This window comes from Streptococcus rifensis (assembly GCF_053203525.1).
In genome coordinates, this window is record NZ_JBRUCW010000010.1 from 1 (window position 1) to 56104 (window position 56104).

General features: G+C 43.8%; 63 protein-coding genes and 2 pseudogenes (1 of these 65 cut by a window edge). 17 read left to right on the forward strand and 48 right to left on the reverse strand.

The features are described from left to right. Positions 1-128: 128 nt before the first annotated feature. The 11 genes and pseudogenes from pepF to ACVRYP_RS07035 form a co-directional block, all read right to left on the reverse strand. Positions 129-1922 (reverse strand): oligoendopeptidase F, encoded by a 1794-nt coding sequence (gene pepF / locus ACVRYP_RS06985; protein WP_447468022.1) that lies wholly within the window; start codon positions 1920-1922, stop codon positions 129-131. Positions 1923-2173: 251 nt separating this feature from the next. Beyond that, positions 2174-3586, reverse strand: a complete 1413-nt coding sequence (locus ACVRYP_RS06990; protein ID WP_447468023.1) for a PTS transporter subunit EIIC — start codon at positions 3584-3586, stop codon at positions 2174-2176. After that, entirely contained in the window at positions 3586-5259 is a 1674-nt protein-coding gene (locus ACVRYP_RS06995; protein WP_447468024.1) for an alpha-glucosidase, read from the reverse strand. Before ACVRYP_RS06995 ends, ACVRYP_RS06990 begins: the two co-directional genes overlap by 1 nt. Positions 5260-5395: 136 nt before the next feature. Continuing rightward, positions 5396-6106 (reverse strand): MurR/RpiR family transcriptional regulator, encoded by a 711-nt coding sequence (locus tag ACVRYP_RS07000; RefSeq protein WP_447468025.1) that lies wholly within the window; start codon positions 6104-6106, stop codon positions 5396-5398. Next, positions 6103-6861, reverse strand: coding sequence for a MurR/RpiR family transcriptional regulator (locus tag ACVRYP_RS07005; protein WP_447468026.1), 759 nt, complete (start codon positions 6859-6861; stop codon positions 6103-6105). Before ACVRYP_RS07005 ends, ACVRYP_RS07000 begins: the two co-directional genes overlap by 4 nt. Before the next feature lie 117 nt (positions 6862-6978). Further along, a pseudogene (locus tag ACVRYP_RS07010) lies at positions 6979-7092 on the reverse strand (Holliday junction DNA helicase RuvB C-terminal domain-containing protein); the annotation flags it as partial. 27 nt (positions 7093-7119) lie between these two features. Beyond that, positions 7120-8697: an ATP-binding cassette domain-containing protein gene (locus tag ACVRYP_RS07015; RefSeq protein ID WP_447468027.1), complete on the reverse strand. Its 1578-nt coding sequence runs from the start codon at positions 8695-8697 to the stop codon at positions 7120-7122. Between the two features lie 89 nt (positions 8698-8786). Next, positions 8787-9659, reverse strand: a complete 873-nt coding sequence (locus tag ACVRYP_RS07020; RefSeq protein WP_447468028.1) for a helix-turn-helix domain-containing protein — start codon at positions 9657-9659, stop codon at positions 8787-8789. A 127-nt stretch (positions 9660-9786) separates the two neighbouring features. Beyond that, a complete protein-coding gene (locus tag ACVRYP_RS07025) occupies positions 9787-9960 on the reverse strand; it encodes a hypothetical protein (RefSeq protein ID WP_447468029.1) in 174 nt (57 codons plus the stop codon). A gap of 274 nt (positions 9961-10234) precedes the next feature. Further along, positions 10235-11233, reverse strand: a complete 999-nt coding sequence (gene ruvB, locus ACVRYP_RS07030; RefSeq protein ID WP_447468030.1) for a Holliday junction branch migration DNA helicase RuvB — start codon at positions 11231-11233, stop codon at positions 10235-10237. Positions 11234-11561: 328 nt separating this feature from the next. Beyond that, a complete protein-coding gene (locus ACVRYP_RS07035) occupies positions 11562-12755 on the reverse strand; it encodes a DUF3114 domain-containing protein (protein ID WP_447468031.1) in 1194 nt (397 codons plus the stop codon). 258 nt (positions 12756-13013) lie between these two features. Between ACVRYP_RS07035 and ACVRYP_RS07040 the strand changes: the two genes are divergently transcribed. From ACVRYP_RS07040 to ACVRYP_RS07065, 6 genes are read left to right on the forward strand one after another with little or no spacing between them, the layout of a single operon-like run. Continuing rightward, positions 13014-14213 carry an NRAMP family divalent metal transporter gene (locus tag ACVRYP_RS07040; protein WP_447468032.1) on the forward strand — a complete coding sequence of 400 codons (1200 nt, stop codon included), beginning with the start codon at positions 13014-13016 and terminating at the stop codon, positions 14211-14213. Positions 14214-14232: 19 nt separating this feature from the next. Further along, positions 14233-14970, forward strand: coding sequence for a 5-oxoprolinase subunit PxpB (pxpB, locus tag ACVRYP_RS07045; protein ID WP_447468033.1), 738 nt, complete (start codon positions 14233-14235; stop codon positions 14968-14970). Beyond that, positions 14960-15964, forward strand: a complete 1005-nt coding sequence (locus tag ACVRYP_RS07050; RefSeq protein ID WP_447468034.1) for a 5-oxoprolinase subunit C family protein — start codon at positions 14960-14962, stop codon at positions 15962-15964. Before pxpB ends, ACVRYP_RS07050 begins: the two co-directional genes overlap by 11 nt. 12 nt (positions 15965-15976) lie before the next feature. Continuing rightward, the gene (gene accB, locus ACVRYP_RS07055; protein WP_447468035.1) at positions 15977-16408 is read left to right on the forward strand and encodes an acetyl-CoA carboxylase biotin carboxyl carrier protein; all 432 of its coding nucleotides are present in this window, start codon (positions 15977-15979) and stop codon (positions 16406-16408) included. Positions 16409-16420: 12 nt separating this feature from the next. Beyond that, positions 16421-17782 carry an acetyl-CoA carboxylase biotin carboxylase subunit gene (accC, locus tag ACVRYP_RS07060; RefSeq protein ID WP_447468036.1) on the forward strand — a complete coding sequence of 454 codons (1362 nt, stop codon included), beginning with the start codon at positions 16421-16423 and terminating at the stop codon, positions 17780-17782. Beyond that, positions 17779-18552, forward strand: a complete 774-nt coding sequence (locus ACVRYP_RS07065; RefSeq protein ID WP_447468037.1) for a LamB/YcsF family protein — start codon at positions 17779-17781, stop codon at positions 18550-18552. Before accC ends, ACVRYP_RS07065 begins: the two co-directional genes overlap by 4 nt. Positions 18553-18692: 140 nt before the next feature. Here the strand turns inward: ACVRYP_RS07065 and ACVRYP_RS07070 are convergent, their stop codons facing one another. The 5 genes from ACVRYP_RS07070 to ACVRYP_RS07090 form a co-directional block, all read right to left on the reverse strand. After that, complete coding sequence (locus ACVRYP_RS07070; RefSeq protein WP_447468038.1) at positions 18693-20588, reverse strand: M13 family metallopeptidase; 1896 nt, start codon at positions 20586-20588, stop codon at positions 18693-18695. 86 nt (positions 20589-20674) lie between these two features. After that, positions 20675-21517, reverse strand: a complete 843-nt coding sequence (gene troD, locus ACVRYP_RS07075) for an Mn uptake ABC transporter permease TroD (protein WP_447468039.1) — start codon at positions 21515-21517, stop codon at positions 20675-20677. Then, the gene (gene troC, locus ACVRYP_RS07080) at positions 21510-22367 is read right to left on the reverse strand and encodes an Mn uptake ABC transporter permease TroC (RefSeq protein WP_447468040.1); all 858 of its coding nucleotides are present in this window, start codon (positions 22365-22367) and stop codon (positions 21510-21512) included. The genes troD and troC overlap by 8 nt, the downstream gene beginning before the upstream one ends. A 1-nt stretch (position 22368) precedes the next feature. Then, complete coding sequence (gene troB, locus ACVRYP_RS07085) at positions 22369-23133, reverse strand: Mn uptake ABC transporter ATP-binding protein TroB (protein ID WP_447468041.1); 765 nt, start codon at positions 23131-23133, stop codon at positions 22369-22371. Positions 23134-23231: 98 nt separating this feature from the next. Beyond that, complete coding sequence (locus ACVRYP_RS07090; RefSeq protein WP_447468042.1) at positions 23232-24167, reverse strand: metal ABC transporter solute-binding protein, Zn/Mn family; 936 nt, start codon at positions 24165-24167, stop codon at positions 23232-23234. A 148-nt stretch (positions 24168-24315) separates the two neighbouring features. Here ACVRYP_RS07090 and ACVRYP_RS07095 point away from each other — a divergent pair. Continuing rightward, positions 24316-24974: pseudogene (locus tag ACVRYP_RS07095) on the forward strand (metal-dependent transcriptional regulator). A 250-nt stretch (positions 24975-25224) separates the two neighbouring features. On the opposite strand, the gene leuS reads toward ACVRYP_RS07095, so the two are convergent. Both leuS and ACVRYP_RS07105 read right to left on the reverse strand, forming a co-directional pair. After that, positions 25225-27726 (reverse strand): leucine--tRNA ligase, encoded by a 2502-nt coding sequence (leuS, locus tag ACVRYP_RS07100; RefSeq protein WP_447468043.1) that lies wholly within the window; start codon positions 27724-27726, stop codon positions 25225-25227. A 109-nt stretch (positions 27727-27835) separates the two neighbouring features. Beyond that, on the reverse strand, positions 27836-29206 hold the full coding sequence (locus ACVRYP_RS07105; protein WP_447468044.1) for a 6-phospho-beta-glucosidase: 1371 nt from the start codon (positions 29204-29206) through the stop codon (positions 27836-27838). Positions 29207-29381: 175 nt separating this feature from the next. Here ACVRYP_RS07105 and ACVRYP_RS07110 point away from each other — a divergent pair, with 175 nt between their 5' ends. After that, entirely contained in the window at positions 29382-30272 is an 891-nt protein-coding gene (locus tag ACVRYP_RS07110; RefSeq protein WP_447468045.1) for a MurR/RpiR family transcriptional regulator, read from the forward strand. A 740-nt stretch (positions 30273-31012) separates the two neighbouring features. Here the strand turns inward: ACVRYP_RS07110 and ACVRYP_RS07115 are convergent. From ACVRYP_RS07115 to ACVRYP_RS07170, 12 genes are all read right to left on the reverse strand, one after another. Beyond that, positions 31013-31399: a DUF1492 domain-containing protein gene (locus ACVRYP_RS07115; RefSeq protein ID WP_447468046.1), complete on the reverse strand. Its 387-nt coding sequence runs from the start codon at positions 31397-31399 to the stop codon at positions 31013-31015. Beyond that, positions 31399-31797, reverse strand: coding sequence for a DUF722 domain-containing protein (locus tag ACVRYP_RS07120; protein ID WP_447468047.1), 399 nt, complete (start codon positions 31795-31797; stop codon positions 31399-31401). Before ACVRYP_RS07120 ends, ACVRYP_RS07115 begins: the two co-directional genes overlap by 1 nt. 435 nt (positions 31798-32232) lie before the next feature. Beyond that, on the reverse strand, positions 32233-32724 hold the full coding sequence (locus tag ACVRYP_RS07125) for a hypothetical protein (RefSeq protein ID WP_447468048.1): 492 nt from the start codon (positions 32722-32724) through the stop codon (positions 32233-32235). An 85-nt stretch (positions 32725-32809) separates the two neighbouring features. Next, positions 32810-33094: a hypothetical protein gene (locus ACVRYP_RS07130; protein WP_447468049.1), complete on the reverse strand. Its 285-nt coding sequence runs from the start codon at positions 33092-33094 to the stop codon at positions 32810-32812. A gap of 11 nt (positions 33095-33105) precedes the next feature. Next, positions 33106-33948: an ATP-binding protein gene (locus tag ACVRYP_RS07135; RefSeq protein WP_447468050.1), complete on the reverse strand. Its 843-nt coding sequence runs from the start codon at positions 33946-33948 to the stop codon at positions 33106-33108. Positions 33949-33966: 18 nt separating this feature from the next. After that, on the reverse strand, positions 33967-34785 hold the full coding sequence (locus ACVRYP_RS07140; RefSeq protein ID WP_447468051.1) for a DnaD domain-containing protein: 819 nt from the start codon (positions 34783-34785) through the stop codon (positions 33967-33969). Between the two features lie 10 nt (positions 34786-34795). Further along, positions 34796-35062: a MerR family transcriptional regulator gene (locus ACVRYP_RS07145; RefSeq protein WP_447468052.1), complete on the reverse strand. Its 267-nt coding sequence runs from the start codon at positions 35060-35062 to the stop codon at positions 34796-34798. 9 nt (positions 35063-35071) lie between these two features. After that, positions 35072-35242 carry a hypothetical protein gene (locus ACVRYP_RS07150; protein WP_447468053.1) on the reverse strand — a complete coding sequence of 57 codons (171 nt, stop codon included), beginning with the start codon at positions 35240-35242 and terminating at the stop codon, positions 35072-35074. Beyond that, on the reverse strand, positions 35230-35442 hold the full coding sequence (locus ACVRYP_RS07155) for a hypothetical protein (RefSeq protein WP_447468054.1): 213 nt from the start codon (positions 35440-35442) through the stop codon (positions 35230-35232). The genes ACVRYP_RS07150 and ACVRYP_RS07155 overlap by 13 nt, the downstream gene beginning before the upstream one ends. Beyond that, complete coding sequence (locus ACVRYP_RS07160) at positions 35442-35741, reverse strand: hypothetical protein (protein WP_447468055.1); 300 nt, start codon at positions 35739-35741, stop codon at positions 35442-35444. The genes ACVRYP_RS07155 and ACVRYP_RS07160 overlap by 1 nt, the downstream gene beginning before the upstream one ends. 151 nt (positions 35742-35892) lie before the next feature. Beyond that, the gene (locus ACVRYP_RS07165) at positions 35893-36513 is read right to left on the reverse strand and encodes a Rha family transcriptional regulator (protein WP_447468056.1); all 621 of its coding nucleotides are present in this window, start codon (positions 36511-36513) and stop codon (positions 35893-35895) included. Positions 36514-36525: 12 nt separating this feature from the next. After that, positions 36526-36729: a helix-turn-helix domain-containing protein gene (locus tag ACVRYP_RS07170; RefSeq protein WP_447468057.1), complete on the reverse strand. Its 204-nt coding sequence runs from the start codon at positions 36727-36729 to the stop codon at positions 36526-36528. Between the two features lie 160 nt (positions 36730-36889). On the opposite strand from ACVRYP_RS07170, the gene ACVRYP_RS07175 reads away from it, so the two are divergent. From ACVRYP_RS07175 to ACVRYP_RS07195, 5 genes are all read left to right on the forward strand, one after another. Then, positions 36890-37549: a helix-turn-helix domain-containing protein gene (locus ACVRYP_RS07175; RefSeq protein ID WP_447468058.1), complete on the forward strand. Its 660-nt coding sequence runs from the start codon at positions 36890-36892 to the stop codon at positions 37547-37549. Between the two features lie 86 nt (positions 37550-37635). Continuing rightward, positions 37636-37839: a hypothetical protein gene (locus ACVRYP_RS07180; RefSeq protein WP_447468059.1), complete on the forward strand. Its 204-nt coding sequence runs from the start codon at positions 37636-37638 to the stop codon at positions 37837-37839. A 59-nt stretch (positions 37840-37898) separates the two neighbouring features. Continuing rightward, positions 37899-38717, forward strand: a complete 819-nt coding sequence (locus tag ACVRYP_RS07185) for a kinetochore Spc7 family protein (protein WP_447468060.1) — start codon at positions 37899-37901, stop codon at positions 38715-38717. A gap of 175 nt (positions 38718-38892) precedes the next feature. Then, the gene (locus ACVRYP_RS07190; RefSeq protein WP_447468061.1) at positions 38893-39888 is read left to right on the forward strand and encodes a virulence RhuM family protein; all 996 of its coding nucleotides are present in this window, start codon (positions 38893-38895) and stop codon (positions 39886-39888) included. A 176-nt stretch (positions 39889-40064) separates the two neighbouring features. After that, positions 40065-41228, forward strand: coding sequence for a tyrosine-type recombinase/integrase (locus tag ACVRYP_RS07195; protein ID WP_447468062.1), 1164 nt, complete (start codon positions 40065-40067; stop codon positions 41226-41228). Between the two features lie 156 nt (positions 41229-41384). Here ACVRYP_RS07195 and rpsD read toward each other — a convergent pair whose 3' ends face one another. Continuing rightward, positions 41385-41996 (reverse strand): 30S ribosomal protein S4, encoded by a 612-nt coding sequence (rpsD, locus tag ACVRYP_RS07200; RefSeq protein WP_307122735.1) that lies wholly within the window; start codon positions 41994-41996, stop codon positions 41385-41387. A gap of 265 nt (positions 41997-42261) precedes the next feature. Then, the gene (gene rpoE / locus ACVRYP_RS07205) at positions 42262-42846 is read right to left on the reverse strand and encodes a DNA-directed RNA polymerase subunit delta (protein ID WP_447468063.1); all 585 of its coding nucleotides are present in this window, start codon (positions 42844-42846) and stop codon (positions 42262-42264) included. Positions 42847-42953: 107 nt separating this feature from the next. On the opposite strand from rpoE, the gene ACVRYP_RS07210 reads away from it, so the two are divergent. Next, complete coding sequence (locus ACVRYP_RS07210; protein ID WP_447468101.1) at positions 42954-43181, forward strand: Fic family protein; 228 nt, start codon at positions 42954-42956, stop codon at positions 43179-43181. Positions 43182-43269: 88 nt separating this feature from the next. On the opposite strand, the gene rpsI is transcribed toward ACVRYP_RS07210, so the two are convergent. The 12 genes from rpsI to ruvA all read right to left on the reverse strand — a co-directional run bounded on the left by rpsI (position 43270) and on the right by ruvA (position 51307). After that, positions 43270-43662: a 30S ribosomal protein S9 gene (rpsI, locus tag ACVRYP_RS07215; RefSeq protein ID WP_018374018.1), complete on the reverse strand. Its 393-nt coding sequence runs from the start codon at positions 43660-43662 to the stop codon at positions 43270-43272. A 19-nt stretch (positions 43663-43681) separates the two neighbouring features. Beyond that, positions 43682-44128 carry a 50S ribosomal protein L13 gene (rplM, locus tag ACVRYP_RS07220; protein ID WP_307122738.1) on the reverse strand — a complete coding sequence of 149 codons (447 nt, stop codon included), beginning with the start codon at positions 44126-44128 and terminating at the stop codon, positions 43682-43684. A 257-nt stretch (positions 44129-44385) separates the two neighbouring features. After that, a complete protein-coding gene (locus tag ACVRYP_RS07225; RefSeq protein WP_447468064.1) occupies positions 44386-44856 on the reverse strand; it encodes a sigma-70 RNA polymerase sigma factor region 4 domain-containing protein in 471 nt (156 codons plus the stop codon). 135 nt (positions 44857-44991) lie between these two features. Then, a complete protein-coding gene (locus ACVRYP_RS07230) occupies positions 44992-45306 on the reverse strand; it encodes a DUF1292 domain-containing protein (RefSeq protein ID WP_447468065.1) in 315 nt (104 codons plus the stop codon). A 28-nt stretch (positions 45307-45334) separates the two neighbouring features. Continuing rightward, positions 45335-45754, reverse strand: a complete 420-nt coding sequence (ruvX, locus tag ACVRYP_RS07235) for a Holliday junction resolvase RuvX (protein WP_447468066.1) — start codon at positions 45752-45754, stop codon at positions 45335-45337. Further along, a complete protein-coding gene (locus ACVRYP_RS07240; protein ID WP_307121821.1) occupies positions 45754-46020 on the reverse strand; it encodes an IreB family regulatory phosphoprotein in 267 nt (88 codons plus the stop codon). The genes ruvX and ACVRYP_RS07240 overlap by 1 nt, the downstream gene beginning before the upstream one ends. 105 nt (positions 46021-46125) lie before the next feature. Continuing rightward, positions 46126-46668, reverse strand: coding sequence for an SP0191 family lipoprotein (locus ACVRYP_RS07245; protein ID WP_447468067.1), 543 nt, complete (start codon positions 46666-46668; stop codon positions 46126-46128). Positions 46669-46794: 126 nt separating this feature from the next. Further along, positions 46795-47193 carry a transcriptional regulator Spx gene (gene spx, locus ACVRYP_RS07250; protein ID WP_307121819.1) on the reverse strand — a complete coding sequence of 133 codons (399 nt, stop codon included), beginning with the start codon at positions 47191-47193 and terminating at the stop codon, positions 46795-46797. An 83-nt stretch (positions 47194-47276) separates the two neighbouring features. Next, on the reverse strand, positions 47277-48419 hold the full coding sequence (gene recA, locus ACVRYP_RS07255) for a recombinase RecA (RefSeq protein WP_447468068.1): 1143 nt from the start codon (positions 48417-48419) through the stop codon (positions 47277-47279). Positions 48420-48467: 48 nt separating this feature from the next. After that, positions 48468-49724: a competence/damage-inducible protein A gene (locus ACVRYP_RS07260; protein WP_447468069.1), complete on the reverse strand. Its 1257-nt coding sequence runs from the start codon at positions 49722-49724 to the stop codon at positions 48468-48470. Positions 49725-49819: 95 nt separating this feature from the next. Beyond that, entirely contained in the window at positions 49820-50380 is a 561-nt protein-coding gene (locus ACVRYP_RS07265) for a DNA-3-methyladenine glycosylase I (RefSeq protein ID WP_447468070.1), read from the reverse strand. Positions 50381-50713: 333 nt separating this feature from the next. Continuing rightward, on the reverse strand, positions 50714-51307 hold the full coding sequence (ruvA, locus tag ACVRYP_RS07270; RefSeq protein ID WP_447468071.1) for a Holliday junction branch migration protein RuvA: 594 nt from the start codon (positions 51305-51307) through the stop codon (positions 50714-50716). 222 nt (positions 51308-51529) lie between these two features. Between ruvA and relB the strand changes: the two genes are divergently transcribed. The 3 genes from relB (at position 51530) to ACVRYP_RS07285 (ending at position 52515) form a co-directional block, all read left to right on the forward strand. Beyond that, positions 51530-52006, forward strand: a complete 477-nt coding sequence (gene relB / locus ACVRYP_RS07275) for a type II toxin-antitoxin system RelB family anti-toxin (RefSeq protein ID WP_447468072.1) — start codon at positions 51530-51532, stop codon at positions 52004-52006. Further along, positions 51999-52154, forward strand: a complete 156-nt coding sequence (locus tag ACVRYP_RS07280) for a hypothetical protein (protein ID WP_447468073.1) — start codon at positions 51999-52001, stop codon at positions 52152-52154. Before relB ends, ACVRYP_RS07280 begins: the two co-directional genes overlap by 8 nt. Before the next feature lie 109 nt (positions 52155-52263). After that, entirely contained in the window at positions 52264-52515 is a 252-nt protein-coding gene (locus ACVRYP_RS07285) for an RDD family protein (RefSeq protein ID WP_447468074.1), read from the forward strand. A 36-nt stretch (positions 52516-52551) separates the two neighbouring features. Here the strand turns inward: ACVRYP_RS07285 and mutL are convergent, their stop codons facing one another. The 4 genes from mutL to ACVRYP_RS07305 form a co-directional block, all read right to left on the reverse strand. After that, complete coding sequence (gene mutL / locus ACVRYP_RS07290) at positions 52552-54516, reverse strand: DNA mismatch repair endonuclease MutL (RefSeq protein ID WP_447468075.1); 1965 nt, start codon at positions 54514-54516, stop codon at positions 52552-52554. A 96-nt stretch (positions 54517-54612) separates the two neighbouring features. Then, complete coding sequence (locus tag ACVRYP_RS07295; protein WP_447468076.1) at positions 54613-55059, reverse strand: DUF3021 domain-containing protein; 447 nt, start codon at positions 55057-55059, stop codon at positions 54613-54615. Next, positions 55056-55499, reverse strand: coding sequence for a LytTR family DNA-binding domain-containing protein (locus tag ACVRYP_RS07300; protein ID WP_447468077.1), 444 nt, complete (start codon positions 55497-55499; stop codon positions 55056-55058). The genes ACVRYP_RS07295 and ACVRYP_RS07300 overlap by 4 nt, the downstream gene beginning before the upstream one ends. A gap of 238 nt (positions 55500-55737) precedes the next feature. Beyond that, positions 55738-56104: the final stretch of a C39 family peptidase gene (locus ACVRYP_RS07305; protein WP_447468078.1), read on the reverse strand. 539 nt of this gene lie beyond the right edge of the window; 367 of the gene's 906 nt are visible here — the last part of the coding sequence; the start codon falls outside the window, past its right edge; the stop codon is at positions 55738-55740.

Consider the following 56104-nt stretch of genomic DNA (forward strand, 5'->3'; position numbering starts at 1 on the left):
ATATCTGGCTGAGAAAGAAAATCTTACCCAACCACATACTAGTATAAACTATGTCTCAACAAAATAACAGTGGTTTTGACACAAATAAGACCTAGTTTTGCGGGACATTTTCATTTTCGATTGACAGCCTAGGCTGTTAATTCTTCTAATTTATCCACTAAACGTCCAACATAAGCGATTGTTTCGCGGAGCGGTTGGTCTGTAGTCACATCAACCCCAGCGTGTTGAGCCAATTCTTGCGCAGACAAGCTAGCACCCATTTCTAGGGTTTCCAACCACTTAGCGACAGTCTCCTCAGGATTTTTCTCCAACTCTTGGGCCATGACCGTACCAATGGTCAAACCAGCTGAGTAGGTGTAGGGGTAGAGGCCACCGTAGTAGTGAGGCTGACGCATCCAGATGAGTCCAGCATCTTCTAAGATTTCTATGTCTTCACCCCAGAATTCCTGCATGAGGTCGCGCTTGATCTGGCAAAGTTCATCGCCGTTGATGAACTCGTTGTTATCCAGTCGCGTGTAAACCTCACGCTGGAAGGCTGCTTCCAAGAGATGAGTGACCATGTTGTGGAAGTAAGTTCGGCTGATCAACTCGCTGATCAAGTAAGCTTGGAACGCGGGGTCAGGATTATCCTTGAGCAATTGGTTGCAGGTCAGAACTTCATTGGCCGTAGACGGCGCCTCGATAAAGTAGAGGGATGGGTCGTAGTTGAGAATGGATTGCTTGCTGGCCAGCTGGAAGTGACCTGCATGGCCTAGCTCATGTGCCAAAACCAAGACCTCATTCATGAGACCTGTCCATGAAAGAAGAATGTAAGACGGCCCTTCATAGAGGGTCGCACAGTAGCCCCCTGTGGACTTACCTTCATTTTGGGCAAAGTCAATCCAGCGCTCATCAAAGGCACGGTCAATTATCTTGCCATAATCATCCCCAAGAACTGCTAAAGCGTCTTTCAGGAGCTTACGCGAGTCTTCAGGAGTGATGCGCAGATTATAGGACGAGTCCAGACTAATTTTAAGGTCAGCGCTAGTAATCTTATCCAGACCTTGCTCTTTAGCCACCAGCTTAACAAAGCGACGCATATGAGGTGCCAGCTCTTTCATGATAACATCAATCTGGCGATCCATGAGGTCACGGCTAACATTCTGCCGGAAAAGTAAAAAGTCGATGGTCGAATTAAACCCACGCAAGCGCGCCTCGATCTGCTCGTTCTTGATTTGAGATAGATAGGTTTGCGCGGTCACATTTTTGTACTGGCGCAGTGTCTTGTAAAATGAATCTGTCGCCGCACGGCGCAGGTCTGTGTCGTGACTGATTTCATAGTCGTTTTCAAAGAGAACATAGGAGTTAGCATAGGTCTTGCCCCCTACTTTAAAGTCCTCAAACACCATATCCTCAAACTTAGCCGCTGAGTAAATCGTCTCTGGGTGTCCAAAGACAGGCCGTAATTGATTGAGAAGTTCTTCTTGTTCGGCACTGAGTTGATAGTCTTTTCGGCGTTTGAGTTCAGCCAAATAAGGGGCATAGACGTCTTTTTTTTGAGCTAAAAGATCCAGATAGTCCTCACCAGCTTCCATAAGCTCAGTCGCTACAAAGGCTAGGCGTGGATAGGTCCGCTCATAGACTTGCACAAATAGGTCTGCCTCCTCCGCGCGCTCTGGACTGAGCTTATCCACATCTAAATTGAGCAAGGCGTAGTGCATGAGCTTGCTATTTTCTTTTTCTAAAGCCTCAAAAACAGGCAAGGCATCAAGAGCTACTTCTGGGCGATGAAGCTGTTCACGGTAGGTCTCTTCAAAGGCCTTGGTTGCCCCATCAAAATTAGCCAAGGCAGCCTTATAGTCTTCTAACGTCGCATAAATCAGACTAGTGTCCCAGGTTTCAGCCACAGGCACATCCTGACGTTTCGGTAATCCTTTTGTCATTGGTTCCTCCTCATTATCCTCAAAATGGTTGTAAGGGTCCGTCGTCCTTAGCCATTTGAAAGGCTTTACTGACTACCATTTTATCATGAAACACGCCCTAAGGCGAGAAGAAACCAATCCCCGACGATAAAGACAAAAAAGAGGCTAGGACTTTTATCCCAGCCTTTTTACATCACTAACATTCCTTCTAAAACTTTTTGTAAACCGCTTAGCAAGGAGAATAGCTAGTGATTGGATAACCGATGCAATGCTTAGGCTTCATCGTCAATCAAGATTTCCTGAGGAATGGCGAACATCTTGGTCAAGGTGAAGCAAAGACCTACCGTGAAGATGGATACCAGGAAGTAAACCACCAATTGGTAATTGTCATAGATATACATGAGGTATGATGGCAATACCGCTAGACCATAAGAGTTGGAACGAATTTGGAAGAGGGATAGGAGCGCCGCACCTAGACCAGATGACAAGAGCATCATGTAAAGAGGTTTCAAATTGTAACGCAAGTGCAATCCAAAGAGAACAGGCTCACTGATACCGAACAATTGCGACATGAAGGCACCCATAACCGTTTGCTTAACCTTGCTGCTCTTAGCGCTTCGATAAAAGGCCAAACAAGACCCTAAGTTCGCAAATCCATACATGGCACAAAGGGTAATCAGTTGGTTGAAGCCTGTGTTAGCTAGCAAGGAGGTTTCAATCAAGACATACATGTGGTGAAGCCCTGCAATAACGGTCAGCGGGTAAGTCGCTCCGACAAAGAAACCACCTAACCCAAATGGCAAGTTCATCAAGAATTCCGTCAGATTAACAATTCCGATTTCCAACCAGTGAACGATGGGACCAAAGCCCATCAATACCACAACCAACATCACTAAGATAGTCACAAAGGGTGTTAAGATGAGGTCCAGTGAATTGGGCATAACTTGACGGAGTTTGCGTTCTAATTTAGAACCGAGGAAACCAGCTAAAATCGCTGTTAAGACTGACCCTTGTGCCCCCATGACTGGAATCATTCCAAAGACCTGGATGGCTTCAGCATCGCCAGAGGCAACCGCATAGGCGTTTGGCAAACTAGGGGACACGAACATCAACCCTAGAACCAAACCGATCATCGGCGTCCCACCAAAGATGCGGAAAGCAGACATGGTAATCAAGGCTGGCAAGAAGGCAAATGCCGTATCTGTCAAGACGCTAATCAATTGGTTGAGGTAGGGCGGGAAGATCTCTGTGGATAAGCCAATCAAGCCAAGGATATTGTCATTGAAGATCACCCCTTTAAGTCCTAGGAAAAGACCGGTTGCTGCGATAACAGGAACGATCGGAACAAAGATATCCCCCATGGTCCGCATGATGGCACGGATCCCTTTTTCCTGGCTCTTAACATAGGCGTCTTGTTCAGACTTAGCCACTGTGGCAATGCTCATGGTTTCCAATTCTTCAAAAACCTTGTTGACAATGCCACCACCTAAGATAATTTGGTATTGGCCGCTATTAAAGAAAGTACCTTTAACCTCGTCAACCTTTTCGATCGCTTTGGTGTCGATCGTTTCGTGGTCTTTAACCACTAGACGCAGACGCGTCGCACAATGCGTTGCGGATACGATGTTGTCGCGCCCAACGATTTCTAAGATATCACTGGCAATTTTTCTGTATTTTTCTGTCATTATTTCTCCTCCTCAATGACAAGAGCCCCAAAGGCTGGAAGTGTTAATAGGTGTTGGTCAATGGTATAGTCTTGGCTGTTGTGCAGGTGCACCGCTTTGACAGGTCGCTCAAGTGTGATGGTTTCTGTCGTCTCAGAAAGGCTCACCACAATCAAATAGCTCGCCCCTGCATCCTCACGCCTGTAAAGAAAGACGGGGTTCCCCTGACGCTCTGGAAAGGCAATATCACCTAGGGTCAAGGTTTCATGGGCAGGATTCTGTTTAAGCGCGATCATGGCCTTGTAAAACTGGAAGATGCTATCTGAAGTGGCCACTTGATGCGCCGCATTTCGCACCTCTGAGCGCTCTGCAATTGGCAACCACGGGGTGCCCTCTGTGAAGCCAACCGTCGCATCTGCTGTCCATTGAACTGGCGTCCTTGAATTATCACGGCTTCTGAGATTGATCATATGAAGAGCTTCTTCAGCCGTTAGGCCTTCAGCCATCCCTCGGTGATACTGATCAATTGAGGAGATGTCATCAAAAGCGTCAATGCCATCGCGCTCAAAGTTAATCATACCGAGCTCTTGGCCTTGATAAATAAAGGGTGTTCCTCTCAAGAAAAAGTAGAGCAAACCAATCGCTTTGACAGCAAGAGGATTAGTCGCCTGATCCAGCAAGTACTTGCTGGTTGCCCGTGGTTGGTCGTGATTTTCGATAAAGGGAGCTCCCCAACCAGACGCCTGAATGGCTAATTGTGACTCTTCTAGGATTTGGAAAAGATCCTCAGGCGTCCACGCCACTCGCTTGAACCACTCGCTGCCGCTTGCGACATCGAGGTCTGCATGTTTAAAATCAAAAATCATGGAGAAGAACCCATCCGGTCCGATAAACTGATCGAGCTGGTCGTAAGGCACTCCAGGAGCTTCTGCCACTGTGACACAATCGTATTTTTGGAAACAGCGTTCCTTGAGCTCCTTCAGGAAAACCTCGATGCCCGGTTGGTTACGACTGGTCTTGGTGCACTTGACCAGGCCATCGACCCCATCTGCTGGCTGGCTCTTAAAGGTCAAATCCTTTTTGATAAAGGTGATGGCATCAATCCGAAAACCTGCAATCCCCATCTCTAGCCAGGCATTGACCATCTGGTAAACCTCCTCGCGCAAGGCTGGATTTTCCCAGTTGAGGTCAGGCTGTTTCTTGTGGAAGGTATGGTAGTAGAAAACATCTTCATTAGGGAGTTTTTCCCAAACGTTACCACCAAAGATGGATCGCCAGTTATTAGGGGCTTCAGTCCCCTCCTTAAAAATATAATAATCGCGGTACTTGCTCTTAGGATCACGCAAGGCTTCTTGAAACCAAGCATGCTCATCAGAGGTGTGATTGACCACCAAGTCTAAGATAATCTTAATCCCACGCGCTTTGGCTTCTGCGATCAATCGCTTGACATCCTCCAAGGTCCCGAATTCCTCTGAGATAGCAAAATAGTCGGAGATATCATAACCATTATCAGCCATAGGCGATTGAAAGATTGGGCAAATCCACAAGCTTGTCACTCCCAAATCACTGAGATAGTCTAGTTTTTCAATAATGCCCGGAATGTCCCCGATCCCATCTTGGTTGCTATCGTAGAAACTGCGAGGGTAAATCTGATAAATGACTTCTTTTTGCCACCATTTTTCCTCTTGACGCATCCGTTCTTCCTTTCTGCTCGTAATCGTTTACAAGAGCCATTATAAGCCAACAGCATCTCATCTTCAATAGCCTTTGGCCATTAAAAAAAAGCGACCGGCATTCGTCACTTTTTTCCTACAAAAGTAAAAAAGACCACTACTGGAGCAGTCTAAATTTGAAAAAGAGGATTTCCACCGCCAATAAAAATGGCGTGAGAATCGGTTCTGCGTAGGGAAAACGAGCCTTATCAATAGTTGGAATCAACAGCAAATCATCATAGAGAATGGATGGGTGCTGGGTATCTGTCATGACCAAGGTATAAAAGGAAGACATGGTCTGCGGTGCCAAAGCGATCACCGGGAGGTTGCTCTTCCCATCAATCTTAATCACCCAAAGCACCGAGGCCTCTCCCTTTTTGAGGCAGGCTTCAAGAGCTTGAGGATTGGGTAAAATAAAGAGAGACAGTTGGCTCTGCAGGAAAATTCGCTCGATAACCTTGGCCACACGTAATTCCTTATCCGTCTGGGCGAAGAGATAGACGGTTTTGCGCTCCGTCAAGGCCTGAAACAAGGAGGTAGTGTCATAACTATGGATATAATCAATAATCTGATGGTAGAGTTTCGGGTAATCCTGTTCACTATCCGTCAGCTTAGCCTGTAACTTCAGAGAGGCTTTCAATTCGCTAAAGCCCGATAGCCCCAGCTTTTGGCAAAAGCGAAAGATCGTCGTGGTTGACACATGGCAAGCCGCTGCCACTTCCTGAATCGTAAGGCCAGACAGGTCTGCCTCTTCAATATAGTGGTAAATGTCCCAGTCAAGCTCAGACAAGTGTCTCGCCTTTTCTTGGACCAATACTGCAAGACTCATGCCTTCCCTCCTTTATGTAGCAACTGATAGCACCCTTCAAAGAGCTGGTCAATGATAAAATAAAAGGTTGTGCTAATCCCATGAGTAAATTTAGTTTTGGTATGGATAGAGGTTGTCGGCACATAAAGCTGGTAGTCTGATAAGCTAGACATGGTGTTGGTTGAGGTCCTGGTCATGACCAGGGTCTTGATTGGGCTCACACGGCACTCTTCCAACATGGCTATCCCTTCAGGCGATTCCCCCTTATAGGAAATCAAGCAAAACAAATCATCCTCCGTAAAATTTTCCTTGGCATAGGAAAACTCCCCCTGGTCAAAAAGCACACTGACCTTTTTTCCTAGGGAGGTAAATAGCTGACGCATGGATTCCACTTCTAGCTTCTGCTCATTGCCCGTTCCAAACAGATAGATGATCTCTCGTGACGCCAATAAGGCTACCATGGGTTGCAGCTGCTGCTTGGCGAAAATCTGATCCACATAGAGATGATAGTTTTGAATGACTTCTTCAAAATCATCTTGTCCCTGCGGCAGGTTGTCCTGTTGCTTCAGCAAATATTTGAGTTCTGCAAAGGAATCGATTTCCATTTTTTTGAGCCAGCGGAAAATCGCTGCTCGGGACAGATAAAGCTCATTAGATAACTGCTGACTCGTCAGGTCATCGAGATTCCCAGTATAGGCCAATAGATAGTTAGCCACGTTTTTTTCAGATGCTGTTAATTTAGGATAGTGGTGATTGACCAAAGTTCTAAAATCCATAACAAACCCTCTCACTTCTAATCCCATTATACCACGTTTCCAAAAGACACTAAATACCGCTCTACGGCAGTATTCAAAAAAAGCCGGTTTCCCAGCTTTTCCTTGTGTTCTGTTGGACTAAATCTCCTTAGGCGGATAACCCAGATGCGCATAGGCCTTGGGTGTCGCCACGCGCCCCGTCCGCGTCCGCATGATAAAGGCTTGCTGGATCAGGTAGGGGTCGTACATGTTTTAACGGTGTACAATAGCTTTCGTTTATTAGCTTGCGGCGCCCAACCGAATCACTTGGTCAAAGCGTTCAGCCGTTTCTGGTTTCAGATGATGGGTAACCGTGATATAGGTCAAGTCTGATTGGGTCAGCAGAGCAGATTCGATGGCATCCGCATTGAATTGATCCAGATTAGCCATAGCTTCATCCATGATAATGACCTGATTTCCTTTGAGGAGGGCACGGGCAATGCCAATACGTTGTTTTTGACCTTCTGATAAGAGGGCTGGAGAGACCTGGTCATCTAGACGTGACGCTAGGGAGAGCAGATTTACCTTTCCGAGAGAAGCCAAGATGACTTCTGTAGTGATATCAGTGTTCCATAGCGTAAGATTATTACGGAGTGTGTCCTGGTAGATATGCGTTTGATTGCTGATATAGGCTATGTGGCCGATTAACTGACTTTCATTGAGAACATGGAGTTCCTGCTGGTTCACCTTTAGGCTACCCTGATAGTGCTTGCGGTTACCAAGAATGGCATTAATCAGAGTTGATTTCCCGCTTCCTGATTCGCCAATAATAGCATATTTCCCTCCTTTGTTAAAGGTTAAATCCAAATCTTCAAATACCGTGTGATCGCCAAAGGCATACCTGAGTCCTCTAGCAGTGATGCTATCAATTTTTCCCTCAAAGTCAGTTCCCACCACAGGATTTGCCTCTTCAAGTTTCTGAAATAAGGGCTTCACCGATGAAATGGCTACTTGTAACTGATTAAAGGTTGTCAGAGCATTGAAAATATTACCTGAGATTTGCCCGACAGAGGAGATAGTACCTAGGGAAATGTGACCCAAAGAAATCAAGAACCCAGTCAGCAACAAGACCGACACTTGCCCAACAATCGAGAAAAGGGCCATAATGATTTCAATTGCAGTGCTTTTCTTGGTAAAAGCAACTTTCTCAGCCATAAACGCTAAGACAACCATCCGGATTCGCTCTAACAAGGTCTCCTTACGATTCGCATAATAGAGGGTTTTGTAGCCAGACAATTGGTCCGTCAGACCAGATAGAAAACGTTCATTAGCTATCGAGAACTGACCAGCATAGCTTTCCATTTTCGAAGCAAAAGGGCGAGGCAGGTAGGTCAACACTAGCGTCAGAACTAGGGTCAACAGAACAATGCGGTAGTCAAAACTAATGAGAGCAATAATGGAAAAAACAGTGGTGAACACCGTTGATAGGAGACTGTAAAAACTTGCAAACCCACTCTCTTCAATCATGCGAATGTCATTATTTAGAATCGATAAATGATCTCCAACCTCTTTCGCTTGAAAGGCTGAAAAGGGAGCTTGGCTCAAATGAGCGACATAGGTTTCACGAACCGCTAAGGACATCTCCTGAATCAGTTTGACTTGATGCACAGAAATCAAATAGGTAAAGACCAAATAGAGGAGGTAAAGAAGCATTTCGATGCTAATCCAAAAGAGAAAACCTTTGAAATGCCCTGCTGCCAATTGGTTCGTCATCAGTGCCAGTGTTACTGAAGCGCCAACAAGACAAGCGGCATTCACAGCCAAAAGAATGATGTGCAACAGATTCCTAGCTTTAAACTGTAAGAGGTATTTTGTCATGATATTTCCTTCTTTCAAAAAAAGTATTACGAAAGGTTTAACTTTGTACTACTAGTCTATCTTGGTTTTTCAGGAAAAGAAGAAAATTGTCATATAATGGAATCCAACATCATGTTATAGTCTGCTTCCCGGATTTTAAGTAAATTGTCCGCCCCTAAATGACGGATACTGTCTAAAGCTAATTCGATTTTCTTTTTGCCGATGTCCACCTGACCAATCTTGATCCAGTATGCACCTAGTACCATCTCCCGTTCGAACCGCTCATATAAAAACTGTTCTGGAATTCTCATCTCCGACAGCTTGTCTAAATAAGCTTTCGCCAAATCGAGTTGCTCACGATCCAAAAAAACAGAGATAGCATTGATAAGCAGATGAATCCGTATTTTCTTGTTATCATCTGTGTTCCCAAAAAGGATTGTCTTATAAATAATCTCTTTAATAAGAACATGGAGGGTCTCAGTCGGAATAGCGACCATACTGTTCCCTAAAATAATGAGCTCACGCTTTCCCCACTGATCAATAGCAAACAGGTAATCCGTCACCTCATTAATACTTTCTGGATCAATGGCTTCACCTGTTAGGTTAACGATAAAAGACTTGATCATAATGGCATTATAAAGATAGGTTTTCTTACCAGAATCCTCGTATTTTTGAGACTCTTCATTGAGGTATCGCTTCAAGGCCGTTAGATTATTACTATGATAGGCATTTCCAACTCGCTCAATCAACCCTTCTGACTCTGTTTGCTGACTTTTTGAGAGGATACCATAGAATTCCTCGATACTCACATCTAAATTTTCCAGTAAGAGAAAGAGCCGTGAGGCCGACATTTCTGATTCCCCACGTTCAAACTTGGATAAGAAGGATACTGACAGAAAGTCTCCCGCTACATCCTTCAAGGATAATTTTTTAGATAAGCGAATCTTCTTAAAAAGTTCTCCCATCTCTTTCGTTTCAATCATAACCATCACCCTACTTTCGTCATAGCTATTATAGCAAAAACACCCTCAACCCGCAGTTCATGGCTGTGTATTGAGAGTGCTTTGATATAAAAACTGTTCATCAGATAAATCCAACTTGGGCATCGCCTTAACGATTCACCTGTTTTTTAATGAACCTCTTGATCCAGCCTTCAAATCCAGTATCTTGAAGTTCCTGATCAAGCTCCTGATGAATCTGGTTTTGAAGCGCTGTTTTTTCTTCCTTTGAGAGGACTGTACCTTTCTCATCATACCATTGTCCCTTAGTTACTGTAACTGCCATAAGTGTTTCTCCTTTTTATTGTTATGTTATGCTCTTAGTTTACACCTGTTTTGGCAATCATTTTAAAAATTGTCATATATTGGAATTTTTTAAAACCACTACTGACTCAAAGAAGTTCTAGGACTGTTAGCATTCATTGTTTAAATATCCTGAGTTGATTCCTATGGAAGGCCTATCAAACAGAATTCCTTTAAAATTCCATCACTGATTATCCCAGTTCCTGAATGGTACTTAAAAAAGCCGGTCTCCCAGCTTTTCCGTATGATCTATTGCACTAAATCTCCTTAGGCGGATAACCCAGATGCGCATAGGCCTTGGGTGTCGCCACGCGCCCCGTCCGCGTCCGCATGATAAAGCCTTGCTGGATGAGGTAGGGTTCGTACATGTCTTCGACCGTTTCACGCTCTTCTGCGATATTGACCGACAAGGTGCCCAGACCGACTGGCCCCCCCTTGTACATCTCGATCATGGTGCGCAGGATTTTTTGATCGACATAATCTAGGCCCTCGCTATCCACATCCAGCATGGACAAGGCCTTGTCTGTAATACGTGCATCAATCTGGCCATCTCCCATGATTTGGGCAAAGTCCCGAACCCGTTTTAAGAGGCGATTGGCAATCCGTGGCGTCCCGCGACTACGACGCGCTAGCTCAATGGCCGCTTCGTGGGTAATGGCCATCTCAAAAATATCGGCCGTCCGTTCCACAATCTCCGTCAGGTCAGACTGCTCGTAGTACTCCATGTGCCCTGTGATCCCAAACCGTGCCCGCAAGGGATTGGACAACATCCCAGCCCGTGTGGTCGCTCCGATAAGGGTAAAGGGTGGCAACTCCAAGTGGACACTGCGGTTCGCATCACCACTACCAATCATGATGTCAATGTAAAAATCTTCCATGGCGCTGTAAAGCACCTCTTCAACGGCCATCGGTAGGCGATGGATTTCATCGATAAAGAGGACATCTCCTGGTTCAAGGTCATTGAGAATAGCCACCAAATCGCCTGCTTTTTCAATGACAGGACCTGAGGTCTGCTTGAGATTGACCCCAAGTTCATTGGCAATCACAAAGGCCATGGTCGTTTTCCCGAGACCCGGAGGCCCAAAAAGAAGGGTATGGTCCATGGCTTCATCCCTTAGCTTGGCAGCCTCAATAAAGATTTTTAATTGGTCCTTGACCTTGTCTTGTCCGATGTATTCTCTTAAATATTGGGGACGAAGCGTGCGCTCCACCAGCTCCTCATCACCCATTAATTCACTGTCTAAAATTCTTGTCATGCCCCTATTATAGCAGATTTTAAGGGAGAAGAAAAAAGAAATAGCCGACAGCAGTCGGCTATTTCCTGGAGATATATGAACGTTAACAACCACTTGGAACAAGGTTGCCAACTTTTTTTAAAATTTTAGGATTGAATACAGTATACTTAACCTTCCTTAAACAAACCTTAAAGATTTGATTAATGAAAGTAATTTTTTAAAAAGACCCCTTTTTATAAGCTGTAAATCTATCTGGAAGCAAGCACATGTTTGTCAACCTAAACACTTTTTGGCAATGCCTAACTTTATCATCCTCATGATTTTAATAATTCTAGAAAAAGCACCACATCTACCTCTCCAAGCCATCATCGATCATTTTCTCAAAATTTTTGACAGCCTTGGTAACCCGCTGAGCAGCCGATTGGCCATCTTTAGCAAAATAACCTTTGGGGTTAAAGTAGGAGAAAAGCCAATCATTCGCTTGCTTTCCCCCTTTTTCGGTGGTCAGGCGATTCGGTGAGAAAAAGCGGGCATGTTTTTGCCGAGCCAGTTTTTTTCGAAAGGTGGGATCGTGTGGGCCGACAGGAGCTATGTCTAGGACTCTGTGCCGAGTATTGTTTCGACTAGCATAGTTAAAACTAGCACCATTAAGGATGCCATTTTCAGTCATTCCTTCAACATCCACCTCATTGAGAAAATGCCCAAGTTCGTCCAAGATAAACTCTGTATGAAAATGGAGTAAAATTTTAAAATTGATAAGCGATTTGCCATCTGGATAGATAATCTTTACATTCCTTGCATCGGATGATTTTAGGGCAATTTTGTTATGCAAACGAGCCGATTCCGTCATGCTATAAGCATAGTAATAATTGGTATTGTCGATGCCAAGTTCCTGCATAACCCCATTGCGGTCATCCATATTACGGATATAAGCAGCCAAGGCCTGTGCATCGGTCATCCCTTCTTTACGGTAATGCTGACGCACCCACTGGGCCTGCTGAGATGAAATCACATAACGGAATTGATGAAGTTGGCGATTGAGCCTTCCCTCACCTGCCAGAGTTTGACCCGGAAAAGCTTTTTGGACCGTCTGTGAAAATGCCCTCCAGAAAGGATCAGCAGGTTCTAAGTCTGGCGCAATACGCGTGATTAAAGCCTCGGTTTCCGCAATGGTCCCCGATAAGTTATCCGGCATTTCTACTACCTTCATAGCAGTCTCTAAGAGTTCTTTTAACTCTTTAACACGATTTTCTCGGCTGCCAATCCGCCACAGATTTTGAAACAACTCCGAGCCAAACAACTGGCTCTCTTCCATCCGTTCTTCCAGATAGGAGAGATGCTTATATCTCTCATCAGGCACCTTTAGAGCCCGCAAGAAGCCTTTCTCAATCACTGACTTAGACCAGCCTTGTCGCTTCAGGAAAACAGCTTGCCCCTGTAACGTTGCTCGCCAAATATCCTGATCTTCTACATCTAAAAATCCATAATACGACGCTCGGAAGTCATCATCAAGCGGTAAATCATTGAGTTCTGTGTCCATCATTTGTCTGCGATTCCTGATCACAATGACCAAGAATCCAAGCAGAACGAGTCCTAATCCTAGAACTATTCCATAACCATTCATAGCTCTAGTATAACAAGAAAAACGTGGACTTAAAAGTATTTGAAGAACTTTTATGTTAACATTTAATTCTGTTTTTGATATCCATGTTATATCTTATGACATAACTTTGTGTTTTTTGTTGACATTTTTTATTTTTAGCGTATAATGTAAACACTATCATTTTTTTGGAGGCTTTTTATGGATAAAAAGACGAATCGTGGCGCTCTCATCGGAGCGGCATTTATCATGGCAACATCTGCCATCGGACCTGGTTTCCTGACACAAACCGCTAAGTTCACCGACTTGTATGGTGCTAACTTTGGCTTTGTAGTCCTAGTCGCAGTACTATTAGCCTTAATCGTTCAGTTAAATATCTGGCCAGTGTTAACGTCAAGCGGTCTACGCGGTCAAGATGTGGCCAACAAAGTCTTTCCTGGTTTGGGATATCTTCTGACAGCACTTATTGTTTTGGGAGGACTGGTCTTTAACATCGGGAACGTCGGTGGTGGTGCCCTTGGCTTTAATACCTTGCTTGGAATCCCAACTATCTTTGGTTATTTTCTAGCTGGTGGACTAGCCATTCTCATCTTCCTTTTCAAAAATGCCATGGCTGCCATGGACAATTTCACTAAGATTCTGGGTGGTCTCATGATCGCTGTTATCTTCATTGTTATTCTTATGGTAAACCCACCTTACGGAGAGGCTCTGAAAGCAACTGTCATGCCAGATGTCCCTTATAGCGATTTGTTTAGCCCTATCTTGACCCTATTAGGAGGAACAGTTGGCGGTTATATTACATTTGCGGGAGCTCACCGTCTGATTGACGCTGGCTTTACGGGTAAAGAAAACTTGGCTCATGTCAAGAAAAGTGCTATGACAGGTATTTCTATTGCTACAATTGTCCGAATTTTCTTGTTTTTAGCTATTTTAGGCGTCGTTAGCAAGGGGATTACCCTTGATCCAGCCAACCCAGCAGCCGATGCTTTCAAACAGGGAGCTGGTGAAATCGGCTACCGTTTCTTCGGCCTTGTGCTCTTATCAGCTGCTCTTACTTCAATCGTCGGGGCTGCTTATACTTCTGTCTCTTTCTTAAAGACATTGATCCCTATGGTTGCTAAGCACGAAAAAGCTGTCACTATTGCTTTTATCATTGTCTCAACCTGTATCATGGCCTTCCTAGGTCAACCAGCTAATCTCTTAGTGATTGCTGGCGCTCTGAACGGCTTGATTCTTCCGTTAACGCTTGGCATCTGTCTGGTGGCTAGTCAAAAATCAAGCATCGTCGGACCTGATTACAAGCATCCGAAATGGTTGCTTATCGTTGGGATTATCGTGGTGATTGCAACAGCCTATCTTGGCTTCCAATCCCTAGGATCTCTCGGCCAACTTTTTGCTTAACCGATAAGGAACATTGCTTATGACCTTTACCATTAAAACAGCTGGTGACTCAGCGGTGTTATTAACCTTTGAGCAAGTCATCAGCCCTGATATCAACCACCAGATGAAATCGTTTCTCTTTCTCCTGAAGGAGCAACCCATCTCTGGAATCATCGACATTATTCCAGCCTTTGCATCTCTTTTGATATCCTATGACCCAAGGGTCATTACGTTTGCCAAGCTTAAGAACCGTCTATTGGCCTTACAAGATGCGAAGGTCTCATTAGCCAACGCAGGCAAGCGAATCTTTGAAATCCCGGTCTGCTATGGTGGCGATTACGGCCCTGATTTATCCTTTGTTGCTCAAAATGCAGGGCTGACCGAAGAAGACGTCATTGCTATTCATTCTAGCCAAGACTATCTGATCTATATGCTAGGATTTCTGCCAGGATTTCCCTATCTCGGTGGCTTGGATGACCGTATCCACACACCGCGCCTCGACAATCCTCGCTTGGCCATTCCCGCAGGCAGTGTCGGCATCGGTGGCAGTCAAACTGGCATCTATCCTCTCGAATCGCCCGGTGGATGGCAGTTAATCGGTCGAACCCCTGTCGAGACCTATCAACCGAATCGGCAAGTCCCCATCTTATTTGAGGCAGGAGATTATATCCGGTTTAAGGCCGTCAGTGAAGAGGAATACGGGAACATCTTAACTGCCGTAAAGGCTGGCAACTACCAAGCAACCATTATTCGAGAGGAGGGCGACCATGGGCATTAGAATTTTAAAACCAGGTCTCATGACAACTGTACAAGATATGGGCCGCACTGGCTTTCAAAGCCAAGGTTTCGGAGTGTCTGGGGTCTTGGATGTTAGGTCCTTTCGGATTGCTAACCTTCTCATTGATAACCCTGAAAACGAGGCGGTTCTTGAATTTTCTCTGGTTGGCCCAACCCTAGAATTTACGCGGGCAACCATTATTGCCATCACGGGTGGCGATTTTCAACCGACGATCAATGGCGAACCTGCAAAGATGTACACCGCCCTTTATGTCCACAAGGGGGATGTGCTTGCTTTTGGCGGTGCTCGAACCGGCTCCAGAGGCTACATTAGTTTTTCAAGCTATCTCCAGGTTCCAACAGTCATGGGAAGCCGGTCCACCAATAGCAAGGTTGGGCTAGGTGGCTTTAAGGGACGCAAGTTAGAAGCTGGGGACTTTATTGATTTTCGCATCAATCGCCTCTATCTCCCTCACTTTCTGTCTCGGACCCTTGACATCGATGAATATGACCAAGAAGAGGCGGTCTTACGCGTCATCCTTGGTCCCCAAGAAGAGGTCTTTTCAAAAAATGGCATCCGCACCTTCCTCTCTGAAACCTATACCGTAACCAGTGATTTTGACCGTATGGGCTGCCGTTTAGATGGGCCATTTATTGCTCATCGCGACAAGGCTGACATCATTTCTGACGGCACCGCCTTTGGCTCTGTCCAAGTCCCAGCCCACGGCAAACCCATCATTTTGCTATCAGACCGTCAAACGACTGGCGGTTATGCTAAAATCGCTACGGTGGCTTCTGTTGATATGCCAAAACTGGTCCAACGAAAAACCGATCACACCATTCGGTTTAAGGCCATTTCAGTCGAAGAAGCCCAAGACCTCATGGCTGACGAAGCCAAGGAATTTAAACGGATGCGGCAAATCATCCACCAACCTTGTAAGGAAGTCCTTGATCGTCGGCAGGTCGCCAAACGAATTGCCACACTTTTTCAATAGGAGAAGAACTGAATGACTATAGATGATATCAAAGAACTTGTCGCACTACTGGAAAAATCTTCGCTCGTCGAGATGGATATCCAAGATGGTGATTTTAAAATCCGCCTCAGCCGTAAAGGCGAGGTCGTTCAAGCACCACCTGCCCATATACCCGCACCCCCGTCAACGCCTGTAGAAACCTCCGACGACACCGTAGACAGCGACGAGGACCTCATCACCTCTCCGCTCGTCGGGACCTTTTACTCTGCTGCTGGTCCAGACATTCCAGCCTTTGTCCGCGTCGGAGATAAATTAAAGACTGGAGATACGGTCTGTATCCTTGAAGCCATGAAATTAATGAACGAAATCACAGTTGACGCTGACTGTGTGGTCGAAGCCATTTTGGTTAGCAACGAGCAAAAAGTGGAGTACGGCCAACCGCTCTTTAGGATTAGAAAGATTTAAGGCGGTGACGCTATGATTCAAAAAGTTTTAATCGCTAACCGGGGAGAGATTGCTGTTAGGATCATCCGTGCCTGTCGAAACCTAGGTCTGCAGTCTGTAGCTATTTATTCTAAAGAGGATGCTAATAGCCTACATGTTCAACTGGCTGACCAACGGATTTGTATCGGCGAAGGACCTGCCCGCAACAGCTACCTCAACAAAAACCACATCATCACTGCCGCTCTCAATGTTGGTGCTGATGCCATTCATCCAGGTTTTGGCTTTCTTTCTGAAAATACAGATTTTGCAAGACTCTGCCAAGACAATGGGCTTATCTTTATCGGACCAAGCCCAGAGGTCATTGACCAGATGGGCAATAAATCCCAAGCCCGCCAAACCATGACTGCTGCTGGGGTGCCTATTGTCCCAGGAAGTCCTAGTCACATCAGACATTTAGAAGATGCCAAAGCCCTTCTTCCTGACATTGGCTTTCCAATCATGATCAAAGCCTCATCAGGTGGTGGCGGAAAGGGCATGCGGATTGCCCGAAATGCCCTTGAATTTGAAGACCAATTTACCATTGCTCAGAGTGAGTCCATCAATGCATTTGCGGACGATGCCATGTATCTGGAAAAATACATCGAAGACCCGAAACACATTGAAATCCAAATCATGGCTGACCAGTACGGTCAAGTCGTAGCCCTGGGAGAGCGGGATTGCTCTGTCCAGCGTAACCACCAGAAACTTATTGAGGAAAGCCCTTCACCTGCGATTGACGACCGCTTGCGAGAGCAACTAAACCAAGCCGCTCTCGCTGCTGCCCGAGCCGTTCAGTATGTCAACGCAGGAACCATTGAATTTATCATGGATAAGAACGGTGATTTTTACTTTATGGAGATGAACACCCGCATCCAGGTGGAGCACGGTGTCACAGAGATGGTTACAGGCACAGACTTGATTGCTGAGCAAATCCGTATTGCCGATGGCCAGCACTTGTCCTTTAAACAAGAGGAGATTCAGTTGCGCGGACACGCTATCGAATGCCGTATTAATGCTGAAATCCCGGCCAAAAACTTCATGCCAAGTCCGGGGCCCGTCAATCATCTGCATCTCCCAGCTGGAAATGGAGTCCGGGTCGACACAGCTCTCTACTCAGGCTATCAGATTCCGTCTGAGTATGATTCGATGATTGCCAAAGTCATTGTCCATGCCCCAGACCGTGAGGCTGCCATTCAAAAAATGAAAAGCGCCCTCGGTGAGATGGTTATATTGGGAGTAGAAACCAACCTTGACTTCCAATACAGCATCATGCAAAATCCTGATTTTAAAGCCGGCGACATCACAACCAGCTTTATCGAGCACTTTTTATCACTCAAGGCAGGAGGAAAATTATGACCTATAAGGTTGATTTAAACAGCGATTTAGGCGAAAGCTTCGGCGCATACAAGATTGGCCAAGATGATCAGATCATCCCGCTAGTCAGCTCTGCCAATGTGGCCTGCGGCTTTCATGCCGGAGATCCTCTGGTCATGGACACTACGATCGCCCTAGCCAAAGGCCATGGTACGGATATCGGAGCTCACCCTGGCTTTCCTGATTTGATGGGCTTTGGCCGTCGGAATCTACAGACAACCGCTAGAGAAACCAGTGCCTACATTACCTATCAGATAGGGGCTCTAGGGGCCTTTGTCACTGCTCATAACGCCAAGCTCCAACACGTCAAACCACACGGGGCCCTCTATAACATGGCCTGTCAAGACACCCCATTAGCTAAGGCCATCGCAGAAGCCGTTGCCCGCTACGATGACAGGTTAATTCTGCTCTGTCCGGGTGCTAGCGAATTAGCCCTAGCTGCCAAATCCACTGGCCTACGCGTTGCCAAAGAAGTCTTTGCAGATCGCGCTTACGAAAAAGACGGGTCTCTGGTTGCTCGCAGTAAGGAGGGGGCTATGATTACAGATGAAGCGCTGGCTATCGATCGCCTCGTTCAGATGATTACTCAAAAAACGGTGACGACGATTGATGGAGCCATTATTCCTATCGAAGTTGACTCGATCTGTGTTCATGGTGACGGACCCAAAGCCCTCGATTTTGTCCGCACCATTCGCCAGACCTTTGACAGAAAAGGGATCCAGATTGCACCCTTGTCGGAGATTATCGCTTAACCCTAAGACTATTTTAAAACGCATGCCCTGCTCACGAAAAAGTGACTGGCATGCGTTTTTTTACATGGTTATGATAGCTTTTTATCTTACTTCTCCAAACCAAAAGAAGACCGAGATCACTCTCAATCTTCATCTTGGTTCTACCAAATAATCACACGCTCTTCTGGCGCACGCCACATGGCGTCTTTTTCAGTGATACCAAAGGTTTCATGGAAGGCATCAAAGTTAGTCAAGGTGACATTGGTTCGAAGCTTAGCTGGTGCATGGACATCGACACTTGCCAGCATTTGCATGTACTCTGGACGCGCCTTCATACGCCAGATGGTCGCGAAGTTTTTAAAGAAAGCTTCTGCAGAAAAATCAGCTTCTTTTTGAGCTGCTTCTAGGGCACAGGCCACCCCTCCCAGGTCAGCAACGTTTTCAGAGACTGTTAACTGGCCATTGACCTTGGCTCCATAGGAATCTAAGCCATCAAACTGCGCCACAATCTTATCCGTCCGTTCCTTAAAGGCCGCATAGTCAGCCTCGGTCCACCAGTCATTGAGGCTACCGTGTTCGTCAAAGGAAGCCCCGTTGGTGTCAAAGGCATGGGAAATCTCATGAGCAATAACCGCACCGATACCGCCATAGTTGGCTGAAGAGCTTTGCTCCAAACTGTAAAACGGCGCTTGTAGAATGGCTGCAGGGAAGACAATCTGGTTTTGTTGCGGGTCGTAGTAGGCATTGACCATGTGAGCAGGCATATGCCACTCGGACTTGTCCACAGGCTTATTCCACTTACTCCAGGTGTGGGCAATGCTGATTTTAGCCAATTCCTGTGCGTTTTCAACCAGAGACTTACTATCATCGATCACTTTCTTAGCATAGGTTTCTGGCAATTTTTCAGGGTAGCCGATATGTGGCGTGATGACATTGAGTTTGACAATCGCTTTCTCACGCGTTTCTGGCGCCAACCAGTCCGCCGTCTCCAAACGGTCCTTGTAGACCTGGATCATATTGGCCACTTTTTCTTCCACATCTGCCTTGGCTTCTGGCGAGAATTTCTCACCCGCATACCAGAGCCCCAAGGCTTGGCTATATGGCCCTTGCGCGAGATAATTGGCTGCTTTTTTCTTGTCCATGGCCTGAGGCGTCCCAGAAAGGGCACGGCTATAAGCACCCGCTAAGACGCGGATTTCGTCGGTCAAGTAAGAGGTGTAACTCAAAGCTGCGCTTCGCACCAAGACTGCTTTGAGGTATTCCCAGTTGGCTTGAGAATAGAAGTCCTTAGCAAATTCAGTCCAGAAGCGCTCCTCTGGCACAATGACCTTGTCAGGCTGCCCCCCTAAAATCTCCGTAAAAATAGCATCCAATGGCAATTCTGGCGTTAAAGCGACAAATTCAGCCCAGTCATAGGGATGGTAGAGTTTAACATACTCAGACCCTTCTTCACTAGAAAGAACGTATTGAGCCAGCTTGGCGTCAAGCTCTAAAATCTTGTCCAGCATGTCCGCAATCTCAGCTTCTGAAAAGCCAAATTTTGGCAACAAGGCTTCCTGACTCTCACGCCATTTGGCTAAGAGTGCTTCTTTTTGCGGGTGTCCTTCTTCATAATATGTCGTATCCGGCAAAATCGTTGACGGCGCATAAGCCCAAAGCACATTGGTCTGAGCATCCATAAAGTCAGGCGACACACCTAAGGGCAGAAGATTAGGCTTGCCGTCCAACTCAAATTTAGCGATTTGACTGGCAAACTCCTCAAAAGATGTCAACGCCTTGAACTCATCAATCAACGGCAAAACTGGCTCTACCCCATCGGCTTCGCGTTGATCAAAGTCGGTAGCCAGGCGGTGGAACTTCACAAAATTTTGGATAACCGCATCGTCTGGTACATCTTGACCAGCTAACCACTTGTCCGTTGTTTCTAACATCAAGTCCTCAATCTCATCGTTGAGGTCTGAAAAGCCACCTGTTCTAGGCTTATCATCAGGAATGACCGCAGTCTTCTCCCAATCACCATTAACCGCATCGTAAAAATCATCTTGTAAGCGTACCATAGTAGTCTCCGTTTTTCTTATACTCCCTTTATTCTAGCAAAAACGCCTAAGAATTGCATGATTTGAATCAGCATAACTTTAAAGCATTAGCTATCTTCAAAAGATTTTTCCAACCCTTTACGCCCCACCAAAGCGACCAAAAAGGTCAGTAGGCTAACGACGGCACAGGCTCCTGCCATGGTCAGGTCCAGCTGGTTTGCTAGGGTAAAGCCCAACCAACTATTGAGTAGGGCTATCATTAGAGTAGAGAAAAGAAACTGAGGCAGGTGTTTTGCCCAGATGAGCGCGGTCATGCTTGGCCCTACCATGAGGGCAATAACCGCAATTGACCCGACCACATCAAAGGAAACCACCGTTGTCAACGACACCAGCACCATAACAACTAATTGTAACCCTTTCACAGGAATCCCTTGTAACCGAGCTTGGGTTGGGTCAAAGAGCATCAGTTTCAGGGGGTGGTAAGCTAGTCCTAAAAAGAGCAGATTGATCCCTAAAGTAGCCAGACTCTTGACCAAAGCTACCGGCAAGGACAGACCAAAAATAGACATCCGATAAAAGGGAGCAAAGAGCACTTCTCCCATCAAAACTATATCCAGGTCCAGATGGACATTTCGAGCAAACATGGAAATGAGGAGGACCGCCAAGGCAAAAAAGGTCGAAAAAACTAGACCCGTTGCTGCATCACGTGCCAACCGCCTAGACTGAATCATTTCAATCAAGACTACCGTGAGCACTCCAAAAACTGCTGCCCCAATGACCAACAGAGGTGATTCCAGGCTATGGCTGACGAAAAAACCGAGCACGATTCCTAAGAGCACCGAGTGCGACAGAGCATCAGCGATCATGGCTTGATTTTGCAAAACCAAAAGACTTCCCAACAGGCTTGTTGATACCGACACAATACCTAAAATCCATAACACCTCAGACATGGTTACTCCTTCCAAATCCTCTTTTGATAGCCCAAATCACTAAGGACAAAGCACTCATGGTCACAATAATGCTAGGTCCCGTTGACATGCCAGATACTAACGAGCTGATATATGAGCCCGTTAAGGCTGATACGCTTGCCAGGGCAGCTGCAAGGCGCAGCGATTGCCCATAACTCTTGCCCCATAAGAGCCCTAGACTAGCTGGCGCGATGAGAAAGGCACTCATAAGAATAGCTCCGACCACTTTTAACCCTACTGAAATCAAGGCAATCATCATCAAGCGCGTCAAGAAATCCAGCGTCTTAACTGATACCCCTGACAGTTGCGCATGAACAGGATCAAACAACATAAGGCGATAACGCTGGTAATAAATTCCATATAAAGCCAAGCAAACGACCGAAACACCGATAATCAAAATCACATCCGCCTTTTTAATAAAGGCAGCTTGACCAAAAAGATAGGTTTGAAGACCGGCCTGCGAACTATTAGCAAAAGTTGGATTTCCCTGAACAAATTGCTTAAGGACCATCCCAAGACCAAAGAAGGCTGCTGACACCAAAGCCAAGGCATTAATGAGCGACTGACGACGATGGCCAGCAATCCAATAAACGAGCCGATAGGAAACATAGCCTGATAGCATAGCTCCCAACATGAGCAGTAAGGGCTGACGCGATTGAAAAACCATAAAGGCAAAAACAACCCCTGGATAAGCCGCATGCCCTAGCATGTCTCCAATTAAACTCTGTTTGGTCAATACTGTGATTGTGCCAACCATACTAGACGCCAAGGCCAATATTAACGTTCCTACTGCCACTGTCAAAAAGGCATAATCTGTTAAAACTGCTAACACCTTACTCCTCCTTGAAATTAAAGCCCATTAGGCCCCGAATAGATTGTTCGATGCGGTAGGTTCTTTGATAATTTTCCGTTGTTAAAACATCCTTAATCGGACCTGCAGCAATCACTCCTTGATTCACCCAAACCATATGGTCAAAATAAGAGGTCAAACTATTGAGATCATGGTGAATCACGAGAGACGTCTTGCCCTTGTTCTGAAAATCCTTTAGCGTGTCCATAATGATTTTTTCCGTCTGAATGTCCACACCTGCCAAAGGCTCATCCATCAGGTAAAGGTCTGCTTCCTGAGCGAGAGCCCGGGCAATGAAAACCCTCTGTCGCTGACCGCCTGACAGTTGGTCAATTTGACGATCCAAAAACTCTTCTAACGCCATGGTCTGAATGGCCTCAGCCACAATTGCCCGATCGTGACTATTAGGTCTTTTAAACCATCCTTTCATTTTAGCAAATCGCCCCATCATGACAATATCATAAACGGTTGCTGGAAACTGCCAATTGACATCGGATGCTTGAGGAATATAGGCGATGGACTGTTCAATCACCTTGTCTAATCTCTCGCTCTGTCCTAGGATTTCACGACTTCCTTGAGAGGGTTCTAGCCCTAAGATCGCCTTAAAAAGGGTTGATTTCCCTGCACCGTTGGGACCAACAATGGCACAGCGGCTTCCTTTGGGAATCCGTATACTAACATCCGATAAGGCCAAGATATTGCCATAACGCACACTAAGACGTTCTGTTTTTAACGCAAATTCTGTCATTTTCATTTCCTTTTTCTGCTCTAGCCCGTCTCTATGAGCATCTATCACTATAAAACCAGTAAGCTGAAACAGATCCTGTCTCAGCTTGCTCTGATCTATTACTTGAGATTCTCCACCATGAGTCTTGTATTGTGCTTATACATGTCAATATAGGTATCACCGTCTTCACCAGATGGTGCTAGCGAATCCGACAAGAGTTCATTGCCATCACCTGTTACAACTGTCACACTGCCACCCTTAGCTTCAACCGCTTCCTTCAGTTTTTCCATGCGTTCAGGATTGGTCGTGCTTTCTGTAAAGATGGCTTTAACCTTGTTAGTGACAATTAAATCTACTGTTTCCATCATATCGCTATTAGCCACTTCTGAGTCCGTACTCACTCCTTGGGGCGCTGCAATTTCAAAACCGTAGCTGCGCGCAAAATAATTAAAGGCATCATGAGGGGTGATCAAGTAACGGCTGCCCTCAGCAATCTTGCCCAATTCTTCCTTATTCCAAGCGTCCAAGTCATCTAAATCTGCTAGATAAGCGTCCGTATTAGACTGAATGGTGCTCTTGGCATTTGGCAAGAGTTTTTGTAATTCTTCTGAAGCCACTTCTACCGCCTGTTTATAAAGGGCAATGTCAAACCAAAAATGTGGATCAACAACTGATTCTCCATCTTCGTCCATCGAATTGATGTCACATTCTGCAAAATCTTTAGAAACAGCAACACCCGATTGCTCAAGGGCATCCACCATTTTTCCTTCAAAATGAAGACCATGGTAGAGCACCAAATCAGCCTTAGCCAATTTGTCCAAATCGCTGGATTTAGGCGTGTAAAGATGAGGGTCTTCGCCAGCTGGGATAATCAATTCCACCGTAACAGCATCTCCTGCTAATTGCTGAACCATATCCTCTAAGAACGAAGTCGTAACAGTAACAGTTGGTTTTTCAACGCCAGATGTCGGTTGCTCGGACGAGCGAGTTCCGCAGGCAACCAACCCTAAACTAAGCAACAACATTATCATTGCAGTAAACCATTTCTTAAGCATATTATTCTCCTTAACGATTCTTATTATTTTTATTAACCATGGTTAATTTTAATTATAATTTACCCTAAAAAATCTATAAAGTCAAGTATTTTTTAAAATTTTGGTATAATAAAATAAGATACGGTCAATCCAAGAAAGAAGAACCTTTATGACACCTAACAAAGAAGACTACCTCAAATGCCTCTATGAACTGAGTTTGCAGGATACTAAAATTTCCAATAAACAAGTCGCAGAGGTGATGAAGGTCTCTGCACCAGCAGTGACAGAAATGCTCAAAAAATTAATCGCTGACGACTTGATCGTTAAAGACAAGCAGAGCGGCTATACCTTGACAACGTCAGGCCAGTATCTGGTAGCCGCGCTGTACCGAAAGCACCGGCTGATTGAAGTTTTTTAGTCAATCATCTAGGCTATACCATCGAGCAAATCCACCAGGAAGCTGAAGTCTTGGAACACACGGTTTCAACCCTGTTTATCGAACGCCTCGAAAAATTATTAGATTACCCGAAAACCTGCCCTCACGGAGGGACCATTCCTGCGCAAGGACAGTTGTTAATTGAAAAATATCAGCAAACCTTGGACCAAATAGACCAAACTGGTGGCTATCGTCTGGTCCGTGTTCAGGACGATTACCAACTGCTAGATTATCTCGAGCAGCATGATATCAAAGTCGGTGATCGGATCGAACTAACTCAGATTGACGACTACGCAGGGACCTTTAGCCTCAAAACGAAGAAGGCCTCCTCATTACAAGTGACTGTTCCGATTGCTCAGAAACTGTATGTGGAAAAAATTGTCATAGACTGACTCAGCTTGGGTTGTCCTCTATCCAAACAGCATTTCCCTTATAAAACACCACTGAAACCAAAAAGGATTGCCTCTCTGAATAATCAGAGGCAATCCTTTTTCTTTTTTTAAGAGAGGCCACTAGCTCTGAAGAGCTTATCGACGCTTCTTCAACTACCTCCTCTCAGATAAGTTTCTTATTTCATCCAATTTAGTTGGCTCAATAGCTCCAGTGGAGATTTTGAGGTGGGAAATAAGCCAATCAATTGGGTTACTTAATAACAATGTTAACCAATTTATTTGGTACCGCTATAACTTTAACGACGTCTTTGCCATCAAGCTCTGCCTTGACCTTGTCGTCTGCCATGGCGATGGCTTCTAACTCGTCACGGCTAGCGTCTTTTGGCACCATGAGTTTGGCCTTGACCTTGCCCTTGATTTGGACAACAATCTCAATCTCATCTTCGACCAGCTTGCTGTCGTCATAGCTTGGCCAAGCCACGTGAGAGAGCGATTGACCGGACTGGGTCAGGGTTTGCCAGAGTTCTTCACCCAAGTGCGGCGCAAACGGCGCAATGAGTTGAACAAAGCCTTTGGCATACTCGCTATAAAGAGCATCAGCCTTGTTGGCGGCATTGACAAAAATCATGAGTTGGGCAATGGCTGTATTGAACTTGAGCTGTTCGATTTGCTCGGTCACGCTCTTAACCGTTTCATGATAAACCTTGTCCAGTTTGCCGTCGTTTTCAGCTACGATGTCTTTAGTCGTGATGAGGCGATAAACGCGGTCTAGGAACTTGCGGGAGCCTTCCAAGCCTTCTTCAGACCAGGCGATTGAAGCATCCAGTGGCCCCATGAACATTTCATAAACCCGCAAGGTATCGGCACCGTATTGGTCGACCACATCATCTGGGTTGATGACGTTCTTGAGGGACTTGGACATCTTGGCCGGTCCTTGCTCCAAGGCTTCACCAGTTTCAATGTGGAAGTAACCACCATCACGTTTTTCCACCTTGTCAGAAGCCACTAAGGCCCCGCGGCTATCGCGGTAGCTGGTTCCCAAAATCATCCCTTGGTTAAAGAGTTTTTGGAAAGGTTCCTTGGTCGGTACCACACCGATGTCGTAGAGGAATTTGTGCCAGAAGCGGGCATAGAGCAAATGAAGCACGGCATGCTCAGCACCACCGATATAGATATCCACTGGCAACCATTGTTTGAGCAGGTCTTCGTCGGCCAATTTTTCAGTATTTTGGGGATCAATATAGCGGAGGTAGTACCAGCTTGAACCTGCCCATTGTGGCATGGTATTGGTCTCACGACGGCCCTTGATCCCATCTTCACGGGTCACTTCCAGCCAGTCGGTAATGTTAGCCAGCGGTGACTCTCCTGTCCCTGATGGGCGGATGTCCTTGGTCACTGGCAAGACCAGTGGCAAGTCGCTTTCTGGTACTGCTGTTGAGGTGCCATCTTCCCAATGGATAATTGGGATTGGCTCACCCCAATAGCGTTGACGGCTAAAGAGCCAGTCGCGCAAGCGGTAGGTTACTTTTTCATTTCCGACACCTTCAGCTTCCAACCAAGCGACCATTTTGGCAATCGCGTCAGCCTTGTTGAGGCCGTCTAAGAAGTCTGAATTGATGTGAAGACCGTCTTCGGTGTAAGCTGCGTCAGGCACATTTCCCCCTTCGAGAACCGGAAGAATCTCAAGGTCAAATTGCTTGGCAAACTCCCAGTCACGCTCGTCGTGGGCAGGCACGGCCATGATGGCACCTGTCCCGTAACTAGCAAGGACATAGTCCGCAATCCAAATCGGCATTTCCTTGCCATTGGCCGGGTTGATGGCGTAAGCACCTGTCCAAACACCTGTCTTTTCCTTAGCCAGGTCGGTACGGGCCAGATCAGACTTGAGGCTGGCTTGGCGTTTGTAGTCAGCAACCGCTGCTGCTTGGTCAGCTGTCGTGATGGCATCGACCAGGGCATGCTCTGGTGCAAGGACGGCATAGGTCGCTCCAAAAAGGGTATCCGGACGGGTCGTAAAGACGGTGAAATCCTGGTCCGTGTCTTTGATTTTGAAGGTCACGTTCGCCCCTGTGGACTTGCCAATCCAGTTACGTTGCATGTCTTTGATCGACTCTGGCCAATCCACCTCTTCAAGGTCTTCTAAGAGGCGTTCTGCATAGGCTGTGATTTTGAGCATCCATTGGCGCATGGGCTTGCGAACAACAGGATAGCCGCCACGCTCAGAGGTGCCATCTGGCAAGACTTCTTCGTTGGCTATAGCTGTTCCCAATTCCTCGACCCAATTGACCGGCACTTCGGCTTCATAGGCTAAGCCTTTTTCATAGAGTTTGGTGAAAATCCACTGGGTCCATTTGTAGTAGTCGGGATCGGTCGTGTTGATTTCACGGTCCCAGTCGTAAGAAAAGCCGAGGGCGTTGATCTGGCGTTTGAAGTTGGCAATGTTTTCAGCCGTGAATTCGGCAGGGTCATTTCCTGTATCCATGGCATACTGCTCAGCCGGCAGACCAAAAGCGTCCCACCCCATTGGATGGAGGACATTGTAGCCCTGAGCCCGTTTGAAACGGCTGAGGATGTCTGTTGCTGTGTAGCCTTCTGGGTGACCAACGTGGAGGCCCGCACCAGACGGGTAAGGGAACATGTCTAGGGCATAAAACTTAGGTTTTGAGGCGTCAGTGCCTGTCTTAAAGGTATGATTATCCGCCCAGTGCTTCTGCCACTTAGGCTCGATGTCTTTGTGGTTGTAAAAAGTCATAGGATTCTCCAAAAAATAATATCTCCTACATTATACCATTTTTGTGAAAAATAGTTTAGCCTTATCCAAAAACAGTCAAAAAGGCCAGTTTTACTGACCTTTTTCATCTTTATAGGGATAACTCCCGTGCGATGTCGTCTTTGATGGTAATGCCTTCTTTTTCCAAGCGAGCAATCGTGTCCGCAAATTGTGGTAAATAATTCTTGTGAGCGATGAACAACTCGTCCATGACACGCTTAGCTGTCGCACCAGAGGGAACCAATGGGTTAATGGTAAAGGCTTGTAGCGCTGTGGCGTAATCACCCGTAACAGCTGCTTCGATGGTTAATAATTCCATCGCTTTCATGACTTGCAACCAGCCTTTTTCAGCAATTGGTAAAGGACCGAAGGCCACGTTACGGGCCCCTTGTCCACCAAGGTAAGCTGTCACCTCCACCGCACAGTCATCTGGCAGGTCTGGCACAGCGCCGTCATTGCGGGTTGAAACGACAATCTCCGTGTTCTTATTGGCATAGATGGAAACGATGGTTTCACAGGCTGCGTCCGAGTAATACGCACCGCCACGCTCTTCAAGCTGTTTTGGCTTGTAATTCAACTCTGGGTCCTTGTAGAGATCAAAGAGTTCTTCTTCCAAGGCCTTCACCTGTTGACCACGGGTGCCGACAGTATTGAATTCCTCGATACCGTGCGCCAGCATTTCCTCCGAACGGTAATAATACTGATGATAACCACATGGAATCATGTTCATCTGAAGGAGCTGCTCTTTATAGAAGGGAACCCCGTGGATGTTCTTAGGCAGACCGTTGTCTTCTTCGTAGAGTTTATCAATGATTTTGGGCGTCACGTCATTTCCATGCTTGTCCGCTACCCGATGCCAGTGGAAATGGTTGACCCCTGCAAACTTGTAGATCAGGTCTTCTTGGGGAACATCAAGCATGACATGTTCCGTCATCTTGGCCATTACCGGTACATTGCAAAGGCCAATGACCTTGTCCCATTTGCCGTAACGAAGAACAGCTTCTGTGACCATACCACTAGGATTGGCAAAGTTAATCAACCATACATTGGGGCAAAGGCGTTTCATGTCTTCTACGATGTCTAAAATAATCGGAACAGTCCGAAAAGCCTTGAACATACCGCCAGGACCATTTGTTTCCTGACCAAGAATTCCATAAGAAAACGGAATGCGCTCATCCTTAACCCTAGCATTTAAGAGACCGACACGAAACTGGGTAGTAACAAAGTCCGCGTCTTTGAGAGCTTCCTCACGGTCTAAAGTCATGTGAACCTTCACATCATAAGGGGAGGCATCCCACATCCGCTGTGCCATAGCACCAACGATTTCCAGCTTTTCACGGCCTTCTTCAATGTCTATCAGCCAAATTTCCTTAACAGGCAGCTCGTTATAACGCTTGATAAACCCTTCCATCAGCTCTGGTGTGTAGCTGCTCCCACCACCAATTGTTGCAATTTTAACCATTGCTTTTTCTCCTTTAACTTGTGATACCTTCAGTATAGCTAGAATTGATACCGTTTTCAACAAGACTGGAGCAACCTCTAAAAATGTTTCTATTTTTTCTTAAATATACTGCCTTTTTTGCGAATTATTTGAAAAACTTGCTAAAAAGAGTAAACTAAAAGGAAAGGAGAGCCTTATGCTCATTCACGAACAACTGCAACATTTCCCATTGTCACCTGCTGAAAAAGGCGTTGCCAATTTCCTTCTCGCATTTCCAGAGAAACTGGAAACCTCGTCTATTCAGACCATCGCTCAAAACACCTATACCCAACCTTCGACTGTCGTCCGAATGGCGAAAAAATTGGGCTTTTCAGGCTGGACTGATTTTAAACGGGCCTACTTAAAGGAATGGCAGTATAGTCAAAAAGGGTTGGCCGATTTAGACGCTAACCACCCCTTTGGTCCTAAGGATAATATCATGACCATCGCTCAAAAAATGGCTACTCTAGAAGAAGCCACCATAGCAGACACCCTGTCCTTGCTCAATCACGATAGCCTAGCTAATGCTAAATCCCTCCTATCTCAAGCCAGCACAATTGCTATCTTTGCCTACAACGCCAATCTGCTCATCGCTCAGGATTTTGCCCTCAAAATGAGGCGTCTAGGCAAGACCGTCATCCTCTCAGACATCCCCGGCGAGGAACGCTATCTGGCCCATAATCTCGACGCTAATAGCTGCGCTATTTTGATTTCCTACTCTGGGGAAAATGACAACCTACTCGGTATTAACCGCATCCTGCAGGATAGAGGTATCCCGACGCTTGCCATCACCAGTATCGGTAACAACCAGCTTGCGAAGTCCTGCACCAGCTTCTTGCCGCTGACGACACGGGAAAAGCTGTACTCAAAAATCGGGAGCTTCAGCAGTAACACCTCCATCATTCTCCTGCTCAATATCTTGTATGCTGTCCTATTTGCCCAAGATTACGATGGCCACTACCAGCACCTCAAGGCAACAGGACGGCAGATTGATTTCCGAAAAGCCAGCCACAGCGCGCTCGAGGAACAAGAAGTTTCATCAGATTAAGACTACGATGCGTTTGATTAGAGAAAACAGTTGGTCATAGAAAAATGATTATTCATCCTCTGAAAATCCTCCACACTCAATCTAACTTAAGGTTAGGATAAACCAAAAAGCCGGCTCATTTTACGAAAAGGCTCTACAATCTATCTAACTAAAATTCAAGATTAGCAAAAAGGAGCGCAAACCCAGAAATCAACGTTTTAAGACAAAGCAAAAAGCCCACTGTTGTAGGCTTTCTACGATATAAAGTCTTATCTTAAAGCATTTTGTTATCTGACCATGTTCCAGTACTTAAAAACAGGGGATATTAAGGCCAACTTTTAAACCATTATCTCTTAAAAATCATAACTAGGAATAAGTATAGGAAACATGAAAGGTAACTAAAAAGGAATTAAAAAACGAGTTCAGTAAGCAAGGGATCAGCACGGCAACGTGCTTTTCTTTTACCTCGTTGAATACCCCCCTTTTTTTAAAAAAGAGTTGTTACCTTAGGGTAATCTTAGGGCTATATCAAACAAAGATAAAATACCAAAAAAGCGCGTGATTAAAGGATTTCTAAAAATTAGAAATAGCTAAAACCTTAGTTTGAAAACTTTAAAAAGGGCATTTTGTAAGCAAAAGAGGGGTGCGTTCTTTTAGTGGATAAAAGTATACCCCCGTTGAAAAACAAGGGGGTAGGGTGGGAGATTGTTTGTAAATAATGCAAGCCTTTAAAGAAACTCCTTAAAAAACACGCGCAAATCTTATCCTCTATACGTTTCTAGCCAACCGCTACGATAGTGCTTAGCAAACTCTAACAACGCTTTATTTTTTAGATTATAATACTGACTTGATTTTAAGTTCAATCTATCCATAATATCTTTATTATTGAGATATATCTCCGCAAACTGAAGGATAAGGATTGCTCTGTACCTTGGATTATCTATAGCATTGATACCTTCTACTATCGCTTTAAACTCACTAGGGGATTCCCTCTGCCATACTTTGGGGCATTGGTCTAGGGGGTATGAACGTGTAACGTATAAATTGTAATTCTCGTCGTACTCAAATTCAGAATTAGAAATATTTCTCCAACTCCAAAACTCTTTCAACTTTCGGATCGCATTTGCTTTTATCTGTTTTGTCTCCATTAAATCGCTCCAACAAAATCCGCAAAGATAAGAAGAATACGCTCTATTTTAGCTTTTAGGCGCGTGGGTTTTATTCCCATGCTTAAAGCTATTTCCTCAACCATTTGCCCTTCAATCCATTTGCGGATAAAGATAGCCCTCAGCTCGTCGTCTAGGACGTCTAGCGTAGCTTCTACAGCCCTTTTGTATACCACAAGGCTATTTAACCGTAAATCACTATCCCACCTCATTATAACGGCTTCTACAGGCTTATTGATATGGTAGCTCTTACTTGTCCTAATACTATCCTTTGGGTTATCTGTTTCTAATTCTAGCTTTCTCTTGGCTATTTTATGGTCAATGTGCCTGTATTGATTTAACCAATCATCTAAACAAGATAGCATAGCTTTGTTTAACATAGCGCCTCCTCGTGATATAATAGTATTGCGATATAACTATTAGCTGAGGCAGGGAGTACCTTGGCTTTTTTCGGACTTTTCGGCTATCTTAAAAAAGGGATACCTTACCGTAACCTTACCGTGCATTTTCTCGGAGTTCGCTCTCTGTTCAAGTGCGCGCTACCTTTGTAAAACCTTAGTACTAAAAAATACTAAAATTCTGTACCTTATGGCGGTCTAACTACCCCTTTAAGGGGGTTACTAATCGTCATACCCTTCAGAAAAGCCTTGCTACTTTGGCAACCTAGGCTGTCTATTTTTCCCGAGTTTTCCGAGACCTTAAAGTAGAGTAACGAGTCTAATTTGCTAAAATCCAACTCCATAACATATCTCCTGTACCTTATGGTAACCTTATGGTTTTAAAAACTGCAAACACTCCGTGGATTTTCCATACTCTTATCGTAACCATAAACTATTACCTTTATCCCAGTACTTCATAAACCTACGGTAATGTTTCCAGTACCTGGTGTGTCTCATTCTTTTGGGGCGACTAGGGAAACCATCAAACATATACCCGCCACGCTTAGGGGTCCAACCTGGCTCTACCTTCCTAGCCTCTCTTAATGCACGTTCCCAATAATATTGGCAATCTGTCTTACTGCGGTTTAATGTCTGCCTATAGATCTGCTCACACGTCCCACAACTAAAATAGAAATACCGCTTATATAGTTTCCTGCAACGCCTACCACAATCAGGGCAAAGAAAAAAGTATCTATATCCGCCTTTTGTTCCTGGTACTCTGGCCAATTCAAAACTATCATAACCAAAAGTCACGTATAACTGATCCAAATTTATTTCTAGCTTTCTGCCGTCTAACTCTGCAAAACCATGAGTTAGGCCTTTTAATTTCATAGGCTTAATAAGTGTTTCTATAGTGAGTACTTTCATCTAAAACCTCCCTATACTGAAAAAACCCAAATCTATTGGCTTAAGAAGTCCAAGAAACAGTAAAAAGAGGCAAGGCCTCTCTTCACTATTCTTTACGGCTAGCATATTTCCACAATGCTTTATAGTCGTTTTCTGTGTCCAGACTTTTCAGCAAAGTCATAGCCTCATTATCTACGGCCTCCAGGTTGCCATGTACGCCATTTACTGCCATATCAGGATAATCATCATCTAGCACACTATCAGATAGGTCCATGAGTTCAAGCTCCAGCATTGCCACCTTGTCCAGTAAACTATCCAAGGTTTCTGATTGTTTGAGTTGTTCCACGCGCCATAATCTGTAAGCATGTTTAATTTCATTGATTGCTGTCATGTTCTTACTCCTTATTTAAAATGGTTGATGCTGTATCTTTTATCCTTTATCGTAAAAGATTTAAACGTATTTCCTTCTAAACCTTTCAAAATTCGACTATAATTACGATCATTATAAACTGTTCTAAGTTCGCTTCCGTTTAAGTTTGTATTGATAATAGTATTCTGACGATTGTTTAGAATATCAAAAAGAAAGTCTTGCTCCCAATCACTTTTAGGCTTTATCACTGCATTTTTTGAACCAAGGTCATCAATTATTAAATAATCAACCCTTTTCAACATATCTACTGCTTCAAATTCTGTAAGTCTCGCTCCTTTCCCAAAGTTCCACCCCTCTTTGATCTGCTTGATAATTTCAGTCAGATTAACAAACAAGACACTCTTAGGCTCTCCTTTGGCTTTGTACGCTTCGTTTAAAGCCTTGGCAATAGAAATACTCAGATGGCTTTTTCCGATGCCTGTAGAGCCTGTAATAAGCGTGTTTGCATTCATGCCGTTTAGGTATTTTTTGACTTGTTCTTTGGCAAATTCTAAAAGCTGGTTTTCTTCTGGTGTTTCCGCGATAAAATTTGTAAAATCGGCATCTCTTAGTTCTTCTGAAATGGTACTATCCCTCAAAAAGACATAGTAGGTCTTCTGGTATAATTCAGCATCTATATACCTCTGTGACTCATCTTTTTCTTTCTCATCTCTTTTGATTGCAACGCACTCTGGACAAAAAGGGGCTGGTTTTCTTGGTTCTGTTTCTCCAACTATTTTAACCAGTTTATCAAGTTGCAAAAGAGGCAAATCATGAATAAGACATTTTTCTTCAAGTTCTAGAAGATGCTGAGATTCTTCAAACGGATTTCTCATTGTCCCTCATTTCTAATCCTAAAAAGGATTGTCGGCTGTCGGTTTCCAATCTTCAAAGCTAGTTGGCTCTGTCTGTTTGTGTGGTGTTTTCTTTTGCTGGCGCTGTTCATCATACAGTTTTATCTGCTCAACTGTCCTTAACCCCTGACCTTGCCAATTTGAAAGAACTGTCCTGGTATATCTTATTGACTTACCAGCATTCAAGATAGTTACATCAAGAGCATACAATAGCAAAGCTTGCCCATGAACTTGTAGCAAATCCTCTACCTCAGCTATCATTGTTCCATTGACTGACATTTCACCAAAAGCTGATTTTAGTTTCTCAAAGATTGGATTTTTAATTTCTTCATCTTGGTCTACTAGACTTGACCTAGATTGACTTAGATTAAATTGACTTGACTTAGATTGACTTATATTCTGCTGTCCCGTGACTGCCCCGTGGTTGTCCCGTGGTTGTCCCACATTCTCAGGTGGCTTTTTGGGTCTATCTACACGTTGCCTAGGCTCTGTTATTTCAATCCCTGGAATAACATCCTTTAGTAAATCTATGTATACAGAATTTACCTTTCTATCTGCACGGACTTTATTCTGCTCATGAAAATCAGTTATGAAATACACCATTTCTTCATTTAGCGGTCTAATAAAGTCTTTGACTATCAATAAACCTAGGCTGTCCTCACTTACACCTATCATCCTGACAACAGGGAAAGCCTCTACAACTCCATCATCATCTGAATTTTGTATTAAATGAAAATATAGAGCCTGAGCCTCTAGTGGTAGCCTCAAAAATCTCTGGGTTTGAGTTACTGTTTTACTTATCATTCTTCGATTTCCCACGATTACCCCCCTAATCTACTGCAAGAAAATTGTATATATCACTTTTACGGTAATAGATTTTCTTGCTATTTTCAAACGGGGATTGGTATTGCTTTAAGCCGTACTTCTCCCAATTATTTAGGGTTGTACCACTAATTCCAAGCTTGTCTAATGCATCACTTCTCGCAATCAAATCCCAGCTATCATTATGTTCACGCTCTATGGCCAAACGTTTCTCCAAATGCTCCTCAACCTTTTCAAGTAGCTCCAGTTCAGCTTCCTTAGATAACAAGTTCATAATATCCCCCTATCTCAAAAAGCTGTGTATGATCCATGGTGTAACCATTGGAACTTCAGGAGTTTTCTCAAGCTCTTTTGAAGCTTTAATCTGCTCTCCTGGTCGCAACCATAAGTAGATAGCTAACGGGGCCAAGAGGATATATATTGCTATTGCAAACTCAACACTTATTTCTTGCATGCTGAAACCTCCTTATATGCCTCATTAACTATTTTTGTATGGTAATCTGCTAAATGGCTCAAACTATATTTCAGCGTGTTCAAAACAGCATGAGCAATCTGTTTATCGTCTTGCATGATAGCAAGGTCTATAATTTCTGTTAGTTCACTAATTTGGCCTGTTAACCCCTCATAGTCATATAATACATTCGATTGTTTCATTAGCCTACCTTCTTTCTTCCTGGAAGGGCTTCTAGCTCCCTAGCGTTGTTGCATTCCAATAGCTGGAAGGCTATCTTATCTATTTGGTCATAAAGCTTCTGATGTTGTTCAAACGTTGTTGATAAGAACTTCTTAGCAAGCCAATCAAAAGTAGTGCGGTCGTTATTATACGCAAACTCCAGACCCTCTATGACATGATTAGTCATTTCAATTCTATTCATGATGTCTGTCAGTTGACGGCCTAAATCTTTAAGCTGATCAGCGGTTAAGTAAATAGTGTTTTGTTCTTGTGTAGTCATAAATTCACCTTTTCTGTTTCGTTACATATCACTATTTTTGTGATATAATGAAGTAAATACCTAACTAAATCCCATACTTGCTATTTTGGTTTTAGTTTATAGTGTTAAAGGCTTGGAAGTTTGGTCGCTCTCATAGCCTTTTTTGTTGTTCTCACGCGCCTTGCTGGTGCGTTTTTTTGTTTACCATGGTTTTAATATCGTGATAAGTGAAATCAAGTTCAACCATCGCGGTCACCATATCTTCCAGGGCGTTGTACTCTTTCAGCTCGCCACTATAAAGCTGATTTAAGGCAATATCACCACCTCTCAGGGCTTTTAACTGTTTGGCATTGAAACCAGTGACTGCTTTTATTAACAAATTGGTAACAGTGCTGTGCGCGTGTTTTGGAGCGTTAGGCCATTCACTGATAGCTTTAACTAGGTCTTTACGCTTTGGCTTTTCTAAGGCTCTCTGATAGCGAAACTCTGCCACCTCGTCACGCATTTCAAAGAAGGCTTTGACTAGATTTTCTTTGAAGTTTGCAACCTGTTCTGTATTCTTTAGGAATGTGATCAGCAAAGTTGCCTGTTGCTCATTCAGAATATAATCTTTTGCTTGTTGTCCACTTTCCATAGCTTGGATTTTAAATCCAACCTTTCCATAACGTTCAAACCGTTCAAGATTTTTTCTGATTGTCCGAGTTATTGTGTGGTGCTGAACGCCAGCACAATCAGCGATAATGCTTGAAAGTGTGTACGGCTCTTTCTTGCCGTCTAAATAAACTAGTTCCATTGGTGCTCCTTTCTACTCCTCCGGCAAAAACTCAATTAGATCAGACAGACGAATCTTTAACACCGTACAAATTTTAATAAGTGTAGAAAGTTTTGTGTCAGTTTTGTTGTTTGCTAAATTCGAAATAGTAGATTCAGCTATTCCTGTTTCTTTTGAAACTTTACTAGCTTTGGTCTTTTTTTCAGCAAAAACAATTAGTAAATTATTTTTTAGCATAGTCTCTCCTTTTTATTTTGTAACAACCAATCATTATAGCGTAATGACTAATTTAATTAAATGATACAACATAATTTATATATTGTCAACACTTAAATTATTATTTTATAGTTTACTTTTATTAGCGCTTACGCTATAATTGATAAAAAGAGGTGGAATTATGTTAATAAATAGATTGGCCATATTATTGGCTGAGAGATCAATGAGTGGTGCACGTTTAGCGAGTGATACTGGCATTGCACAATCAACTATTTCTAAAATAACTTCAAATAAATCAAAACAGGTTGATTACGAAACTGTCAATAAAATTTGTAATACTTTAGGGGTTACTTCGAATGAATTCTTTGACTATTCCCCAATAGATTATGAAATAAGATATTTTAGTGATGAAGATAGTGGAAATACATTCACATTTATTAAAATTTTAGATAGAGATAGACCTGTTGCTACACTAGAATACAAAGTAGACTTTGAATTCCATATAAATACTAATAAGCCAGATAACCCCATTGAGCTTAATGAAATTAAAAAGAATTATCATCTAGTAGAAATGGTAACCGTAAAAGCTTCATTGATAAAACAAAATAAAGAAACTTACGAAAAATTCACTAAACTACCAAGCAATTTTCAAAATATCTTTACTACCGACTTGCTTCAAGTAGTTGGAAAAAATATAAAAGATGAGCTGATAAAAAACTTCAAAGAAGAATTTATTTTTGCAAAGAATTCTTCGGGTCATGTTGATCAACTTTTAGATAAAAATATTCAGATTGTGGTTAGTTCAAAAATTGATGACTATAAATCTGATATTCCCTTTTAGTCTTATTCTCTCTATCTCCCCTACATATAATTCAGTTAAGTTACTTATTCGAAATTAAAACCACGCGCCGATAGGAATACAATCTAATGAACCGTAAAAATGTAACAGCCAGAATGGTCAAAGCCATAGGTTGGGAAAATGACATCTTGGAAGTGGAGTATATTTCAGGCCTGATACACCAATACCAGGACGTAACTGAAGATGAATTTATAAAAGCCTCTACTGGAAATATAGATAAGAAAATCCGTCGTATCGGTAAGACACATAGCTTTACCAGAATAAGCGACTGATTGGCGCGTGGAATTGTTACTTGCATACTAAAACTGTACTCATAAAGGAGAAAACGAAAATGAAAAAGAAAATTGTTGCTTTATTAGTTGGTCTACTAATTATCGGTATTGGTACTTCTTATTATTTTTTAAGTTATGTCCCTCATCAAGAGGCAATAACTGACTTTAATAAAGCGGTTGAAGTAATTCAATCAAAAAATGAAACACTACAGGAGAACATTGATGAGGCTCAAAAACTCATTGCTTCTAATCAACAGCCACTCGATGATGAAACTTTAAACAAATTAAAAACCTCGGTAGATAAAGCTAAAAGTGATTTAAGAGAGATTCCCGAAATAGCTGAAAAAACTGAGGAGATTAAAGAGCAAACAAAAGCACTTAATCAACCACTCGATTATTCAGAAACTATCCAAAGCCTAACAGAGGACTCTGAAGCATATACAAACAGTATTAATCAACTAGCACAAATTACTAATCCAAGTAAAGATTTTGTAGAAGAACGCTTAAAAGAAATTGATACAGTCATAGGCGTTCAATCAGTAACCGAAGACAACGATCCAAACGGAAACCTCAATAAACAGGGTGGTTATACGGCGTCAATCTATTTTTCAGATAACCAAGTGGCTGAAGTTGTTGACGGTGTGGACGTTGTAGCTAAAGGAACAGACGCTGGTGGTAATATTGAAGTTTATAAAACTCCTGATGAAGCTGAAGCACGCAACACATACTTAAGCGCATTTGATGGGCAAGGTTTCTTAAACCCTGGTTCTCATTATGTTTATGGTACTTTAGTGATTAGAACCTCAAGACATCTTACAGCAAGTCAACAAACAGCGTTAACTGAGAATATATATAATAAATTGATTGAATTAAAATAAGCATCTCTGTAAACCATAGCTTAAAACAGACTTGCTGAAGTCCGTTTCAAGTTTGTTCAAATTTATGCGCGCGTTTCCCTCATGCTTCATTAAGTCCGCTGACCTAGTAAAGGTTATACCTACCAATTTTGTTGACGCCAACAAAACTGTAAACGATAATTTTAGAAAGGCCCTCATGAACGAATTACAATTCTTAATCTATACAGCTGACAATAGTCAAGAAACCGCTAGCGTGATTATTCGCGGTGAAACTATTTGGGCTAGTCAGAAAGAAATGGCCCGTCTGTTTGATGTTGGAGTCCCTGCGATCAGCAAGCACTTAAAAAACATCTTTGAGGAAGGCGAATTAGAAGAAAGAGCAACTATTTCCAAAATGGAAACAGTTCAACTTGAGGGCCCTAGAGAAGTTATCAGACAGGTTGACTATTACAACTTAGATGCCATTATTTCAGTAGGCTACCGCGTCAATTCTCAAAAGGCCACGCGCTTCAGACAGTGGGCCACTTCCGTACTGCGTGAGTACATGATTAAAGGCTTTGCCATGGATGACGATCGTCTAAAGCAGGGAACCAACCTTCTTGAAAAAGATTATTTCCGTGAGTTGCTCGAACGCGTTCGGTCAATCCGTGCTAGCGAACGCCGTATATGGTTACAGATAACAGATATTTTTGCAGAAATCTCCATCGATTACGACCCAGAAAGCCAACTGACAAAGCAATTTTATGCTACTGTTCAGAATAAGTTTCATTACGCCATCACTGGCCAAACAGCAGCAGAAATCATCTACTCCAAGGCTGACCATACCAAAGAAAATATGGGTTTAACCACTTGGACCAATTCACCCAGCGGACGGATTTTACAATCTGATACCCTAGTGGCTAAAAACTACCTAACAGAAACAGAAATCCGATCACTAGAGCGTAGCATATCCAGCTATTTTGATTACCTAGAGCGACAGATAGAGCAACGAAATGCCCAGACCATGCAACAATTAGCTGATAGCATTGACCGTTTTTTGACCTTCCAAGAATACGAAGTTTTAAAAGGACATGGAAAAATCACTTCCAAGACTGCTAAAGATAAAGCTAAATCAGAATATAAACTTTTTAATAAAACCCAAAAAATAAACTCTGACTTTGAGCAACAACTCAAACGACTGGCAGACAAATAAAGCCCATATAAGCTCCGTATTCGCATTTTAACGATTGACCACATATAATTCCGTCTTATCCAAAATAAACGCAAATAAGGCTGTTCTCGTAACCCTCAGCACCACATAAACCCTAATATTCATAAATACCTAACTAAATCCCATACTTGCTTACTGATAGTTAGAAAGGTATGATCATGAATATTACAGAATACAAAAAGAAAAATGGTACCACTGTGTACCGTGCTAGTGTCTATCTAGGTATTGACCAAGCGACTGGTAAAAAAGCTCGTACGACAGTTACAGCCAACTCCAAAAAGGGCGTTAAGATTAAGGCTAGGGAGGCCATCAATGCTTTTGCTAGTAATGGCCACACGGTTAAAGCAAAACCAACCGTAACCACATATAGAGAACTGGTTGCGCTCTGGTGGGATAGTTACAAGAATACCATTAAGCCAAACTCCCAGCAATCTATGGAGGGCATTGTAAGGCTTCATATTTTGCCCGTATTTGGCGATTACAGGCTCGATAAGTTAACTACTCCAGTAATCCAGCAACAGGTCAACAAATGGGCTGACAGGGCTAATAAAGGCGTTAAAGGGGCTTATGCAAACTACAGCTTTCTCAACAATATCAATCGCCGTATACTTCAGTATGGCGTGACTATGCAAGTAATCCAGCATAACCCAGCCCGTGATGTTATCGTGCCACGAAAACAAAGGCAAAAAGAGGATAAAATCAAATACTTCAGTAATCAGGAGTTGAAACAGTTCTTGAATTATCTTGATAGCCTGGATCAGTCAGACTATGAAAACCTATTTGATATTATGCTCTACAAATTTCTCCTGGCCACTGGTTGCCGTATCGGTGAAGTTTTGGCCCTTGAATGGTCTGATATTGACCTAAAGCATGGTACCGTTAGTGTTACGAAAACTCTCAATCGATACCAAGAAACCAATTCACCAAAATCAAAGTCAGGGCTCAGAGATATTGAGATTGACAAAGCCACAGTACTATTGCTGAAGCAATACCAAAAACGGCAAAGATTAGAAGCTATGAAGCTCGGTCGTGCTGAAAAAGTAGTGTTTTCTGTCTTTACCACAAAATACGCTTATGCCTGCAACTTAAGAAAGAGGCTACAAAAGCATTTCAAGCGTGCTGGTGTTCCTGATATTAGTTTCCATGGATTCCGCCATACACACGCTACTATCATGCTATATGCTGGCATAGAGGCCAAAGACTTGCAATATAGGCTAGGCCACTCCAATATCTCTATGACTTTAAATACCTACGTTCACGCCACACAAGAAGGCGCTAAAAAAGCTGTCTCAATCTTTGAAACAGCTATCAGCAATTTATAAATGATAAGGGTGACCCATTTTAGGGCTACCCTATTACTATACAAAAATTAGCTTTAGGGTAACTAAAAGGGTAGTAAAAACAAAAAAAGCACCTTGGAATAACGCTCCAAAGTGCTTAATATCAAGGCGTTCAAGCCTATAACCTTTAAGAAAATATTACAACATTTTGTTGTAGAATTCTACGACAAGGGCTTCGTTGATTTCTGGGTTGATTTCATCGCGTTCTGGCAAGCGAGAAAGTGTTCCTTCCAATTTTTCAGCATCGAAAGATACGAAAGCTGGACGTCCAAGAGTTGCTTCAACTGCTTCAAGGATAGCTGGAACTTTAGCAGATTTTTCACGAACTGAGATCACTTGACCAACTTCAACGCGGTATGATGGGATATCAACGCGTTTGCCGTCAACAAGGATGTGGCCGTGGTTTACGAATTGACGTGCTTGACGACGAGTCGTCGCAAGGCCAAGACGGTAAACAACATTGTCCAAACGACGCTCAAGCAAGAGCATGAAGTTGAAACCAAGAGTTCCTTCTTTGATTTTAGTCGCTTGTACGAACAAGTTACGGAATTGTTTCTCACCTAACCCGTAAGAGAAACGCAATTTTTGCTTTTCAGCCAATTGCAAACCGTATTCAGACAATTTAGAACGGTTGTTTGGTCCGTGTTGTCCTGGTACGTAGTTACGACGTGCTAATTCTTTACCTGTGCCTGTAAGAGACAAGCCAAGGCGACGAGATTGTTTCCATGATGGTCCTGTATAACGTGACATGTTATCAAGTCCTCCTCTAAATAAAATATAGTTGAGGAAATAACGATTTACTTAATCCTGATTCGTGCAGATACCCTTCGCCTAAACAGCCAAGGTTACTGGTTTTTCAGAGAATCTGTTGACGAGCTTCATATCAAGCTGCTGTTATTTCACACAAAGAGTATTATAGCACGAAAAAAAACCTATGGCAAGGCTTTTCCTCTTTTTATTTCGTTTGAGACCAGAAGAAGGCTAATAGCTTCTCCTAAACCTTAACTTAATAGTTTTATTGATCCTCAGCCTCTCCCTCTTCATCGGTATAGTCGTCATCGTCTTCTTCAGTGATTTCAACATCTTCTTCAATGTCATCATCGGTAATGATTTCATTTAATTCGGCGTCGTAAGACTCCACTTCATCCTTCTCATCGTCAGGATTTTCCTCGTCATACTCGCTAGAAGCACCATCATCTTCTTCATCCTCAGGATCATCATCGTTATAATCGATAGCGTCTTCATCACCATCCATAAAGGCATTGACCCGCTTCTTCTTGCGTTTCGGTGCCCCATCTTCGTCGTCTTCTTCAAGGGTGATGACTTCTTCGTCAATTTCATCGATAGCGTACCATGAACGAAGGCCCCACTTGTTTTCACCTAGTGGGATAAATGACCCGTCAACATTAAGATCCGTGTAAAAATTTGGTAGGACTTCACGGATTTCACTATTAGACCGTCCCAAGTAGTTTTGAATCTCATCTACCAAATCATTAAAATACATCTCGTTATCACGACCACGCGCTTCTAAAATCGCACGCGCCACCTCAATCATTGACAATTCAGCCTTGTCCTGGCCAGCAAATACTTCAAATTCCATCTTTGGCTCCTTAATCTTGTTCTTCTCTATTTTACGCTAAAAGTCGCAAATAGTCAAAGGCTTGGCTGATTTTTAAACATCTAAGGCAGACCGACCCATCTACCCTCATCAGCACATCAATCTTATATCTCGCCTATTTTTATAGGTCAAACTGCTTACACCCTTTTATAGAAGGGAATGGTCGCACTCAAAGAGAAATCAGCCGTGTACTAGCACTTTCTAAAGGGTACATAGGTCAAATTGCACCTGAAGTGGATGAAGATGTTTATCAGTTATACATGGACGGAAAGTTCTTTGAACACCTGCAGCCATATCTTCAAGCGACTAAGTTGTAACAGATATATCAATTGTGGCGTCATTTAGTATCAAAAAAGCATCCCCCAAACCGAGGAATGCTGATGTAACCGATAATCTGAATCCAGATTAACGTTTACTAAATTGACTCGCTTTACGAGCTTTCTTAAGACCTGGTTTTTTCCGCTCAACCATACGAGCGTCACGTGTAAGAAGACCAGCGCGTTTGAGTGAATCGCGGAAGTCTGGGTCTACTTCAAGAAGCGCACGCGCGATACCGTGACGGATCGCACCTGATTGACCACCGTAACCACCACCGTTTACGTTTACGAAAACGTCGTATGAACCTTCCGTAGAAGTCACTGCAAATGGTTGGTTGATGACCAAACGCAAGTCTGCGTGTGGGATGTACTCTTCAACATCTTTTTTGTTAACCGTAATTTTACCAGTACCTGGAACCAAACGTACGCGAGCTACCGCATTTTTACGACGACCAGTACCTGTATATTGTGCTTGTGCCATGTTCTATTCGTTCCTTTCCTTAGATAAGACCTGAAATATCAAGTACTTCTGGTTGTTGTGCAGCGTGAGTGTGCTCAGCGCCTACAAATACTTTAAGTTTCATGCCTTGTGCACGACCTAAAGTGTTGTGTGGCAACATCCCTTTAACTGATTTTTCGATCAAACGAACAGCGTTTTTAGAACGCAACTCACCAGCAGAGATAGATTTCAAACCACCTGGGTGCATTGAGTGAGTGTAGTAGATTTTGTCAGTTGCTTTTTTACCAGTCAATTTCACTTTTTCAGCGTTGATAACGATAACGAAGTCACCTGTATCTGTGTGTGGTGTGAAAGTTGGCTTGTTTTTACCGCGAAGTACGCTTGCAACCACTGCTGACAAACGTCCAAGTGGGACATCAGTAGCGTCAACAACATACCATTTGCGTTCTACTTGGCCTGGTTTAGCCATAAATGTAGTTTTGTTCATGATTTCTCCTATTATATCAAATCGTTTTTGTTTACAGGTGGATGTTCCGGTCCACAGGGTATTTGAAGGTTCCGGGGCCTTTCAAATGGGGTAAACAATACCGTCTTATATCATACCAAAAAACAAAGCCCAAAGCAAGTGCTTCGAGCTGATATTTTTGAAATTTCCCTAAAAGTTTAAGGAAAGCTGTTACAAACCCATTTATCCTAAAGAATAGTTTACCCTTTTGCCTTAACTTTGGAAAGGAACAGGTAAACTTAGCCAAAGTCCTTGAGGTAGCTCTTCAAGTCCCTTAGCATCTCTTTTTTGCCTCGGAAGGTCTCTCCCCCCATCAAGCGGTCAAATTGGTCCTGTTTTTCTAGTGTTAAATGCTTTCGATACTGAGCCAGCATATCCCTTAGGATAATCTGATCAGCCATGGCCATTTCTCGAACATAGAGTTTATGGGCCACGTCACTGACTTCTTCATAATTTTGGCGGTTGAGTTTGCGTTTGTCACTTTCTTGTTTGCGTAGCATGTCAAGGACGTAATTGCGAAACTTGGTTTTAAAAAAGCGGAACAACTCCCCATCATTATCTTCAATGCCAGGGCAGCTTTCTAGAAGCTGGGATAAAACCAACATGCCTTCCTGGTCCCAGTCCTCTTGTTCCCAAAGTTGAATGTAATAATCCTTACGGGTCCTGTGGACAATTGGGGCCACCTTTTGATAAATCATTTTAAACTCCATCATATACTCCTTTTTTAGTGTTAGGAGTATTGTAGACGATTGAAAGCAGACCGTGGGACGAATTTCATAAACGGTTCGTTTTCCGTCTTAAGTGGTCAAAAAATCTCGAGAACTCCTGTCCTCGAGATTTTTTTGTTATTCTTCGTCTAAGAAACTGTTAAAGACTTCTTCAATCATATCCCATTCAGCAGTTGCGTCTTCAGGGATCGGTTGAAGGTCGCCTTCTGTTCCATCTTCGTTTTCCGTAAATGAATAAGCTTGGATTTCAACTTCGCCATCCTCGTCTTCAACAGCAGATGCTGGAATCAAGAGGACATAGTTTTTTCCGAATTCTTCTTGACCATCAATCGTCAACAAGATTTCAAAGAGGGTTTCGTTGCCATTTTCATCAACAAGTGTAATTAATTCGCGTTCGTCGTGGTTATGATCATGATCGTGATTATGTGTCATAAAGTTCTCCTTTTCTGATAAGTAGGGGTTAAAAATGGCGATCAAGGTAATTTTGTAAAATCAACTGGGCTGCCAATTTATCAATCACTTTTTTGCGTTTGCCTCGGCTAAGATCTGCCTGCTCGACTAACATCCGCTCAGCAGCTACGGTGGTCAGGCGTTCATCCTGATAAGCCACAGGTATAGCAAACCGTTCTGTCACTAACTCTCCATAGGCCCTAGACGCTTCAACACGGGGGCCTTCAGAGTTATTCATATTTTTGGGTAAGCCGATGACAACCTTTGTCACCTGATACTGCGTCAGCAATTCAGCCAATCGATCCAGACCAAATTCGCCCTTAGCCTCATCAATTGGGATAATTTCAAGTCCTTGAGCAGTAAAGCCCAAGGGATCTGAGACTGCTACACCAACCGTCTTTGAGCCAACATCTAATCCTATAATCCGCATTAGATATCGATTCCATGACCATTGAGATAGAAGCGAACCAACTCCTCAACGATTTCATCCCGCTCATACTTACGAATTTGATTCCGTGCGTCATTGTAACGTGGAACATAGGCCGGGTCGCCACTCAACACATAACCCACGATTTGATTAATCGGGTTATAGCCTTTCTCATCCAAGGAACGATAGACAGTTGTCAAGGTTTCGCTAATTTCTTTCTTATTTGTATCGTCAAGATTAAAACGAACTGTTTCATCAGTAAATCCCATCGTTACACCTTCTTTCTACTTCAACTCTTCCTTTTATTTTAACCGATTTTAGCGATTTTCACAACTATTTGCCACTTTTTTCACAGCTTTCTGCACCTCTTTTCCCTAAGGCGTTACTGGTTTTGCGCCATAGGCTTCTAAACGTTTTAAGTACTCCTTTGCCTTGAGATTATCCAGATCAGCAAGCCCCGAACCCTGAAAAATCTCTGACCGGCCTAAGGCATCCGCATCAAGATTGGGAACATCCAGCGTAAACTGTAAGATCAATTCGTTGTCATCCGTGCTTTGCAGTTCATAGGCCAGACCTTCAATTTGTCCAAGTTCTTGATAGGCAGGGTCTTCAGCCATGGATTCGCCTAATAACCTCTTGGTTTCTTCAACGCCAAGGCCATTGATCGCATCGGTAATCTCTGGCGTTGGTTGTAACTCATTTCTTAAAATAACTTTTTGAAGTTTCTCACCCTTATAAATTACAGTCTGCTCCTGAATCTGACCATTGGCCATTTCAAGTTCGAAAGACTGGGTTTTCACCACTTGTTCTTCAGCCACTTCGCTAGTAGTTGCCGTCTCTTTAGCCTCATTTTTGGTGCCACATCCAACAAGTAAGACCATCACAAGCAGAAGCACAAGCCCTTTCATTTTTCCCATTTTATCACCTCATCCTATTTCACTTAGTATAGCATTTTGCCTATTTTTTGACAAGAGAGTCTGGAAGCGAGGCCTAAAAAAGAGACCCAAAAGGATCTCTGTCAATTCTTTTAAATCGTAAGCACCTTAAAGTGCAGCTCTTAGACGGGCTTGGGCATTTTCAACATTACGCACAGCTCGCGGTAAAAAGGCACGAATATCGTCTTCTTTATATCCCACTTGCAATCGCTTGGTATCGATGAGGATAGGGCTTTTTAGAATTCTTGGGTTTTCGGTGATGATGTCAATCACTTCGTTAACACTAAGGTCTTCAATGTCAACCCCTAAACCTTTGGCATAGCGGTTTTTAGAGGAAACAATGGAAGCAATGCCATTTTCTGTTTTAGATAAAATTTCAAGAATTTCTGCTTTTGTAATCGATTCTTTGCCAAGGTTGTGTTCTTTATACGGGAGATGATGGGCGTTTAACCACGTTTTGGCTTTTTTACAGCTGGTGCAACTCGATACAGTATAAATCTTGATCATGTAGTAGCTCCTTTGCTCTGTATGATACTAGTATTATACCTAGTATACCACAATTTGCCATCCGTCGGAAGACCTATTTTCAATTATTCTTCAATTTCGATAGCATCCAGATCAAGAGTTACTTCTTCAGTTAGCGCTGATTCTTCCTGAATTGGCACGGTTTCTGGCTGGTCACTACCTTCGATCAAGCCATAATGAACCCGAACTTTCCTATCAATTTCTGCAAAAATTTCTGGATTTTCCTTAAGGAATTTCTTAGCGTTTTCAGAACCTTGCCCGATTTTTTCATCGTTATAAGAGAACCAGGCGCCAGATTTCTTGATGATATCAAGGTCGCTAGCGATTTTCACTAGCTCACCGGTTTGAGAGATCCCTTCACCATACATGATTTCCACAAAAGCTTCTTTAAACGGTGGCGCCACCTTGTTTTTCACGACCTTAATCTTGGTTTCTTTACCAACATTTTGGTCTTTCTGATCACCTGTCCCTTTGATTTGAGTTGTTCCACGAACATCAAGACGAACAGAGGCGTAGAACTTAAGGGCGCGTCCACCTGGGGTGGTTTCAGGGTTACCAAACATGACGCCGACTTTTTCACGCAATTGGTTAATAAAGATAGCGATGGTCTTCGTTTTGTTAATAGAGGCACCGAGTTTACGCATAGCTTGGCTCATCATACGGGCCTGCAAACCAACGTGGCTGTCACCGATGTCGCCATCGATTTCAGCACGTGGCACGAGGGCTGCAACCGAGTCGATAACCACGAGGTCCACCGCACCAGAGTCAATCAATTTGCCTGCGATTTCAAGACCTTGTTCCCCTGAATCAGGCTGAGACAAGAGCAACTCATCGATGTTAACACCCAATGCTTGAGCATAGAGGGGGTCAAGGGCGTGCTCCGCATCGATAAAGGCTGCAATACCACCTTCTTTTTGACACTGAGCAACGGCATGAAGGGCGACGGTTGTCTTACCAGATGATTCTGGTCCGTAAATTTCGACGATACGGCCTTTTGGATAGCCGCCTGCGCCGAGGGCGATATCGAGCGCCAGCGAGCCTGAGCTCATGACTTGTACTTTTTGTTCAGCGCGCTCACCCAGACGCATAATCGCTCCTTTACCAAAGTCTTTTTCAATGGTTTTTAGGGCATCGTCGAGGGCTTTTTTACGTTCGTCACCAAATTTTTTAGTGATTTCGTCTAATTTTTTTCCTGGTTTTTTTGCCAAAATATGTCTCCTATTTCTAAATGTCTCTGGGACATTTCTATCTTTCTATTATACCAAATTTTCGCCAGTTAACAAAGTTTGTCGTACTAGGTTAAAGGCGTGCATGCAGGCGATCTGCCGAATGTCCTGCCGGCTACGTCCTCCGATTCGGACCTGGTAGGCTTTGGTTTCTGAAGCGGAGGATAAGCCGATAAACACAGTGCCTACAGGATGGCCTTCTAGACTATCTGGACCAGCAACACCTGTCAATGACACGCCGTAGTCACTGCCCGTCAGCTTTCTAGCCTGCTCAGCCATGGCACAAGCCGTAGCCTCAGAAACCACCCCATGCCTTTCAAGGTCTTCGCGAGCAATCTGCAACAGCCGAGCTTTTTGGTCCAGACTATAAGTGACAAAGCCACCTTTAAAGACCTCAGAAGCACCCGAAAAATTGGCCAAAGTGGCTTGGAAGAGGCCAGCTGTTAAACTTTCAGCTGCTGTCAGGGTCTTGCCCTGATTTTTCAGAAGATCAAAAACCACGCGCTCTAAACTATTAGCGTCCCCATAGCCATAGAGAAACTCCCGCAACTGGCCACGAGACAAGATGGTCTCTTCCAGTTGGTCTAGCTTGGCATCAGCTTCTGCTTGACTAGTCGCCTTGGTCGACAAGCGGAGTGTGACCTCCCCAGTCTTAGCGTAAGGGGCCAAAGTCGGGTCTGTCTGCTGGGCAATCACGTCAGCTAGAATAGTCACTAGCTGACTTTCACCCATGCCAAAAAAGCGAAGAACACGAGAATAGAGCTGTTGGCCCTCACTGTCTAATAAAGGTATTAATTCCTTTGTTACCATAGGTTTGAGCTCGCTCGGCGGCCCAGGGAGTACCACGTAGGTTACACCGTCTTGGGTAATAAGCCCTCCAACTGCAAGTCCTGTATGATTGAAAAGCGGGGTAGAACCCTCAACAATTTGAGCCTGGCGTTCATTATTGGGGGTTCTGGAACTAGCTGGTCGGCTCGCAAAAAAGGCATCCAACTTAGCGACGGCCTTGGGATCAAAAACAAGGTCCCTGCCTAAAAATTGGGCCAATACTTGCTTGGTCAGGTCATCGTCTGTGGGGCCTAAACCTCCACACAAGACCACCAAGTCGCTTCGCTTTTTAGCGGTTTCCAAGGTCGCCATCAGACGACCTTCATTATCTCCAACGGCCACATGGTAAAAGACGTCGACTCCAATCTGAGCAAACTTTTCTGATAAGAACTGGGCATTGGTATTGACGATTTGACCGGTCAAAATCTCTGTCCCTACTGCGATCACTTCCGCTTTCATAGATGACCTACTTTCTTATTCGTAGTTTTCCTATCATTTTACCAAAAAAAGGAGCCATTAGGCTACTTTGGCGTGGCTTACTGATGTGGGTTTGTTTACCTGTACTTGTAAACACAGCTCTCTTCGTGGTCATTGACCAGGCCTGCCGCCTGAAGGTAGGAATAGACACAGACCGGACCTGTGAACTTAAAGCCACGTTTTTTAAGGTCCTTGGAAATCGCCTCAGATAAGGCTGTCTTGGCTGGTGCTTCTCGATAATCGTGGACGGTATTGACAATCGGCTGACCATCGACAAAGGCCCACAGGTAATCCTTGAAAGACCCAAACTCCTTCTGCACCTTGAGAAAGGCTTGAGCATTGGCTCGTGTCGCAAAAATTTTGAGGCGATTACGGACGATAGCTGGATTTTTCAGGATGTCTTCCAATTCATTATCCGATAATGCCGCTACCTTACGGTAGTCGTAATCATGAAAGGCCTGCTTAAAAGCAACCCGCTTATTGAGAATCGTTTCCCAGGAAAGGCCTGCTTGATAGGTTTCTAGGCAGAGCAATTCAAAGAGAGCCCGCTCGTCATGGAGGGGCTGTCCCCATTCTTCATCGTGATAGGCGACGTAAAGTGGGTTTGATTCTTTGACCCAAGAACAACGGTTAGGCATAAAATCTCCTTTGCTGATAAAAAGAAATAGGCAAATAGCCGATTACTGGTAATTGGGAACTAAGCCAAAATCTTCATAAAAATCAAGTTTTTTTGGACGTGTTAACCTCGAAAACGGAACACGGGCTACGAACAAAGTGAAATAGACCATTTCTCCTAGAGCCAAATGGCTCAGCGTCAAAATGCCTAATTTCACTTTGTTCGCTTAGCGCCCTTTGTATCTTACGAAACTGAGTTAGAGCTAAAATCCTCGTGAAAATAATCGGCCTTCTAGGACGCAAGTCTTCCGTCGGCAACCGATTATTTTCAAATGGATTTTTAACGCTCCCACATCTTACTTCATCAGCATTTTAAGGGCTTGTTTGATGTAGTTTTCAGCGGTATCATTTGTGCCTTCAAAGAAGGTTTTGATTTTCTTGAGTTCTTTGGCTTTGTATCCGAGGGCCTCCATAGCCTCCATAGCTTCGTCCAAAGCGTGATTGTCTGATGAAGCAACTGAAACAGCTTTGCTTGGTGCATGGTCTGAGATACTCACAATTTTTCCTTCAAGGTCCAGGACCATTTGTTGGGCTGTTTTCTTACCAATCTTTGGAAACTTAGTCAAGTAGGTAATATTTTTCTCATCAATAGCACGGACAAGCCCTGCATTGTCATCCGCCGCAATAATGGCCAAGGCTGAGGTAGGACCGATTCCTGAGACCGAAATCAGATTCAAAAAGAGGGCTTTTTCGTCCTCATCTTTAAAGCCATAAAGGCTGTGGGCATCCTCGCGGACAACCTGATGCAGATACACTTTGAGGTCCTGATTGAGTTGTCCAGAATAGGCATAGGGATTGGCCACGCTAATGAGATAGCCTAGCCCGCCTGCTTCAACAACGATGTATTTAGCCGTGATTTTGGTTAATAGTCCTTTGATATAATCGTACATGCTAACTCCTTTTGTAATGGTTCTAGTATATCACAGGTTCTTGCTTTTAAGACAAGTAAGCATAGCTGGGTCGAAACTTTTTTCCTATCCGTCGATTTTGAGGGGCATTTTTTTGCTACTTAAAACGCAACCATGGGTTGACAAATTGCCCACTATGCTTGCTGGAACAGGACTCTAGCTTATAATACAATAAAGGTACGTTACACGACAAAGGAGCTATTCATGACTCTAGCAGAAAAGATTTTTAACCTCAGGAAAGAAGCGGGCCTCTCTCAAGAACAATTAGCCGATCAACTCAACCTGTCGCGCCAGAGTATTTCCAAGTGGGAATCGGGCCAAAGCCAACCTGAAATTGATAAAATCGTCGAACTCAGTAGGGTCTTTAATGTGACAACTGACTACCTTTTGCTAGATCATATAGAGAATCATCAGGTAAGTCAGGCGACTCAAACTACAGAAGCTCAGCCTCTGCCACCTATCTATAAAAAGACTGTTAAGAAACTGACTTTCCTAGAGATTACCTATATTTTCACAACTTCCTTCTTTATCTATTGGTGGTTTGGTGGTATGCATGGTTTTGATGCCAAAATCGGTTGGTTAGTCTTTGTTTTACTCGTCGCTAGTCTCACGGCGATCAAAAAAGCCATTAACCTTAAAAAAGAATATCTAGAACAGGAAAGAGGGGAGCATCATGATTAGCAATAATCCTATACCTATCCAAAAACGTCTGCAGGCACTCCTTTGGGACTACCTGCTAATCTGCGCCTATTTATTGGTGTTACTAGCAGTTAACCTCACCTATATTTTCCTCTTTTTAAAGCGAATGCCCTTCTATACTGAGAGTTAATCGCAAGCCCTTGTCACCTTTACATCTGTCCTTCCCATTACACTCTTTTTTTACCTATCAAGACTATTGCCATGGCGGTTCTTAGGGAAAACGCAGAGCAGGTTTACAGGTGGTTTACAGAGGAAGCAATCGCCTGAGCAGTGCCCTCTTACGCAATGTTCTTAAGTTCCTTCCTTGGCAGTTTGGACACATGGCAACGATACACGTCGTTTTTAAAGAGCGCTTTGACTTAATGGCTATGGTTCTCAATGTATTTTCTCTAACTCTCCTAACGACCATTACCTTAATGGCACTACTTAGAAAAGACAAACGCCACTTGGGAGATTTGTTAGCCAGAACACAGGTGCAACTAGTCAACTAAAAGCTGGTCAAACCAGTTTTTTTAGTTGAAATCAAATCAATATTTTCCTAATTCCCTCAAACTCGTATGGTTTTCTTGGATCCGGCGGAACATTTTTTCCATGTCGGACTTGGTGAAGTTGACAAGAACGGGTCGGCCGTGGGGGCAGTTATAGGGGTTGTCGCACTGGCTCAGCTGTACTAACAAGTTACGGGCAGAATAGTCATCCAACTTGTGATTGGCTTTGATGCTGCGTTTACAAGACATCATGATCGCCAACTCTGCCCGGTAGCGCTTGATGGAGACCTCCTTGGTCAAGAGAAGCATGTCACACATCTCGTAAACCGCTGACTCAATCTCATCTTCCTGGAACCAAATCGGATGCTCACGCAAGATAAACTGGTTGACTCCGTACTCTTCTAAATGAATCCCTATCTCTCTAAGACTGCCCATGCGTTCCTTAAGGAGAAGCATGTCATTAGCTGGAAATTCAAAGATATAGGGCACGAGGAGCTGTTGCTGGGAACTGTCAACCTCGCCGATTTTTTCCCGATAATACTCGTACTTGACCCGCTCCTGAGCAGCATGCTGGTCGATAATGTAAAGCCCGCCATGACCTTGAGCAAAGAGGTAGGTGCCATGCATTTGGCCAAAGTATTCTAGTTCAGGGAAGGTGGATTTTTCTTCGTTTTCGAGTTTGACAAGGGCCTTTTCCAGCTCTTTATGGTTGAGCTCTGGATGGTCGAAGTCCGTCTCTTCCTTTTGACTGCGCTGAGCAAATTTAATCCGTGGTGATGGCGTTTCAGAGGGCAACGTCTCCGATTTGACAGAGCTGTCCAGGTCTTGTAAAGGAGCTCTCTCCTCTGCGACTTGGGAGCTGTCCGCCACAGGCTTGACAAAGAAATCTTGCCTCGTCGTATCATAGTAAAGGGTGCTCTCCTTAAGGGGAAGAGTCGTCTGCTCAGGTTTTGGCAGGTTTCGGGTGGTAGATTTAGCCAAATTTTCCAGAGCGTCAGGAATTAGGTCTTGCGACTTGAGGGCTTCTGCAATCGCCTCAGTAATAAGCGTCATCAGCTCTCGCTCCTTGGAAATCCGAACCTCCTGCTTAGTCGGGTGGACATTGACATCGGCTAGATAGGGGTCAATCTGAATATCAATAACCGCAATGGGGAAGCGCCCAACCATGAGCTTGGAGCCGTAACCATCAATAATGGCACGGTTCAGCAAAAAATTTTTGATGTAACGGCCGTTAACTAAAATCGTAATATAGTTGCGATTGGCCCGTGTCAACTCAGGCAGAGAGACATAGCCAGACACTTCAAAATCAAGGTCGGATTTGGCAATCTCGACCATTTTTTTGGCTGTGACCAGTCCGTAAACACCAGCAATGGCTTGACGGAGCTGGCCAGAGCCTGCTGTCTTGGTCAATTCATTGCCATCATTAACCAGACTAAAGGCAATTTCTGGATGGGCCAAACTGAGGCGGTTGATGACATCAACGATGTGGGATAGCTCTGCTTGCTGGCTTCGGATATATTTTAGCCTAGCAGGAGTATTGAAAAAGAGGTTTTCAACCGTAACGGTTGTCCCTTGAGGGCGACTGATGGTCTCTTCCTGCTCAACTTTTCCCCCTTTAGTAATAATCAGACTTCCTTGACCCTCACCAGCTGGTGCCGTCTCAATGGTTAACTGACTGACTGAGGCAATAGAGGGTAAGGCTTCACCCCTGAACCCTAAGGTCCGAATGCGAAAGAGGTCGGCCTGGGACTTAATCTTAGAGGTGGCATGGCGACGGATACTGAGCTTGGCGTCTTCATTAGACATGCCTTCACCGTTATCTGTGACCTTGATTAGGGACAAACCAGCTTCCTCGATGGTGACAGTAATCTGATTAGACCCCGCATCAATGGCATTTTCGACTAATTCTTTGACAACACTGGCTGGTCGTTCGATGACTTCACCAGCCGCAATCTGGTTGGCCAGAATTTCCGGCAACTCAATAATTTTAGAAACAATAGTCATAAGGCTCCTTTCGTGATATTTTTTAAAGTTTTAATCGTTTAACCATTATACCACAAAAGATGCTCCTACAGAAAAACGCCCTGATTTGGGCGCTTCTTAGGATTTGAGATTCCGGTTGATGTTGTCCACACTGTTTTTCATCTGACGGTAATTGATGACATAAATAGCAGCATAAATAGCAATAAAGATGAGCCAGAAGAGGAGAAGAGCGGCAAGGTTGAGCGGCAACCAGCCTGCCAAAAAACCTAGGCCGGTGAAACCGATAACTGTAACACTGAAATGAGTCACACTCATCTTCAATAAGCTCCAATCCTGCTCGAAGACAAGGTCAGCCGCTTGAAAAAGTAGTCCAATGACAAACCAGATGGTTACAACAATAGCCATCACAACTACAGGGCTAAAATGTGCTTGGTAATAAGCGCCTGCTACTGAAAAGGGGTTGATTGGGAGGTACACTCCCTGACCAAAGATAGCTGACATGATGATCGAAACGATAGCGCCGATAGTAACGCCCAGAGCGCCTGATAAGATGTATTTTTTCATAGTGTTAAAGCCTCCTTAATAGATCTGAGATAACGACGAGATGAATAGGTGACATCTCCGTTTTTAAGAATGAGTTTGACTAAACCATTTGGTGTCATCTGCAAATGGTCCAACTGCTTGAGATTAATGATTTCCGATTGGGAAATCTGTAAAAAATCTGCTGGCAAGATTTCCTTGACTTGATAAAGACGATAAGCGGTGGTAAAGTCTTGCTTGGCTGTCTTGACATGAACCACCTTGTCTTCGATAACCAGACGATAAATGTCCTCCCAGTCCAGCAAGTAGACTTCTTCTCCTCTCTTTGCCTTGAGACGTTCTGCTTTGATGTCCAATCCTTTAATAAAATCGACAAGTTGAGCAACTTGTTCTGTGTAAGTCTTGGCATCAACAGTGACAGCATCTTCTAAGACCTGATCTGAGATATTTAATGTGAGTTTCACCTTTTCTCCTCCCTTTCCTTAATCAATGGATTGAGATATCTTTCTAAGTCTATTAAACCCTTTTTCCATAAAGTTTTCAATAGGGTTTGGCCATGTGGTCTGTTTTAGGCGCTATGTGGTCAGACGGTCAGGCTAGATGGCAAAACAAAGACTGAACAGGTGTTCAGTCTTTGTTTATACAAGTCAATTTACTTTTTATCGCAATCATCCTCTAGAGGATTGTCAGTTTCCAATTGATTTACCACGCATAGTTAGGTTCCACACAGGTTAACATGGCATGAAATAATTCTTGTGGTGTAATTTTTTTGAGACCTCCGTATAGAGGATCCTGTTGATGATAAGACGGGTCTAGGTAGTAAATATAAGCAATATCAGAGCCATCTGCTGTCAACTGATACCCTATCCCAGTCACATTATGTTCCCCAGAGCTATTTGAGTAGATGCGAGCATTGTCGAAAGTATAATACATCGGATACCCATCAGCTATGTTTTGCTTCAGGCGCTCCTTAAAGAGCCGCATTTCTTCTGATTGCGGGTCGGCTGTGGTGACCGCTGCTAGACGATAACCAGCTTGATCACTAGCCGGCGCTTCATAACCGAATAAA

Excerpts from the sequence above, each read along its gene's own strand:
- pepF (WP_447468022.1), bottom strand. The coding sequence starts at position 1,922 with ATGACAAAAGGATTACCGAAACGTCAGGATGTGCCTGTGGCTGAAACC.
- ACVRYP_RS06990 (WP_447468023.1), bottom strand. The coding sequence starts at position 3,586 with ATGACAGAAAAATACAGAAAAATTGCCAGTGATATCTTAGAAATCGTT.
- ACVRYP_RS06995 (WP_447468024.1), bottom strand. The coding sequence starts at position 5,259 with ATGCGTCAAGAGGAAAAATGGTGGCAAAAAGAAGTCATTTATCAGATT.
- ACVRYP_RS07000 (WP_447468025.1), bottom strand. The coding sequence starts at position 6,106 with ATGAGTCTTGCAGTATTGGTCCAAGAAAAGGCGAGACACTTGTCTGAG.
- ACVRYP_RS07005 (WP_447468026.1), bottom strand. The coding sequence starts at position 6,861 with ATGGATTTTAGAACTTTGGTCAATCACCACTATCCTAAATTAACAGCA.
- ACVRYP_RS07015 (WP_447468027.1), bottom strand. The coding sequence starts at position 8,697 with ATGACAAAATACCTCTTACAGTTTAAAGCTAGGAATCTGTTGCACATC.
- ACVRYP_RS07020 (WP_447468028.1), bottom strand. The coding sequence starts at position 9,659 with ATGATTGAAACGAAAGAGATGGGAGAACTTTTTAAGAAGATTCGCTTA.
- ACVRYP_RS07025 (WP_447468029.1), bottom strand. The coding sequence starts at position 9,960 with ATGGCAGTTACAGTAACTAAGGGACAATGGTATGATGAGAAAGGTACA.
- ruvB (WP_447468030.1), bottom strand. The coding sequence starts at position 11,233 with ATGACAAGAATTTTAGACAGTGAATTAATGGGTGATGAGGAGCTGGTG.
- ACVRYP_RS07035 (WP_447468031.1), bottom strand. The coding sequence starts at position 12,755 with ATGATGGACACAGAACTCAATGATTTACCGCTTGATGATGACTTCCGA.
- ACVRYP_RS07040 (WP_447468032.1), top strand. The coding sequence starts at position 13,014 with ATGGATAAAAAGACGAATCGTGGCGCTCTCATCGGAGCGGCATTTATC.
- pxpB (WP_447468033.1), top strand. The coding sequence starts at position 14,233 with ATGACCTTTACCATTAAAACAGCTGGTGACTCAGCGGTGTTATTAACC.
- ACVRYP_RS07050 (WP_447468034.1), top strand. The coding sequence starts at position 14,960 with ATGGGCATTAGAATTTTAAAACCAGGTCTCATGACAACTGTACAAGAT.
- accB (WP_447468035.1), top strand. The coding sequence starts at position 15,977 with ATGACTATAGATGATATCAAAGAACTTGTCGCACTACTGGAAAAATCT.
- accC (WP_447468036.1), top strand. The coding sequence starts at position 16,421 with ATGATTCAAAAAGTTTTAATCGCTAACCGGGGAGAGATTGCTGTTAGG.
- ACVRYP_RS07065 (WP_447468037.1), top strand. The coding sequence starts at position 17,779 with ATGACCTATAAGGTTGATTTAAACAGCGATTTAGGCGAAAGCTTCGGC.
- ACVRYP_RS07070 (WP_447468038.1), bottom strand. The coding sequence starts at position 20,588 with ATGGTACGCTTACAAGATGATTTTTACGATGCGGTTAATGGTGATTGG.
- troD (WP_447468039.1), bottom strand. The coding sequence starts at position 21,517 with ATGTCTGAGGTGTTATGGATTTTAGGTATTGTGTCGGTATCAACAAGC.
- troB (WP_447468041.1), bottom strand. The coding sequence starts at position 23,133 with ATGACAGAATTTGCGTTAAAAACAGAACGTCTTAGTGTGCGTTATGGC.
- ACVRYP_RS07090 (WP_447468042.1), bottom strand. The coding sequence starts at position 24,167 with ATGCTTAAGAAATGGTTTACTGCAATGATAATGTTGTTGCTTAGTTTA.
- leuS (WP_447468043.1), bottom strand. The coding sequence starts at position 27,726 with ATGACTTTTTACAACCACAAAGACATCGAGCCTAAGTGGCAGAAGCAC.
- ACVRYP_RS07105 (WP_447468044.1), bottom strand. The coding sequence starts at position 29,206 with ATGGTTAAAATTGCAACAATTGGTGGTGGGAGCAGCTACACACCAGAG.
- ACVRYP_RS07110 (WP_447468045.1), top strand. The coding sequence starts at position 29,382 with ATGCTCATTCACGAACAACTGCAACATTTCCCATTGTCACCTGCTGAA.
- ACVRYP_RS07115 (WP_447468046.1), bottom strand. The coding sequence starts at position 31,399 with ATGGAGACAAAACAGATAAAAGCAAATGCGATCCGAAAGTTGAAAGAG.
- ACVRYP_RS07120 (WP_447468047.1), bottom strand. The coding sequence starts at position 31,797 with ATGTTAAACAAAGCTATGCTATCTTGTTTAGATGATTGGTTAAATCAA.
- ACVRYP_RS07125 (WP_447468048.1), bottom strand. The coding sequence starts at position 32,724 with ATGAAAGTACTCACTATAGAAACACTTATTAAGCCTATGAAATTAAAA.
- ACVRYP_RS07130 (WP_447468049.1), bottom strand. The coding sequence starts at position 33,094 with ATGACAGCAATCAATGAAATTAAACATGCTTACAGATTATGGCGCGTG.
- ACVRYP_RS07135 (WP_447468050.1), bottom strand. The coding sequence starts at position 33,948 with ATGAGAAATCCGTTTGAAGAATCTCAGCATCTTCTAGAACTTGAAGAA.
- ACVRYP_RS07145 (WP_447468052.1), bottom strand. The coding sequence starts at position 35,062 with ATGAACTTGTTATCTAAGGAAGCTGAACTGGAGCTACTTGAAAAGGTT.
- ACVRYP_RS07150 (WP_447468053.1), bottom strand. The coding sequence starts at position 35,242 with ATGCAAGAAATAAGTGTTGAGTTTGCAATAGCAATATATATCCTCTTG.
- ACVRYP_RS07155 (WP_447468054.1), bottom strand. The coding sequence starts at position 35,442 with ATGAAACAATCGAATGTATTATATGACTATGAGGGGTTAACAGGCCAA.
- ACVRYP_RS07160 (WP_447468055.1), bottom strand. The coding sequence starts at position 35,741 with ATGACTACACAAGAACAAAACACTATTTACTTAACCGCTGATCAGCTT.
- ACVRYP_RS07165 (WP_447468056.1), bottom strand. The coding sequence starts at position 36,513 with ATGGAACTAGTTTATTTAGACGGCAAGAAAGAGCCGTACACACTTTCA.
- ACVRYP_RS07170 (WP_447468057.1), bottom strand. The coding sequence starts at position 36,729 with ATGCTAAAAAATAATTTACTAATTGTTTTTGCTGAAAAAAAGACCAAA.
- ACVRYP_RS07175 (WP_447468058.1), top strand. The coding sequence starts at position 36,890 with ATGTTAATAAATAGATTGGCCATATTATTGGCTGAGAGATCAATGAGT.
- ACVRYP_RS07180 (WP_447468059.1), top strand. The coding sequence starts at position 37,636 with ATGAACCGTAAAAATGTAACAGCCAGAATGGTCAAAGCCATAGGTTGG.
- ACVRYP_RS07185 (WP_447468060.1), top strand. The coding sequence starts at position 37,899 with ATGAAAAAGAAAATTGTTGCTTTATTAGTTGGTCTACTAATTATCGGT.
- ACVRYP_RS07190 (WP_447468061.1), top strand. The coding sequence starts at position 38,893 with ATGAACGAATTACAATTCTTAATCTATACAGCTGACAATAGTCAAGAA.
- ACVRYP_RS07195 (WP_447468062.1), top strand. The coding sequence starts at position 40,065 with ATGAATATTACAGAATACAAAAAGAAAAATGGTACCACTGTGTACCGT.
- rpsD (WP_307122735.1), bottom strand. The coding sequence starts at position 41,996 with ATGTCACGTTATACAGGACCATCATGGAAACAATCTCGTCGCCTTGGC.
- rpoE (WP_447468063.1), bottom strand. The coding sequence starts at position 42,846 with ATGGAATTTGAAGTATTTGCTGGCCAGGACAAGGCTGAATTGTCAATG.
- rpsI (WP_018374018.1), bottom strand. The coding sequence starts at position 43,662 with ATGGCACAAGCACAATATACAGGTACTGGTCGTCGTAAAAATGCGGTA.
- rplM (WP_307122738.1), bottom strand. The coding sequence starts at position 44,128 with ATGAACAAAACTACATTTATGGCTAAACCAGGCCAAGTAGAACGCAAA.
- ACVRYP_RS07225 (WP_447468064.1), bottom strand. The coding sequence starts at position 44,856 with ATGGAGTTTAAAATGATTTATCAAAAGGTGGCCCCAATTGTCCACAGG.
- ACVRYP_RS07230 (WP_447468065.1), bottom strand. The coding sequence starts at position 45,306 with ATGACACATAATCACGATCATGATCATAACCACGACGAACGCGAATTA.
- ruvX (WP_447468066.1), bottom strand. The coding sequence starts at position 45,754 with ATGCGGATTATAGGATTAGATGTTGGCTCAAAGACGGTTGGTGTAGCA.
- ACVRYP_RS07240 (WP_307121821.1), bottom strand. The coding sequence starts at position 46,020 with ATGGGATTTACTGATGAAACAGTTCGTTTTAATCTTGACGATACAAAT.
- ACVRYP_RS07245 (WP_447468067.1), bottom strand. The coding sequence starts at position 46,668 with ATGGGAAAAATGAAAGGGCTTGTGCTTCTGCTTGTGATGGTCTTACTT.
- spx (WP_307121819.1), bottom strand. The coding sequence starts at position 47,193 with ATGATCAAGATTTATACTGTATCGAGTTGCACCAGCTGTAAAAAAGCC.
- ACVRYP_RS07260 (WP_447468069.1), bottom strand. The coding sequence starts at position 49,724 with ATGAAAGCGGAAGTGATCGCAGTAGGGACAGAGATTTTGACCGGTCAA.
- ACVRYP_RS07265 (WP_447468070.1), bottom strand. The coding sequence starts at position 50,380 with ATGCCTAACCGTTGTTCTTGGGTCAAAGAATCAAACCCACTTTACGTC.
- ruvA (WP_447468071.1), bottom strand. The coding sequence starts at position 51,307 with ATGTACGATTATATCAAAGGACTATTAACCAAAATCACGGCTAAATAC.
- relB (WP_447468072.1), top strand. The coding sequence starts at position 51,530 with ATGACTCTAGCAGAAAAGATTTTTAACCTCAGGAAAGAAGCGGGCCTC.
- ACVRYP_RS07280 (WP_447468073.1), top strand. The coding sequence starts at position 51,999 with ATGATTAGCAATAATCCTATACCTATCCAAAAACGTCTGCAGGCACTC.
- mutL (WP_447468075.1), bottom strand. The coding sequence starts at position 54,516 with ATGACTATTGTTTCTAAAATTATTGAGTTGCCGGAAATTCTGGCCAAC.
- ACVRYP_RS07295 (WP_447468076.1), bottom strand. The coding sequence starts at position 55,059 with ATGAAAAAATACATCTTATCAGGCGCTCTGGGCGTTACTATCGGCGCT.